The organism is Klenkia terrae (genome assembly GCF_900491935.1).
In the GTDB taxonomy this organism is placed as follows: Bacteria; Actinomycetota; Actinomycetes; order Mycobacteriales; family Geodermatophilaceae; genus Klenkia; species Klenkia terrae.
This window is the reverse complement of record NZ_UEXK01000004.1, coordinates 4,198,258-4,255,928: the sequence shown is the minus strand read 5'-3', so window position 1 is coordinate 4,255,928 and position 57,671 is coordinate 4,198,258. Positions and strand designations below refer to the sequence as shown.

Sequence of the window (57,671 nt, the reverse complement as noted above, 5' to 3'; positions counted from 1 at the left end):
GGCGGTCGCCGTCGGCCGGTCCGCAGACGTCGGAGTTGACCCAGACCCCGCCGGGCACGGTGTGCGCGGCGACGTTGGCGGCGAGCTCCTCCAGGGCAGGCACCCCGCCGCCGTAGCTGAGGATCTCGTGGGTCAGCGCGAAGGTGGTCGTGGTGTCCACCGTGGACGGCGGGAAGACCGGCCCGTTGAGCACGTTGGCCTGCACGAAGAAGGTGTTCGGGTTGGCCGCGAAGGCGCCCTGCGCGCGGCGGTGCTCGCACTCGTCGAACAGGTGCCGGGCGACCTCGATGCCGAACAGGTCCGACTCGTGCAGCGTCGGCTCGGCGGCGGCCAGCTCCAGCATCGCGCCGGTGGCGCAGCCGATGTCGACGATCCGGCCGGGCTGGACGTAGGGCCGGGCCTGGTCCCACTTGCGCTGCGCCGCGGACTCGAAGGCGGCGATGTAGGAGCGGTACTCCCGGGTGGCGGTCAGCCCGCCCTCGGAGCCGACGACCGGGTCCGAGCAGATGACCCGGGTGGACTCCGCCAGCCCGTACCGGTCGAACACGGCGACCGTGGCCGGGTGGGCGAGCTCGCGCCAGGCCGGGTCGCCGGCCACCAGCAGCTCGAGGACGTCCCACGGCCGGGCCGGGTCGTCGGGCGAGCCGTCCTCGACGGGCACGATGCGGTACCCCAGCGCCCGGTACATGGCGGCGACCGAGGCGGTGGAGCAGGCGACGACGGTGTCGGCCGGGTCCGGCGCCCACCGGCCGCCGGTCTCGTGCGCCACGGTCTTGACGGTCAGCTCGGCGAACCGGTCGGTGGGTGCCACGTCGACCACGCCGACGACGACGCCGGTCAGGTCCTCGGCCAGGCAGAACCGCTCGATCGCGGCCTCCCGGCGGTGCGCGGGCACCGGGTTGCGCCGGGTGCCGCGGTGGTTGGCCGAGGTGACCGCCCAGACGACGGCGACGTCGCCGGTGCAGGCGACCGCGACACCGTCGGTGTCGGCGAGCTCCCCGGCGACGAGGGCCCGCAGGTGCTCGGCCTGGAACCGGGTCAGCACGTGGTGCCGCCCCGGGAACAGGATGCTGCTGACCGGCGCGGGCTCGGGCACGGGACTCCTCGTTCATCGGTGGCGGGGCAGCCTCATCCTCCCGACCGCCCGGCCGGCCGCCGCGACCCGGTGCCCGGCACGACGCGTCAGCCCCACCGCCCGCCCCGTGGAGGGCCCGCCACCGTCGCCCCACCTCTCGGACCGGGTCTCCGGGCCCCGTCCTGGCCAACCCGGACCACCGGCACCACCCAGACCAGCTCCTCCAGGCGCTGGTGCGCCTGCTCGTAGCGGTCGGTGCGCTCCCCAGTCATCGGCCGGACCGGCTCGGAGTCGCTCGCAGACCCCTAGATGAGTAAGTCCGATTGGATCAGTGGTCGTAGGCGATCAGTGATCTTGTGACTGGTTGGCCGGTGGCGCGGTTGTGCCAGATCGCGGCGGTCAGGGCCAGCAGTCGTTGAGCGATGCGTGCGGTGACACCGGTGAGGGTGCGACCGCCGTGGAGTTCCAGGTCCAGCTGGCCTTTGAGGGTGTCGAAGACCGATTCGACCAGTTGTCGGACCGGTTTGAGCAGGTGCTGGCCGGGGCGTGGTGGGCGGTTGCGGTAGGAGGGGCGCAGTAGGTCGGCGCCGCGGGCGTGCAGGTAGTCGTCCAGTTCGGCGGAGATGTAGCCCTTGTCGGCCAGCACCAGCAGCCCGGGCCGTTCGGTGATCAGGTCACCGTCGTAGTCCAGGACGCACATCAGTACCTGACGTTCATCGATCTTGGGATCGGCCAGCGCCCAGGTGACCGGGAGTCCGGCCGGGGTACACACCAGGTGCAGGCGTAGGCCCCAGAACCAGCGGGAGTGGCTGGCGCAGTAGCCGTAGCCGGCGACCCCGGCCAGCTCCGAGCGCCGCACGGTGGGCCGGGATCGGGCGCACTCCACCGGGGTGGAGTCCACCAGCCACACCGGGTCGGCCCACAGGTCGGTGTCGGTGGCCAGGACCCGGATCAGCCGCTTGAGCAGCGGTAACGCCCCACGCAGCCGCTTGTTGTAACCGGACTGCTCGGGCAGGTAGGGGAACGCACCGGGCAGTGCAGCCGGGACCTGCCGCAGCCAGCGGGCCTCGGAATGGACTCCCAGTAGCGCTTGGGCCACGGCCAAGGTGAGCAGCTCGGCGTCGGTCAGCCGCGGAGGGCGCCCCACACGTGAGCGAGGGCCCAGGTAGTCGTCGATGCGGACATAGAGTGAGGTCAGGAGGGTGTTGAGGTCGGTCGTCACAACCCGTACCCCAGCACCCTCCGCCCTGANCTCGGCGTCGGTCAGCCGCGGAGGGCGCCCCACACGTGAGCGAGGGCCCAGGTAGTCGTCGATGCGGACATAGAGTGAGGTCAGGAGGGTGTTGAGGTCGGTCGTCACAACCCGTACCCCAGCACCCCCCGCCCTGAAATCACACCCGTGTCATTCGGACTTACTCATCTAGGCCACCCATCGTGCCGGCGGCTCCTTCGAGATTTCTCCGGAGTGGTCGACGAGACATTGGGCAGAGACCGTCGTAGGACGGTGCCGGCCAGGGCCTCCGCAGGAGCCGATGACCAGGTCTCGTCGTCACGGGCGCTCGGGCCGAGTTCCCGGACGAGACGCCCTATGGTCCGGACAAGACGCCCAATGGTGCAGTGCTCCGCGAGCCCCGAAAGTGTCGTACCCCCCTCGTAGCGTGCTGGTCATGACGACGGAGCCGCGGCTGGGGGTGGGGTTGGCCGTCGCCGTGGTCGGCCCCCGCCCGGAGACCGTGGTGGACCGGCCGTCGCGGTTGAGCGAGGTGCTGGACCCGTCCTGGCTGGACGACGTCGCGTGCGCCGGCGAGATGGTGTCGGTGAACCGGCTGCGCGCTGCGCTGGACGCCTACGAGGTCGGCGTGGTGGCCCGCTTGGCCGACCTGCGACCGGACTTCTGGCAGGAGACCGACACCCCCGGCGGGCCCGTAGAGGGCTGGTCGCCGGTGCGGTCGTTCGTCGGGGTGAGCGAGTTCTTCGTCGACGAGGTCGCCGCAGTGCTCGGCATCTCCCGCACCCGTGCGCACACCGTCGCGAACACCGCGTTGGTGCTCGTCGGTCAGCTCCCCGCCACGTGGCACGCCTTGGCCGACGGGCACATCGACCTGGCCCGTGCGCGTGCCCTGGTGCACGTGCTGGGCTGGCAGCAGCCCGAGGTGTCCGCGGACGTCGTCGCCGCGGTGGAGGCCGAGGCCCTGGGCTGGGCCATCGCGGGCGAGGGTCCGTACCGGCTGCAGGACCGTACGGCTGCCCTGCTCCTGGAGCGGGATGCCGAGGCCGCCGACCGGGCTCGGAAGCGGGCCGAGCGCGAGGCCGACGTGCAGGTGCACGGTAGGCGGGACGGGCTGGCCGACCTCACGGTCACGCTGCAGCCCGACATCGCCGCCGCCTGCCGGGACACCGCGGACCGCTACGCCCGGATGTGGAAGGCCGACGGCGACGACCGACCCATCGGGCTGCTGCGCACCCTCGTGCTGGCCGACCTGGTCCTGCGGCCGTGGGACACGTCCCGGCCGTCGGTCACCGCCCACATCACCATCCACGCGCCCCTGCCGGCGCTCGTCCCACCCCAGCCTGGAGCTGACCCCGGGCCACCCACCGGGACCTCCGCACCTTCAGATGGACCGGCCGGTGAGGACGGCGCTGGTCCATCCCAGCTCGGCACGGTCGGCGGCCTGCCGGTGACCTCCGCGCACCTGCGGGAACTGATGGCCCGGTGGTCGGACGCCGGGCTCGACGGGCTGACCGCACCCGACGACGGGTCCCTCGACGTCGCGGTCACCGACCCGCACACCGGACGACTGCGAGCCGTGGTCACCGGACCCGAGCTGCGCCGGGTGGCCGCCCGGGCCTGCCCGCAGCACCCCGGCGCCGACACCCCGTCGTGCGGGTGCCCGCTGCTGGACGCTCCACCAGCCACCACCGCCTACCGCCCCACCGCCGCCCAGCGTCAGTTCATCGCCGCCCGCGACCGGGGCTGCCGCCACCCCGGCTGCTCGCGCCCGGCACTCTGGACCGACGCGGACCACGTCCTCGCCCACCAGCACGGCGGCCCCACGGACTGCGCCAACCTGTGCACGCTCTGCCGCCGGCACCACCGGCTCAAGACGCACGCCCCCGGTTGGCGATTCGCGATGACGGCCGACGGCGTCCTCTCGGTCACCACGCCCTCCGGCGTCACCCGCACCACCCGACCACCCGGGATGGGCCACGGCCTCGACCACCTGGTGCGGCTGCTCGACCCGGCCGCCGAGCCACCACCTCAGATCGAGCACGGCGAGGCGACCAACCGCGGAGACGCCGCCCCCTCCCCGCCGCACGACGACCCGCCGCCGTTCTGACCGGTCCCGGCGCGGGTCGGGCGGCACCGTCCCCGTCGGGGTCGACGCGCCATGGCGCTCCGGGTGGACGACGGCAACCCCGCCCGCCGCCTCCACGACCGGACCGGTTCTGGGTGGTCGGGTCAGCGATCCCGACGTGCTGGTCCGCGAGTGTTAACGCCTGCCGGGGATCCGCAGGTCGTACTGGTTGATCTTCCGGTACAGCGTGGCCCGGGAGATCCCCAGCTCCGCCGCTGCCTGCACGGCGGTGGCACCCGGCACGGTCAGGCAGCGCAGGATCTCGTCGCGCTCCAGCTGCTCGAGCCGGCCGAGCGGACGGTCGCCCCCGGCCAGCACCTCCGGCCGCAGGTGGGCGAGGTCGACCAGGTCGGTCCGCCCGGCCGCCTCCCGCACCACCGACCGCAGCTCCCGCACGTTCTCCGGCCAGCCGTAGGTGGTCAGCGCCCGCACCGCCCGCGGGGTGAACCGCACGTCGCAGTGCCGCGCCTCCCGAGCGAAGGACCGGGCCAGCGGTTCGACGTCCTCCGGGCGCAACCGCAGCGCGGGCACCTCCACGACCGCGTCCACCAGTCCGGCCAGCGCCGGCGGCAACGCGGCGAACGACGACGCGGTGAGCACCAGCGGCCGCACCGGGCCCGCGCCGTCCGGCAGCACCGCGACCAGCTCGTCGGCCGCCCAGGCCGGCAGCGCGTCCGCCCCGGCCACCACGACGCAGGTGTCGGGCGCCGCCAACGCCGGGGACCACAGCGCCAACCAGGACTCTACGTCCTCGGCGGCGGGCGGCCGGGCCACCAGCACCCGCTCCCGGCGCCGGCTCCCCTGCCGCGCCAACGTGGCCACCGCGGACTTGCCCGCCCCCGGCTCCCCCACCACTGCCAGCACCCGGCCGGCCGACACCGCGTCCCGCGCCGCGCCGACCGCCTCCTGCCACCCGCGGGAGGCGCACGGATCCCCGGCCGGCAGCCGGTCGGCCACGACGTGGAAGACCTCGCCGCGCGGCAGCGGACGCACCGGCTGCCCACCGGCCCGCACGTGCATCAGCGCGCTGGTGTTGCCGGCCGCCGACTGCGCCAGCGCCAGCAGCAGGTCCGACGACGCGTCGGACCAGGTGGTCAGGTTGATGCTGCCGACCAGGTCGCCGCTGCGCGGGTCCAGCACCGGGACCGCGGCGCAGGTGTAGCGCCGCAGCGGGGCCACGAAGTGCTCGCCGGAGCGGACCAGCGCCGGCACCCGGTCGGCGAGGGCCAGGGCCAGGCCGTTGGTCCCCGCCGTCTGCTCGCCGAAGTAGAAGCCCGGCGCCAGGTGCACCCGGTCCAGCGACCGGTTCATGTCCGCGTCCACGGACCAGCGGGCCAGCACCAGGCCCTCGTGGTCGGTGATCATCAGCCCGACGGGCTCGGTCCCGAGCGTCCCGTGCAGCTGGCTCAGCACCTCGGCACCGCACTCGTAGAACAGCGAGCCGGTGTCCACGGCGCCGGTGAAGACCGGCTCGACGCCGTCCGGGGAGACGCCGTACCGCTCGCTGCGGACCCACGACGCCCGCACCCGCGGGCGGGCCGACGGGACCGGGCTGGCAGGCCGTTCGACCACGGGGACCCCCTCGACGCCTCGGTGCGCACCACGACCGTAGGGCCCGGGCCCGTCCGCCACGAGTGGTCCACGTCTCAAAGTGAGACACCGGGCCGTAGAGCCGGGTGCGCATGCCGCCCTAGCGTCGGCAGCGGTCCGGCGCCCAACGAGGGGTGCGGACCCGGCTCGAGGAGGACCCCGTGTACAGCAAGGACGGCACCGACTACTTCGTCGTGGACGCGCACATCGCGCTCTGGGACGCCCGCCCCGAGAACCAGCGGAACATCCACGGCAAGCAGTTCATCGACTGCTTCTACGACTACCACCGCAACCTGTCCCCGGAGGCCGAGGTCTGGTCCTACGACGAGTACCTCTACCAGGGCGGCGAGCGGCTGATGCGCGACGTCTTCGTCGACGGCATCGTCGACCACGCCATCTTCCAGCCGGCCCGGCTCGCCGAGTTCTACGCCAAGGGCTTCGGGCAGACCGAGGAGGCCTTCGCCCTCGCCCAGGCCCACCCGGACAAGCTCACCTACAACCACTACTGGGACCCCCGGGACGGCGAGAACGGCCTCGACGCCCTCCGCGCCGCGCACGAGCGGATGGACCTCAAGGGCGTGAAGCTCTACACCGCCGACTGGCACGGGGAGTCCCGCGGCTGGAAGCTCACCGACCCGATGGCCCAGCGCTACCTCGCGCTCTGCCAGGAACTCGGCATCCGCAACATCCACGTGCACAAGGGCCCCACCATCCGGCCGCTGGACCGGGACGCCTTCGACGTCGCCGACGTCGACCACGTGGCCACCGACTTCACCGACCTGACCTTCGTGGTCGAGCACTGCGGGCTGCCCCGGCTCGAGGACTTCTGCTGGATCGCCACCCAGGAGCCCAACGTGGTCGCCGGCCTCGCCGTCGCGATGCCGTTCATCCACTCCCGGCCGCGCTACTTCGCCCAGATCATGGGCGAGCTCCTCTACTGGATCGGCGAGGACCGGATCCTGTTCTCCAGCGACTACGCCATCTGGACGCCGAAGTGGCTGGTCGAGAAGTTCGTGGACTTCCAGATCCCGGAGGACCTGACCGAGTACGCCCCGCTGACCACCGAGACCAAGAAGAAGGTCCTCGGCCTCAACGCGGCCAAGCTCTACGACCTCCCGGTGCCCGCGGAGCTGCAGCTGCCCGACGCCGACGAGACCGCCACCGGCCCGCGGGACACCGACGCGGCCGACAAGAACCTGGCGATGGCCTGATGACGGCGGTCCTCCAGCGCAGCACCGAGCAGCGGGTCACCGAGGCCGACGTCCGGACGGCGCTGGACACCGTCATCGACCCCGAGCTCGACGAGCCGGTGACCGACCTGGGCTTCGTCCGGTCGGTGGCGGTCGAGGGCCCGGACGGCTGCGACGTACGAGTGCACCTGCGGCTGCCCACCTCGTTCTGCGCGCCGAACTTCGCCTGGCTGATGGTCTCCGACGCCCGGGACGCCGTGCGCGCCGTCCCGGGCGTGGGCCGGGTCGTGGTCGAGCTCGACGACCACCACGACTCCGACCTGATCAACGCCGGGCTGGCCGCGGACGCCGGCTACCGCGGCACGTTCGGCCACGAGGCGGAGGAGTCCCTGGACGAGCTTCGGGCGACGTTCCAGCGCAAGGCGCACACCGCCGCGATGGAGCGGGCGCTCACGTCCTGGCTGCGCGCCGACCCGGCCCGCACCGAGGACGACGTCGCCGCGCTCCGGCTCTGCGACCTCCCCGCCGGCCGGGAGACCGACTCCCTGCTGTCCCGGCGGGCGGCGCTGCGGCTGCCGCTGACCCCGACGTCCCCGGTGCTGCTCGCCCCCGACGGCACCCCGCCGGAGCCGGGCCAGGTCGCGCTGACCCTGCGCAGGGCCCGGTCGGTCCGGATCTCGGTCGACGGCAACGCGCACTTCTGCCGCGGCCTGCTCACCACCCGCTACCCGGGCTCGGACGCCGACCAGGTGTTCCGTCCCTCCGTCGACTCCGCACTCCCCCTGGAGGTCCTCAGATGAAAGCCGTACGCGTCACCGGCTACCACCAGCAGCTGGCGATGACCGACGTCGACAAGCCGGAGGTGAGCGGTCCGCACGACGTCGTCGTCCGGATCGGCGGCGCCGGCGTATGCCGCACCGACCTGCACATCCTCGAGGGCCAGTGGGCCGAGAAGTCCCAGGTCGCGCTGCCGTACACGATCGGTCACGAGAACGCGGGCTGGGTCGACGCGATCGGGGACGCGGTCACCAACGTGGCCGTCGGGGACAAGGTGATCCTGCACCCGCTGGTCACCTGCGGGCTGTGCCGTGCGTGCCGGTTCGGCGACGACGTGCACTGCGAGGCCAACCGGTTCCCCGGCATCGACAGCGACGGCGGCTACGCCGAGTACATCCTGACCACCGCGCGCAGCTGCGTGGTGCTGGACGACTCGCTGGAGCCGGCCGCCGTCGCCGCGCTGGCCGACGCCGGCCTGACCGCCTACCACGCAGCCGCGAAGGCGGCCCGCCGCCTGCGGGCCGGCGACCGGTGCGTGGTGATCGGGGCCGGCGGGCTGGGCCACATCGGCATCCAGGTGCTGGCCGCGATCTCCCCGGCCGAGCTGATCGTGGTCGACCGGAACCCCGACGCGGTGAAGCTCGCGCTGGGCATCGGCGCCGACCAGGCCGTGGTCGCCGACGGCAGCCAGGTCGAGCAGGTGCTGGAGCTGACCGGCGGCAAGGGCGCCGAGGTGGTCGTGGACTTCGTCGGCGAGGGCGGGTCCACGAAGCAGGGCATCGCGATGACCCGGCAGGGCGGGGACTACCTGATCGTCGGGTACGGCGAGAACATCGACGTCCCGACGATCGACCTGATCTCCGCGGAGATCAACATCATCGGCAACCTGGTCGGCAGCTACAACGACCTGGTCGAGCTGATGGCGCTGGCCGCGCAGCAGAAGGTCACCCTGCACACCCAGCAGTACGCGCTGGCCGACTTCCAGCAGGCGATCGACGACCTGGACGCCGGCCGCGTCCGCGGGCGGGCGATCCTCGTCCCCTGAGCGGGTGGTCCGGCGCCCCGGTCAGCCGACCGGGGCGCCGGACACCTCCGCCCGGAGCAGGTCCGACGCCTGCGCGACGGTCAGCGGCAGCGACACGTGGAAGCCCTGCGCGGCGTCGCAGGAGTCGGCGGCCAGTCGGTCGAGCACGGCGGCCTGCTCGACGCCCTCGGCCACCACGGTCAGCCCGCTGGCGTGCGCGGTGGCCACCATGAGCGCGACCAGCCGCTGGTCGGCCGGGTCGGTGGACAGGAATCGGCCGTCCACCTTGAGCGTGTCCACCGGCAGGTGCCGCAGCGCACCGATCGAGGTGGTCCCTGTCCCGAAGTCGTCCAGGGCCACCGAGACCCCCAGCCCGCGCAGCGAGGCCAGGTGCGACAGCAGCACCGGGGCCTCCACCACGGCCCGCTCGGCGATCTCCAGCACCAGGCAGGACGCCGGCAGCCCGGCCTCGACCAGGCAGGCCAGCACGGTGTCGGTCACCCGCGGCTCGGCCAGGAAGCGCGCCGAGACGTTCACCGACACGGTCGGTCCCCCGGCGCCGGCCAGGTCGTGCTCGGCCCGCCACCGGGCCAGCTGACCGACCGCGCTGGCCAGCACCCAGCGGTCCAGCTCGCAGATCAGGTCGCTCTGCTCGGCCACCGGGACGAAGGCCTCCGGCGCCAGCAGCCCGACGCCGGGGCGCTCCCAGCGGGCCAGTGCCTCGAACCCGACCAGCGCACCGCCGGCCACGTCGACCACCGGCTGGTAGAGCACGTGCACCTCGTCGGCGGCCAGCCCGCGGCGCAGCGCCACCTCGACGTCGCGGCGCTCGTCGATGTGCGCCCGCAGGCCGTCGTCGAAGATCTCGACCCGGCCGCGGCCGGCGTGCTTGGCCCGGTACACCGCGGCGTCGGCTTGGGCGAGCAGCTCGTCGCCGTCCACCTGGCCGTCCTGGGCCAGCGCCACGCCGACGCTGGCGCCGACGGTCACCGGGCGGGGCCCGGTCGGGGTGGCGACGGTCAGCGGGAGGGACACCGCCGCCACCAGCCGCTCGCCGAGGGCGGCCAGCTCGGACACGTCGGCGACCGCCTCTACCAGGACGACGAACTCGTCCCCGCCGAGCCGGCACACCGTGTCGCCGGCCCGGGCGGCCTCGCGCATCCGGGAGCCGACCGCGCGGAGCACGGCGTCGCCGGCGGCGTGGCCGGCCCGGTCGTTGACCGCCTTGAAGCCGTCGAGGTCGACGAAGAGCAGGCCGGTCGCGCTGCCGGTGCGCCGGGCGCGGTGCAGCGCCGCGGTGGTCAGCTGGAGCGCGCGGGCCCGGTTGGGCAGGTCGGTCAGCGGGTCGTGCGCGGCCTCGTGGGCCAGCGCCTCCTGCAGCCGGTCGCGCTGCCGGAACGCCTCGACGAGCTGCTGCACCGAGGCGTGCACGACCTCGCCGAGCTGGCCGGGCAACGACTCGTCCAGCACGGGGTCGGCCAGGTCGCCGCGGGCGACCGCACCGGCCTGGGCCTGGATCCGGCGGAGGCCGGCCACCGCGCCGCCGAGCGCGCGGCCGACCGAGCGCACCTCGCGCGGTCCGCCGACGCCCACGTCGACCAGCCGGCCCTGGCTGACCTCCTCGGCCTGCTCGGACAGCCGGCGCAGCGACCGGGTGACCTGCCGGCCCACCAGCCAGAGCGTCAGCACGGTCAGCGACACCGACAGCGCCGCCACCAGGAGGGTCGCGTCCCGCTCGTCGGCGGCGGCGTCCCCGTCGCGGGACGCCGAGGACGCCGCGCGGTCGACCGCGTCGCCGAGGACGTCGAAGGTCTGCTGGGTCACCGCGGAGGCGGCGAGGACCAGCGCCCGGAGCTGGCCCGAGGTCAGCTCGGGCACGCCCGAGGTGGTGGCCAGGGACAGCGTCTGGTCCAGCACCCGGGCCGAGGAGGTGACCGCCAGGTCGGTCGTCTCGGCCAGCATGGCCGGGTCGGTCACCGACCGCAGGTTCTGCCGGGCCAGGGCCACGGCGCTGTGCGACTGCAGCCACGCCCACTGCCGGGTGGGCGCCTCCGGCGTCCCGGCCCCGACCAGCCAGCCGAGGTAGTCCACGGCGTCGGGGTTCAGCGCGGCGGCCAGGTCGGCGACCAGGCGCACGTCCCGGATGGCGGCGACGGTGGCGGTGGTCGTCCCCGAGCTGGCGGCGGCGACCACGACGGCGTCCTGCCGGTCGTGCAGGCGGTCCGAGACGGCGGTCCAGTCGGCCCGCAGGACGGCGAGCTCGGGGGTGGTCCCGCCGTCCACCTCGGCCCGCAGCTCGGCCACCTCGGCCTGGGCCGCCTCGGCCGCCGCGGCCGACGCCGGGACGGCGCGCGCGGCGGCCAGCTGCTCGTCGGTCGCGGCGCGCACCCGGTCGGCGGCGGTGAGCACGGTCCCCGCGACCGCAGCACCGAACTCCGGGGTGATGCCGAGCCGCGCGACCACGACCGGGTCGTCCAGCGCGGCCGCGACCACCAGCACCAGCAGCTCCTGGTCGACGGCGGCGGACGCCTGGGCCAGCCGGCCGAAGGCGTGCACCTGCACCGCGGCGGAGGCCGAGGCGTCGGCGGCGGCCGAGGCCCGGCCGGCCAGCACCACGGCGAAGGTGGTCAGGCCGGCGACCGGCAGCAGGACGAGGACCAGGAGCAGGGCCCACAGCGGGGTACCCCGCCGACGCGTGGTCCGGCGGGGAGACCACGGGGCGGGAGTCCACACGGCCTGGTTGTCGGCGGCACCGGGCGCACGCTGAAGGTGCGCCCGGTGCTGTCACCCGACCGGGTGGCCCGGCTCAGGCGTCGGCGACCGCGGGGGCGACCTCGGTGCCCAGCAGCTCGATGCCGCGCAGCAGGTCGTCGTGCGCCAGCCGGGGGTTGGTCATCTGGATGGACAACCGGTCCACCCCGCCGAGCTGGTCGGAGATGCGGCGGATCTTCTCGGCCACCGTCTGCGGCGAGCCCATGAAGAAGGCGCCGTCCGGTCCGGAGGTGGCGTCGAACTGCGCCCGGGTGGGCTGGCGGAACCCGCGCTCCCGGCTGACCTTGGTGAACATCTCGTGCCAGCCCGGGTAGATGGTGTCCGAGGCGGCCTCGGTGCTCTCCCCCACGTAGCCGAACACGTGCAGGCCGACCTGGAGCTTCTCCGGGGCGTGCCCGGCCTGGGCACCGGCCCGCCGGTAGAGGTCGATCAGCGGCGCGAACTGCCGGGGCTCGCCGCCGATGATGGCGACCATCAGCGGCAGACCGAGCAGGCCGGCCCGGGCGAAGGACTCCGGGCTGCCGCCGACGCCCACCCAGATGGGCAGCTCGGCCTGGGCCGGGCGCGGGTAGACGCCCTGGCCGGTCAGCGCGGGGCGGTGCTGGCCGGACCAGGTCACCTTCTCCTCGTCGCGGATCTTCAGCAGCAGCTCGAGCTTCTCGGTGAACAGCGAGTCGTAGTCGCTCAGCGGCAGGCCGAAGAGCGGGAACGCCTCGGTGAACGAGCCGCGCCCGACCACCAGGTCGGTGCGGCCGCCGGAGATCAGGTCGAGGGTGGCGAACTGCTGGAACACCCGGACCGGGTCCGCGGCCGAGAGCACGGTGACCGCGCTGCCCAGCCGGATGCGCTCGGTGCGGGCTGCGGCGGCGGCCAGGATGATCGCCGGCGCGGAGTCGTAGTACTCGGGGCGGTGGTGCTCGCCGATCCCGAACGAGTAGAGCCCGACCTGGTCGGCCAGGGCGATCTCCTCGAGCAGGTGGGCCATCCGCTGCTGCGGACCGATGGCCTCACCGGTGGTCGGGTCGGTCACCGCGGCCACGAAGCTGTCGACGCCGATGTGCATGGGTCCTCCTCGGGACGGGTTCTGCTGCACTGTAGTTCAACGTTCAACCGTTGAGGTCGGCGCCCATTCCCGCGGCCAGCACCTCGGCCAGGTGCCGGGCCCGGACGCCGGCCAGCTGGTCGAGCTGGGTGCGGCAGGAGAACCCGTCGGCCAGGACGGCGGCACCCGGCCCGGCCGCCCGGACGGCGGGCAGCAGCGCGGTCTCCGCCACCGCCACCGACACGGCGTGGTGGCCGGCCTCGGCCCCGAAGTTGCCGGCCAGCCCGCAGCACCCCCCGACCGCGGCCACCTCCGCGCCGGCCCGGGCCAGCAGGTCCCGGTCGGCCGCCCAGCCCAGGACGGCGTGCTGGTGGCAGTGCGGCTGGGCGACCCCGCGGACGCCGGTGAGGTCCGGCGGTGTCCAGCCCGGCTTGGTGGCCAGCAGCTCGGCCAGCGTGTGCGTGGCCGCCACGACCCGCTGCGCGGCCGGCCCGGGCACCAGCTCGACGGCGTCCCCGCGCAGGACGGCGGTGCACGAGGGCTCCAGCCCGACCACGGGCACGCCCAGGTCCAGCGCGGCCACCGTGCGGGCCAGCTGGCTGCGCGCGGTGTCCAGCTGGCCGGTGGAGATCCAGGTCAGCCCGCAGCACACCGGCTCGGTGACCCGGACCGCGAACCCGGCGTCCTCGAGGACGACGACCGCGGCCCGACCGACCTCGGGGCTGAAGTGGTCGGTGAACGTGTCGACGAACAGCAGGACCGGCTCACCGGTGCCGGGCGCCCGGCGGGCGAACCAGGCGCGGAAGGTCTGGTCGGCGAACCGCGGCAGCTCGCGGTCCCGGTCGATGCCGCCGGCGGCCCGGGCCAGTGCACCCCCGGCCGCCGTCCCCAGCACCGCGTTGACCAGACGGGGCGCGCGGGCGGCCAGCCGGGCGGTCAGCGGCAGCCAGCCCAGCGACCAGTGCGACCGCGGCCGCCACCAGCGTCGGTACCGGGCGTGCAGCACCTCGGCCTTGTAGGTGGCCATGTCCACCCCGGCCGGGCAGTCCACCGCGCAGCCCTTGCAGGACAGGCACAGGTCCAGGGACTCCAGCACCTCCGGCGAGCCCAGCCCGCCGACCAGCGTGCCGTTGGCCGCCTCCTGCAGCACCCGGGCGCGGCCACGGGTGGAGTCCTTCTCGTCGCCGGTGGCCAGGAACGACGGGCACATGACGCCGCCGGTGGCCGTGGCGTCGGCGCGGCAGCGGCCCACCCCGACGCAGCGGTGCGCGGCCACCGACAGGTCGCCGGCGTCCGAGGTCAGCGGGAAGGCCCGGCTGGGCAGCGGGTGCGCGGCGGGCAGCCGGAGGGTGGCGTCCAGGGGTTCGGGGTCGACCAGCACCCCGGGGTTGAGCAGCCCGGTCGGGTCGAAGGCGTGCTTGACCGCGGCGAACGCGGCCAGCAGCTCGGGGCCGTACATCCGCGGCAGCAGCTCGCTGCGGGCCCGGCCGTCGCCGTGCTCGCCGGAGACCGACCCGCCGTACCCGGCGACCACGTCGGCGGCGGCCTCGACGAACTCGCGCAGCACGTGCGGCCGGTCGGCCAGCGGGAAGTCGATCCGGGCGTGCACGCAGCCGTCGCCGAGGTGGCCGTAGACCAGCGCGTCCAGGCCGTGCGCGTCGAGCAGGCCGCGGAAGTCGCGCAGGTAGGCGCCCAGGTGCTCCGGCGGGACGGCGGCGTCCTCCCACCCGGGCCAGGCCGGCGCCCCGGCCGGGGTGCGCCCGCCGAGCCCGGCGCCGTCCTCCCGGATCCGCCACAGCCGCAGCGCGTCGGCGCCGCCGACCACCAAGGAGTCCAGCGCCCCGGCGTCGGCCACCAGCCGGCGGGCGGCGTCCTGGGCGGCCGCGGCCGACTCCCCCGCGACCTCGACGAACAGCCAGCCGTCGCCGCGCGGCAGATCCGGCACCGCGGCGGCCCCCCGGCGGCGGCGGACGACGTCGACCAGCCGGGCGTCCATCCCCTCCACCGCACGGGGCGCGTGCGGCAGCAGCCCGGGCACGGCGTCGGCGGCGGCCGGCATGTCCGGGTAGCCCAGCACCACCAGCGCGGTGGCCGCCGGCACCTCGGCCAGGGAGACGGTGGCCTGCAGCAGGACGGCGAGGGTGCCCTCCGAGCCGGCCAGGAACCGGCCCACGTGCCGGCCGCGCTCGGGCAGCAGGTGCTCCAGCGAGTAGCCCGACACCTGCCGGCGGAACCGCCCGGACCCGGTGCGGACGGCGGCCAGGTTGGCGTCCACCACCGGCCACAGGTCGACCGGGCCCGCGGACCCGGGCCCGGCGTCGAACACCTCGCCCGCCGCCGTCGCCACCTGCAGGGAGACCACCGTGTCGGCGGCCCGACCGAGGCTCATCGCGTGCGCGCCGCAGGCGTTGTTGCCGATCGTGCCGCCGATGGTGGCCCGGGAGTGCGTCGACGGGTCGGGGCCGTAGGCCAGCCCGTGCGGGGCACCGGCGTCGGTGATCCGGTCCAGCACCACGCCGGGCTGGACGACGGCGGTGCGGGCGTCGGGGTCCAGCGCCTGCAGCCGGGTGAGGTGCCGGGAGGTGTCCAGCACCAGGCCAGGTCCGATCGCGTTGCCGGCGATCGAGGTGCCGCCGCCACGCATCGTCAGCGGGACGGCGAGCTCGCGGCACACCGCCAGGGCGGCCAGCACCTCGTCGGCGTCCCGCGGGTAGGCCACCGCGGTCGGCACCACGCGGTGGTTGGAGGCGTCGGAGCTGTACTCCGCGCGCCGCCGGGTGCCGTCCTCGACCTCGGCCAACCCGGCCGCCCGCAGACCGGCCACCAGCTCCTCGACCGCCACCGGGCCAGTGTGCCTCTAGGGTGGGCGGCGCAGCTGGTCCGGCCGCCGCGAGGCGGCCGGGGCAAGAGGGAACCCGGTGCGAGTCCGGGACTGCCCCGCAGCGGTGAGCAGGAACGACCGCCGTCATCAGCACTGGGTCCCCGGACCTGGGAAGCGACGGCCAGTAGGTGGGCACCCGTGCCCGTGCCCGCGAGTCCGAAGACCTGCCAGATGCGGCCGCGCGGCCTCCCGCGTGGTCGGTCGGCGACCTCGTGGGCGGGTCCGGACGACGGCGGGGTCACCCCTGCCCGTTCCCTCCCCCGGCGTCGCGGACCTCCCGCCGCTCGCGAGGAGAGAGCCGTGAAGAGGACCACCCTGGGCATCGCCGCCCTGCTGACCCTGACCGCCTGCGGCGGCGGGTCCTCGCCGTCCGCGGACGGCGACCGGATCCGGCTGGCCTACGCCTTCGCCCCGGTCGCCGGGCTGTCGCCCTACAGCGACGACGCCGTCATCGGCTACGGCGTGGGCGCCACCGAGACCCTGGTCCGGCTGGACCCGGCCGGTGCACCCGAGCCGCTGCTGGCCACCTCCTGGACCCAGGTCGACGACCTCACCTGGCAGTTCGACCTGCGCGACGACGTCACCTTCCACGACGGGACGGCGATGACCGCCGACGTGGTGGCGGCGTCCCTGCAGCACGCGGTGGACGCCGACCCCAGCCCGCGGGCGCTGTCCGGCGTGGAGCTGACCGTCGCCGCGGCCGACGAGGACACCCTGACCCTCGCCACCGCCGCACCCGACCCGGTGCTGCCGCAGCGGCTGACCTCGCCGGAGCTGGTGGTGCTCTCCCCCGGCGCGTACGCCGACCCGTCGTCCCCGGACCTGGTGGGCACCGGCACCGGCCCCTACGAGCTGACCGCGGTCACCGGCACCAGCGGGGCGACCCTGGACGCCGACCCCGACTACTGGGGCGGCGCCCCGGCCGCCGACGGCGTGGACGTCACCTTCCTGTCCGACGGCACCGGCCGGACAGCGGCCCTGCGCGCCGACGAGGTCGACGTCGCCCAGGCCGTTCCGGTCTCCCAGGTCGACGGCCTCGGGTCGGGTCACCGGCTGCAGTCGGTGCCGCTGCCGCGCACCGTCTCGCTGCACCTGACCACCACCTCGCCGGTTTTCGCCGACCCCGGGCTGCGCGAGACCGCCCGGCAGGCGGTGGCCGGCCTGGACGTCGCCGGCACGCTCTACGAGGGCCAGGCCGACCCGCCGCAGGGCCTGTTCGGGCCCACCTCGACCTGGGCCGCGGACCGGCAGCCGCCCACCTACCCGTCGGCCGTGCCGGCGAGCGGGCAGGCGGTCAGCCTGGCCACGTTCTCCGACCGCGCCGAGATGCCCGAGGTGGCCGCCGCGGTCGCCGACGCGCTGCGCACCGCCGGGTTCACCGTCGACCTGCAGGTGGGCCTGTACTCCGACATGGAGGCCGACTACCTCGACGGCCGCTACGACGCGGTGCTGATGAGCCGGTCCTACGGCCAGGACACCGCCGACCCGCTGTCCTACCTGGCCTCGGACTTCGGCTGCGCCGGCGGGTACGACCTGTCGCAGTTCTGCGACCCCGCGGTGGACGCCGAGCTCGCCGCCGGGTCGCAGCTGACCGACGTCGCGGCCCGCAACCAGGTCGCGCTCGCCGTGGAGCGCACCGTGCTGGGGTCCGACGCCGTCGTCCCGGTGGTCCACGACCGCACCCGGTTCGGCGTCGCCGACCGGGTGAGCGGGCTGGCCGCGGACCCGTGGGAGCGGTCGATCATCACCGTCGACACCGCGGTCTCCTGACCGGCGTGGTCGCCCGGGTCAGCGGGCTCACGGTCGCGGCCGGCGACCGCCGGCTGGCCGGCCCCGTCGACCTGGCGGTGGCCGACGGCGAGCGGGTCGGGCTGGTGGGTGCCTCGGGCTCGGGCAAGTCCCTGCTGGTGGCCGCGCTGCTCGACGAGCTCCCGGCCGGGCTGACCACCACCGGCTCGGTGCAGGTGGCCGGCCGGGCCGGCGCGGTGTTCCAGGACGGCGCCACCGCCCTGGACCCCCTCGCCAGGGTCGGCGCCCAGCTGACCGGGCCGCTGCGCCGGCTGCGCGGGCTGTCCCGCGCCGCCGCCCGGGAGCACGCGGCCGGTGTGCTGGACCGGCTCGGCCTGCCGCCGGGCACCCTCCGCGCGTGGCCCGCGACGCTGTCCGGCGGGCAGCGGCAGCGGGTCGCGCTGGCCCTGGCGCTGGCCGGCGACCCGCGGCTGCTGGTCGCCGACGAGCCGACCACCGCGCTGGACACCGTGGGCCAGGCCGCCGTGCTGGACCTGCTGGACGCGCTCGCCCCGGCGCTGGTGCTGGTCAGCCACGACCTGGCCGTGGTGGCCCGGCTGTGCACCCGGGTGCTGGTGCTCGAGGACGGCGTCGTGGTCGAGGAGGGCCGCCCGGCGGACCTGCTCGCCGACCCCCGGCACCCGCTGACCCGGGACCTCGTCGCCGCCGCGCGGGCCGGGGAGCTCGCGTGATCGAGCTGCGCGGGCTGGTGCGCGGGTACCCCGGGGTCCGGGCGCTGGACGGCGTCGACCTCGCCGTGCCGACCGGCCGGCACCTGGCCCTGGTCGGCAGCTCGGGTGCCGGCAAGACGACGCTGCTGCGGCTGCTGCTCGGCCTGGAGGCACCCGACGCCGGCACGGTCCGGGTGCTGGACCGCCCGGTGCACCCCGGCCCGGCGCGGTCCCTGCGCTGGCTGCGGCAGGCCGTCGGCGTGGTCGCCCAGGACGCCGGCAGCTCGCTGGACCCCCGCTGGCCGGTGGGCCGGTCGGTGGCCGAGCCGCTGCGGCTGCTGCAGGTGACCGGCGACCACCCGGCCCGGGTGCGGGAGGTGCTGGCCGCGGTCGGCGTGGACCCGGACGCCGCCGACCGCCGTCCCGACGCCTTCTCCGGCGGCCAGCGGCAGCGGATCGCGCTGGCCCGCGCGCTGGCGCACCGGCCGCAGCTGCTGGTCGCCGACGAGCTGCTGTCGGGCGCGGACGCCGTGCTGCGCGCCCGCCTCCTCGAGCTGCTCACCGGCCTGGGCACCCAGCTGCTGCTGGTCACCCACGACCTGGCCGTGGCCGCCGCGCTGCACGGGGACGTCGCCGTCCTCGCGCACGGGCGGCTGGTCGAGCACGGGCCGGTGGCCGACGTGCTGGCCGACCCGGCCGCGCCGGCGACCCGGGAGCTGCTGGCCGCCGTGCTGCGGCTGCCGTCGTGAGGGCTCTGCGCAGCGCGGGCGCCGTGGTCGGCACGGCGCTGGCCGTGGTGCTGGCGCTGGCTGCGCTGCCCTGGTTGCGCGGGGAGGACCCGGCGGTCACCGTGTTCCGGGCGCTGTACGCCGAGCGGACCCGGGACCCCGCCGTGGTCGAGGCCCTGCGCGCCGACCTGGACCTGCCCGACGGCCCGGTCAGCGGGGCGTGGCGGTGGCTGTCCGGCGCGGTGCGCGGCGACCTCGGGGTGAGCTGGGTGGACCGCCGGCCGGTCGCGCCGGAGGTGCTCCGGGCGATCGGGGTGTCCGCCGAGCTGGCCGCCGCCGCGGTGGTCGTGGCGGTGCTGGTCGCCGGGCTGCTGCTGGTGCCGGCCACCGCCCGCGCCGTCCGCCGCCGCCGGCCGCCGGGGCCCTGGGCCGGCGGGTTGCCGACCGTGCTGGCCGCGGTGCCCGAGGTCGTGCTGGCCGTCGTGCTGCTGGGCGTGGTCGGGGTGCAGCTGCGCTGGGTGCCCACCTCCGGCTGGGGCGCGCCGGACCAGGTCGTGCTGCCCGCGCTGGCCCTGGGGTTGCCCGCGGGCGGACTGCTCGCGCGGGTGCTGGGCGCGACCGTCGCCGGCGCGCTGGCCGAGCCGTGGGTGCGCACCGCCCGGGTGAACGGGGCGGCGCCGGCCGCGGTGACCCGCTCCGTGCTCCGCCGCGCCGCGGCCGTGGCCGCACCCCAGCTGGCCCTGCTGGCGGTCGGGCTGCTGGGGTCCTCGGTCGCCGTCGAGCAGCTGTTCGCGATCCCCGGGGCCGGCCGGACGGCGCTGCGGGCCGTGCTGGCGCTGGACCTGCCGCTGCTGCAGGGCTGCGTGCTGGCCCTGGTGCTGGCCGGCCTGCTGCTCGGCCTGCTCGGCGGTGCCGCCCACCGCCTGCTGCTGCGCCCGCTGCTGGGCGGCGGGGAGCTGGTGCAGCCGGTGCCGGCGCCCGCGCGCCGGACCGCCGTCCCGCTGGTGGCCGCCGGGCTGCTCGGCGCGGTGGTGCTGGTCGGGCTGGTGCGCGGCGGGGGCGGCGTCGTGCTGGCCGACCGGCTGGCGACACCGTCGGCGCGGCACCCGCTGGGCGCCGACGCGGTCGGCCGCGACGTGCTGGCCCGGTTCGCCGAGGGCGCGCTGCTCACCGTCGGCACCGGCCTGGCGCTCACCGCGGTGGCCGCGGTGGTCGGGCTGGCCGTGGCCGCGACCGCCCGGGACACCCGGCCGGGCGTGCCCGACGTGCTCAACGCGCTGCCCGCGGTGCTGGTCGGCGTGGTGCTGGTGGCGGTCACCGGCCCGGGTCTGCTGCCCGCGGCCGCCGCGGTGCTGGCCGTGGCGTGGGTGCCGCTGGCCGTGCACGGCCGGGCCCTGGTGGTGCAGGGGCTGGCCGCGGCGCCGGTGCGGGCCGCGGTGCTGTGCGGCGCCGGCCGCCGGCAGGTGCTGGCGGCGCACGTGCTGCCCGCCGTCGTCGGCCCGCTGGCCCGGCACGCCGCGGCCCGGGTGCCGATCGTGTCGCTGAACCTGGCGGCGCTGAGCTTCCTCGGGCTGGGCGCGGCCACCGACTCCCCGGAGTGGGGCGCGATGCTCGCCGAGGGCCTGCCCTACCTGGAGCGCGCGCCCTGGGGAGCCGGGGCGCCGGTGGTCGGCCTGCTGCTGCTCGGCGTCGTCGCGGGGACGGCGACCGCCCCGCGCCGCCGCTGAACCGGGGTCAGGCGGCCACCGCGGGCGCCGGTCGGCCCAGCCGGCCGAGCACCAGGGCCGCCGGGTCCGGGTGCGCCGGGCGGACCCGTGGCCGGGCCACCTGCGCGGCCACCGCGGCCGCGAGCCCCGCCCGGTCGACCGTCCAGGGGGCCAGGCCGGCGGCGGCCAGCACCGCGGCGTTCGCGCGGCCGTGCCCGGGGATGGGCCGGTGGGTCACCATCGGCAGCCCGGTGACCAGGGCCTCGGTGCAGGACATGCCGCCCGCGTTGTGCACCAGCAGGTCGGCCACCGCCATGAGCTCCGGGACGTCGTCCCGCCAGCCCAGGGCCACCGCACCCGGGACCCCGGCCAGCCGTGCCCGGCGGCCCCCGTCGCGGCCGCACAGCACCACCGGCGTCGCCCCGACCGCCAGCAGGTCGACCGCCGTCCGCGCCACGTCGCCCAGCGCGAGCGAGCCGGCGACGACCAGCGCGACCGGGTCCCGGCCGCCCAGGCCCAGCTCTGCGCGCAGCCGCCGGACCGTCGCGGCCGGCACCGGGCGGGCGAAGCGGGCCGGGACGAGCGGGCCGGCGACGGTCATCGGCACGCCGTACCGGGCCTCGCCGTGCCGGGCGGTGGCCGCGGTGACGGTCAGGTGGGCGTCGACGGCCGGGTGCAGCCAGGTGCGGTGCACGGCCGGGTCGGTCAGGTAGGTGAGCACCGGGACGCCGAGGTCCCCGGCCGCCCGCAGGTCCCCCAGCGTCTGGGAGCCCAGCGGGTGGGTGGAGACGACGAGGTCCGGCGCGGTCCCCCGCAGCCAGGCCTGCACGGCGGGGCGGGCCGCGGAGGCGGTGGCGCCGGCGGCCCGGCGCAGCAGGCCGTCGCGCTCCAGCCCCCGCACGAGGAGGTCGAAGGCGGCCGGTGCCCGGTTCACGCACGGGCCGTAGGCGTCGCCGACGACCCGGCGCAGCGGCCTGGGCAGCGCGGTCAGGAGGTCGCGCACCTGCACTGCGGCACCGGCCAGCCGCAGGCGTAGGGCCAGCTCGGCAGCAGCGGCGTCGTGGCCGGCCCCGACCCCCGCAGACACCACGAGCACCTGCGGGCCGGGTTCCGTCGGGCGCGTGCCGGTGACCAGGCGCATGACCGTCTCCTCGGGGGTCGGGGGTGCACGCCCGGCGACGCTGCACGGCCCGGGCCGCCACCCGGGGGTGGACCGCTGACCGGTCGGCGAACAACGCGTGGCCCACCGGTGGTGTGGCGCACCCCCCAGCGCCGGCGGGCTGCCGGTCACCCGCCGTCCACCCGCCGTCCACCCGGGTGGCGGCCNTGACCCCGATCGGCAGCCCGCCCGGCGCCCCCCGCTACGTCGCCGACCCCGAGCAGCGCGAGCAGCTGGACGACCTGGCGCAGTGGCGGCTGGCCCCGCTGCCCGACGAGCACTCCGACGAGGACTGGGACGACGACCGGGAGCTGCTCGCCCCCGACGGCACCCTGGTGCAGACCTGGCGCGAGGACTACCCGTACGACACCCGGCTGGGCCGCCGGGAGTACGAGATCGAGAAGCGCCGGCTGCAGATCGAGTTGCTCAAGCTGCAGGGCTGGGTCAAGGACACCGGCCAGCGCGTCGTCGTGGTCTTCGAGGGCCGGGACGCCGCGGGCAAGGGCGGCACCATCAAGCGGTTCGCCGAGCACCTCAACCCGCGCGGGGCCCGGGTGGTCGCCCTGGACAAGCCCACCGAGCGCGAGCGCACCCAGTGGTACTTCCAGCGCTACGTCGCCCACCTGCCCGCGGCCGGCGAGATCGTGCTGCTGGACCGGTCCTGGTACAACCGCGGCGGCGTCGAACGGGTGATGGGCTACTGCACCGACGAGGAGTACGCGCTGTTCTGCCGGCAGGCGCCGGAGTTCGAGCGGATGCTGGTCGACAGCGGGATCCGGCTGGTCAAGCTGTGGTTCTCGGTGTCCCGCGGCGAGCAGCGCACCCGGTTCGTCGTCCGGCAGATCGACCCGGTCCGGCAGTGGAAGCTGTCCCCCACCGACCTGGCCAGCCTGGACCGGTGGGAGGACTACACCCGGGCCAAGGAGGCGGTGTTCGCGGCCACCGACACCGACCACGCGCCGTGGACGGTGGTCCGCAGCAACGACAAGAAGCGGGCCCGGCTGGAGGCCATGCGGCACGTGCTGTCCGTCATGCCCTACGCCGGCCGGGACGAGGCCGTGGTCGGCACGCCGGACCCGCTGGTCGTCGTCTCCGCGCAGGACGTGCTGGAGGCCGACGCCCGTCAGACCTGAGCCGCGGCGAGCAACCGGGCGCGCACCAGGTCGATCGTGTCCAGCACGGCGATCGTGTCCCGCAGCGGCCGGTCGGCGTGCTCGAGCAGTCCGTCGGCGACGGCCTCGGCGACCGCGCGGAACATGGGCACGTAGCCGTTGCCCTCCAGCGGCAGCTCGACGCGGTCAGGGCGCCGGGACGACGCAGACAGCACGCTGAGCGAGCCCGTGGCGAAGAACGGCGCGTCCAGGGTGATGGCCCCGTCCGTCCCGCCGATGTCCGCGCCCGCCCCGACGACGCTGCGCAGGCTGGTCAGCAGCGCGGCGAACCGGTCGTCGCCGTAGCGGAGGAACACCGACGCCGTCAGGTCGACGCCGTCCGCGCGCACCTCACCGGTCGCCTCGACGGCCGTCGGGACGCCGAACAGCAGGTGCGCCAGGGTCAGCGGGTAGACGCCCATGTCCAGCAGCGCCCCCCCGCCGCCGGGCTGCCAGGGGGCCGTGCCGGGCGGCGGCGGGAACCCGAAGCTCGCCCGGACCGAGCGCACCTCGCCGATCCGGCCGTCGGCGACGTCGGCGAGCACCCGCCGCACGGCGGGGTTGAAGCGCATCCACATGGCCTCCATCAGGAAGCGGCCCTGCTCGGCGGCGAGCGCCGCCAGCGACCGTGCCTCGTCGGCCGTGCTGGCGAGCGCCTTCTCCACGAGGACGTGCTTGCCGGCCAGCAGCGCCCGGCGGGCGAGGTCGGCGTGGGTGCCGATCGGGGTGCAGAGGTAGACGACGTCGACGTCGTCGGCGGCGAGGAGCGCGTCGACGTCGCCGTACCAGCGCGGGACCTCGTGGGCGGCCGCGAACGCGGCCGCGGTCTGCTCGTGGCGGGAGGCCACGGCCACGAGGTCCAGGTCCTCCGCCAGGTGGAGGTCGCCGACGGTGGCCCGGCTGATGCCGCCGGTGCCGACGATCCCCCACCGCGTCCGGCCGCTCATCGGCCGGCCAGGGCCCCGGCGTCGAGCGCGGCCGCGGAGTCCGAGCCGCGGTACCGCAGGGCGTGCACCAGCACGCTGCCGTCGGTGCAGGTGATCCCGGCCAGCCGGCCGGTCATGCCGCCGGCGACCTCGGTGGAGAGGTAGCGGCCGTCCACCGATCCCAGGGCCTCGAACGCCCCGTCGACGACGACGCCCGCGGTGACCCGGTCCGGGCCCAGACCCGTGGAGAACGGGCGTGGCTCGGTCCCCGGCGAGGTGATGATCCGCAGCTGTGCGCCGCCTGGCAGCTCACGCGTCCCGAGCACGTGCCGGACGTCGCCGACCGCCCACACCGCCGACACCCGGCCGTCGGCCACCTCCAGCTCCAGGCCGTGCCGCGGGTCGATGCGCAGGGCCACCCCCCCGGTGCCCGTGACCTCGAGGTCGGCGGTGACGTCGCAGAACAGGTGCTCCTGCCGGGTGCCCAGGAAGCCCGGGCCCACGACGAGGCCCCGGTCGGTCCAGGTCGTCAGCTCCGCCGGGAACCGCTCGGCGGCCACCCAGTCCACCCCGGGCACCGGCCCGGTGAGCTCCCGCACGAGGACGGCGTCCGGGAGGGTGACCGGGTCGATGGCACCGGCCACGACCGGCCACCCGTCGACCCAGTCGACCTCGACGGCGAAGGTCTCGCGGCCGAGCACGTGCCACTCGGGGCTGGCGCCGCGGGCCCGCACGCCGTGGAGCACCATGGCCCAGCTGCCGTCGGGGCGCTGCACCAGGTCGGCGTGCCCGGTGTTCTGCACCGGGTGGTCGGTGCCCCGGTGGGTCAGCACCGGCCCGCCCGGGCAGGCCTCGAACGGCCCGGACGGGGAGTCGCCGCGGGCGACGGTGACCGCGTGCCCGCGCTCGGTGCCGCCCTCGGCGATCAGCAGGTACCAGTGCTCCCCGACCCGGTACAGGTGCGGGCCCTCGGGGAACTTGCCCCCGGTGCCCGACCAGATCCGCCGCGGCGGGGTCAGCACCTCGCCGGTCAGCGGGTCGATCGCCGACTGCACGATGCCGCCCAGGGCACCGAACCCGGCGTAGGTCATCAGGCAGGTGCCGTCGTCGTCCCACGCCAGGTCGGGGTCGATGCCGACCGCGCCGGGGATCCGGGCGGGCACCGACCAGGGCCCGGCCGGGTCGGTCGCCCAGCTGATCAGCTGGCCGCCCTCGTCGGTCCAGTTGGTGGTGGCCATCCAGAACCGGCCGCCGTGGTGGCGCAGGGTCGGTGCGAACACGCCGCCGGCCGGGCCGGCGTCGCGCACGTCGAGCTGCTCGGGGCGGTCGAGCACGTGCCCGATCTGCTCCCAGGTGCGCAGGTCGGCCGAGCGGAACAGCGGGACGCCGGGGGCGTACTCGAAGCTCGAGCAGGCCAGCAGGTACTCCCCGTCGACGACGCAGACGCTCGGGTCGGGGTGGAAGCCCGGGATGACCGGGCGGGTGCCGACGCTCATGCCCGCTCGGCCGCGATCGAGCGCATCAGGGCGTGCGACCGGCGGACCTGGTCTCCACCGCGGTACGGCTCGCGCCGGCCCTCGTACTCACTCGACAGCCAGCCCGACCAGCCGGCGTCCTGCAGCGCCGGGATGATCTCCCGCCACGGCACGTGCAGGTCGTGCAGGTCGTCGTCGACGGTGGCGAACTTGGCCTGGATGAAGTGCACGTGCGGCAGCACCTCGACCAGGTCGGCGATCGGCACGGCGAGCGGGCGCAGGTGCATCGGCACCTCCTCGTCGTCGTCGACCTGGATCTCCTCCGACAGCTCCAGGACCGGGGCGGTGTTGAAGATGCCGGTGTCGACCAGCAGCTTGAAGTGGTCGCTGCCGGTCCTCTCGATGAAGTCCACGTAGGCCTGGGTGACCGGGTGCTTGATCGGCGTCGGCGCGTGGATCTCCGGGCAGATGACGACGTCGAGCTCGGCGGCCAGCTCCAGCGACCGCTCGACGGACTCCTGCCAGATCGGGTGCGGGTCCAGGTCCCAGGAGGTGACCCCGAACTTCGGCCGCACCGAGGTGAAGCCCAGGCGGGAGGCCAGCCGCAGGTCCTGCTGGATCTGCGCGGCACCCTCCTCGGCGGTGAGGCTGCGGTCGTGCCACATCTCGGTGTCGACCCAGGAGCCGTAGTTGGTGGCGGTCAGGGCGTAGCGGTCCAGCAGGGTGTGCCAGTGGTCCACCCAGCCGGCGTCCGGGCTGGGGTAGCCGGGGATGTTGCCCTCGCCGAGGATCTCCACGCCGGTGGCCCCCATGTCGGCGATGTCGGCGAGCACGTCCTCCAGCGTCATCAGCGTGTAGATGTCGGCGGTGTAGCTGTAGGTGGAGACGCCGAACCTCAGCCCGCCGCCGGGCACCGGCGGGACCAGCACCGGGGTGGCCGAGGCGGTGAACGTCGTCCGGTTCACCATCGGCGGGAAGTAGGGCCGGCGCAGGAAGACCACCACGTCGAGCTGGTGCACCCCCGCGGCGAGGCCACCGGGCTTCGGCACGGTGACGGTGGCGAGCTCGTCGAGCTGCCAGCGGACGTCGGTCGAGGCGCGCAGCTCGTCCAGGGTGAGCGTGCGGCCCTGCAGCGTCCACAGCGGCACGTGGTCGGGGACCCGCTCGCCGTCCACGACGACCTCGACGCCGTCGAGCAAGCTGCCCGAGACTCCCCGGTAGTTGGGGTTGCGGAGCTGGAACCGGAAGCCGGTGACCCGGCCGCCCTCGGTGACGTTGCGGAAGCCGCGGGACTGGATGACGGAGCGGTCGAGCATGGTCAGTTCCTCTCGGAGAGCGAGCCGGCGATCGAGCGCGCGCCGGCGACGGCGAGCGCGACCGAGGTCAGGGTGGGGTTGCAGGCGATGGCGGTCGGGATGACGCCGTTGCCGGCGACGTGCAGGCCGGGGACGTCCCAGACCTCCGAGGTGGGTCCGCAGACCGAGGTGCCGTCGGGGGTCTCACCCATCCGGACCGTGCCCTGGATGTGCAGCGAGGCGCCCGGGCCGAAGGTGAACGGCTCGCCGCCCAGCGGGTCACCGAGGGCCGCGGCGACCTCCTTCACCGCGGCGGTGGCCGCGGCGATCGAGGCGTGGTCGGCCTCGGTGAGCCGGTAGTGCACCTGGATGCCGGGCATGCCGTACGGGTCGGGCGCGGTCTCGTCGAACTCGAGCCGGTCGCTCTCCTGCAGGTCCTTGGCGCAGAACCAGCCCAGCCCCACGATCGTGCCCGGGGTCGGGACGTCGTCGGCGGCCAGCGGCACCGGGGAGGCGTCGAGCTGCATGACCTGGCCGTGGAAGGGGTGCTGGTCGGTGTAGGGCACCCAGCTGACCCCGCTCTGCGCCACGATCGAGCTGCGGCCGCGCGGGTCGACGTCCTCCTGGTCGGCGTGCCCGACGTCGCGCAGCCGGACGGCGTAGACGGTCTGGGGCTGGTCGTTGAGGTACCGGCCCAGCGCGTGCGGCCGGACGCCGGAGGCCCACAGCAGCTGCGGGGTGCGCAGGCTGTCCGCGGCGACCACGACGTACCGGGCGGCGACGTCGTGCTCCTCCCCGGTCTGCAGGTCGCGCACCCGGACGCCGGAGGCCCGGCCGTCGGTCAGCAGCACCCGGGTGACCAGCGCCTCGGGCAGCAGGGTGTGCCGCGGGTTGGCCCGGGTGGCGTCGCCGTAGACGACGTCGGAGCCCGACCAGGTCAGCCGGCCGTCGGCGTGCCGGGTGACCGCCAGCGGCATCGGGGCGACCCGGCGGTCCTCGGCCCGGTCGGCGTCCAGGTGGTCGGCCAGCCGCTTGCGGACCTCGTCGGCGAACGGGGCGTCGTCGAAGGCGTGGTCGTCGACGGCCAGCAGCCGCTCGCCCTCGGTCAGCAGCTCGTCGAGGTCGTCGAGGAAGGCGATCCGCTCGCCCTCGCCGGGCCGCGGGCAGGCGCCGGTCCAGTGCGCACCCATGCCGCCGACGTTGCTGGACATCGCCGCGTTGGGCAGGCCGTCCTCGCCGGGCTGCCGGTAGCCCGAGGGCAGCAGCCAGGTGCCGGGGCGGGCCATCCGGGGCGCCTCGTCGGCGTAGCCGTCCATGGTGTCGGTCGGGGTGTCCGCCGAGAGCGGCGCCGGGCCCTCCGAGGCGCGCTGGGCGGCGGCCCGGGCCTGCTCGTCGAGGATGTTCTTCACGTGCCCGCCGGGCGGGTCGGCCAGCTGCGGGCCGACCTCGAGGGTCAGCAGGGTGGCCTGGGGGGCGCGCTCGCTGAGCACGCGGGCGTAGGCGGCGCCGCACGGGCCGCTGCCCACGATGACGACGTCGACGCTGGTGGGGAAGGTCCTGCTCATGGGGTGGCTCCTGCCGGTGCGGCGGTGGTGGGGGTGACGTCGACCCAGCGGTCGGTGCGCGCGGACTCCAGGACCGCGGCGGTGAGGTGCGCGGCCCGCAGGCCGTCGGTGAAGGTGGGCAGCCCGTCGGGGGCGTCCCCGGCGAGTGCGGCGTAGGTGTCGGCGACGAAGGCGTCGAAGCAGTCCTGGTAGCCCTGCGGGTGGCCGGCCGGTACCCGGTCGTAGCGGGTCGCGCCGGGGTGCGCCGACGTGCCGCGGGCCAGCAGCGTGGTGGCGTCCCGACCGCCGACCCACAGCGTCTCGGGGGCCTCCTGGTCGAAGGCGAGGCCCTCGTGCTCGCCGTCCAGGGAGAACCACAGCCGGTTCTTCCGCCCCGGGCTGACCTGGCTGACGGTGAGGTTCCCGGTCGCACCGCCGTCGGTCTCGAACAGCACGACCGCACCGTCCTCGGTGCGCACCGGGCGCCCACCGCGCTCGGGGACGGCGAGCAGCAGCCGGGCGGTCAGGCGGGTGACCCGGTGTCCGGTGACGAACTCGACCAGGTCGCACCAGTGCACGCCGATGTCGGCGAACGCCCGGGACGGCCCGCCCACGGCGGGGTCGACCCGCCAGTCGTCGTCCTCGCGGCCGGTCAGCCAGTCCTGCAGGTAGGACCCGTGCAGCAGCCGCAGCGGACCGGTGCGGCCGTCGGCGACGCGGGCGCGGGCCTCGCGCACCGTGGGGTAGAAGCGGTAGACGAACGGCACGGTGGCGACCACGCCCGCCGCCGCGGCCAGCGCGGTGAGCTCGGCGGCCTCGGCCGGGTCCACGGCCAGCGGCTTCTCGCAGACCACGTGCTTCCCGGCGGCGAGCACCGCGCGGACCAGCGGGGCGTGCGTGGCGTTGGGCGTGCAGACGTGGACGACGTCGACGTCGGTGGCCAGCAGCTGGTCCAGGTCGTCGGCGGCGGACTCGGCACCGAGCCGGTCGGCGGCGGCGCGGGAACGCTCGGGGGTGGAGCCGACGACGGCGGCCAGGACGCCGCCGCTGCGGGCGATCGCCCGGGCGTGCACGGTGGCCATGAAGCCACCGCCGACGACGCCGGCACGGATGCGGTCGGTCACGGTCGTCTCCTCTCGGGGCTGTTCAGGACGTGCGGGACCCCGGCGACGGGGTCCCGCACGTCCTGAACNCCGAGCCGCTGGTGGTGGCCGGGTCGAGCCGATCCGACGCCGACCGCCGGGTGCGCGACCTGCTCGACGAGGTCCACCTGCCCCAGGACGCCGGCCAGCGGCTGCCCCGGGAGTTCTCCGGCGGCCAGCAGCAGGGTGCGGGTGTAGTCGTGCCGCGGGTCGCTGGTCACCTGGGCGGCGTCGCCGGTCTCCACCAGCTCGCCGCGGTGCATGACGGCGACCCGGTGGCTGATGTGCCGGACCACCGACAGGTCGTGGGTGATGAACAGGTACGCGACGCCGGTGCGCTCCTGGATCTCGATGAACAGGTCCAGCACCCGGGCCTGCGTGCTGAGGTCCAGCGCGCTGACCGGCTCGTCGCAGACGATCACCGCGGGGTCCCGGGACAGCGCGCGGGCGATGGCGATCCGCTGCCGCTGGCCGCCGGAGAACTCCCGGGGCAGCCGCTGGCCGGCGTCCTGGGGCAGGTGGACCTCGTCGAGCAGGTCGCGCACCCGGCGGTCGGCGTCGGATCGGCTCGACCCGGCCACCACCAGCGGCTCGGTGAGGATGTCCGCGACGGTCATCGCTGGGTTCAGGGAGCTGTAGGGGTCCTGGAAGACGACCTGGATGTCCTCGCTGAGCGCCCGCCGGGCCTTCTTGCCGATGCCGGAGATGCGCTCGCCGCGGAACCGGATCTCGCCCCCGGTGACCGGCGCCAGGCCCAGGACGGCGCGGCCCAGCGTCGTCTTGCCCGAGCCGGACTCCCCGACCAGGCCGACGGTCTCCCCCGGCAGGATGTCCAGGCTGATGCCGTGCAGCACCCTGGCCGGCGCCTGCCGGAAACCGCGCAGCGGGTACTCGACGACGACGTCGGTGATCTCCAGCAGCGGCGTCGTCGCCGGGGTCTGCTCGGGCGCCGGGGTCAGGGTGGTCATCGGGTGCCTCCGGCCGGGGTGGTCAGGGCCGCCCGCGCGGGGCCGCCCTCGAGGGTCGCGGCCAGCAGGCTGCGGGTGTAGTCGTGCTGCGGGTCGGCGAACAGCTGGGCGGCCGGCGCGGACTCCACGACCTCCCCGGCGCGCATGACGGTGACCGTGTCGCACAGGTCGGCCACCACGCCGAAGTCGTGGGTGACCAGCAGGACGCCGAGGTCGCGCTCGGCCTGCAGGTCGCGCATCAGGTCGAGCACCTCGGCCTGCACGGTGACGTCCAGGGCGGTGGTGGGTTCGTCGGCGATCAGCAGGTCGGGGTCGCAGGACAGCGCACCGGCGATGAGCACCCGCTGGGCCATGCCGCCGGAGATCTGGTGCGGGTAGCTGTCGAAGACCCGCGCCGGGTCGACGATGCCCACCCGGTCCAGCAGCTGGACCGCCTTGGCCTTCGCGTCGGCCTTGGACAGCCCGAGGTGGTGCCGCATCGGCTCGGTGAGCTGGGAGCCGATCCGGAAGGAGGGGTCCAGGTTGCTCATCGGCTCCTGCGGGATGTAGCCGATCCGCCAGCCGCGCAGCTGGTTCATCCCGCGCCGGGAGATGCCCCGCAGGTCGCCGCCGTCGAAGGTCAGCGTGGTCGCCGAGGTGTGCGCCTGCGGCGGCAGCAGCCCGAGGACGGCGAAGGCGGTCTGGCTCTTGCCCGAGCCCGACTCCCCCACCAGGCCGTGCACCTCGCCGCGGCGGATGGTCAGCGAGACGCCGTGCACGACCTCGCCCTCGCCGCCGTCGGGCTTCGGGTAGGCCACCCGCAGGCCCTCGACCCGGAGCAGGGCGTCGTCGGGGGCCGGCGTCGTCCCCGAGCTCGGCCGGGCGTCCTCGACGACCGGACCGGCGGCCCGCACCGCCGAGCGCTTGCGCACCGGCGGGGTCGCCCCGACGCCGAGCACGTCGCGCAGGCCGTTGCCGACCAGGCTGCACGCGGTGACGGTGACGACGATCGCCAGCCCCGGGAGGAGGAGCAGGTTCGGCGCGGCGTAGATCTTGGCGAAGGCGTCGTTGAGCATGCCGCCCCAGCTGGCCTGGTTCGCCGAGCCCAGCCCGATGAACTCCAGGCCGGCCTGCAGCACGATCGCGATGCCCAGGACCTGCGACATCTGGATGATCGTCGGGGCCACCACGACCGGCAGCACGTGCCGCCGCATGATCCGCGGGTCCGAGAGCCCGGCGACCCGGGCGGCGTCCACGTACAGCTCGCCGCGGACGGCGATGATCGAGGCGCGCACCAGCCGGAAGACCCCGGGGGCGATGACGACGCCGAAGACCAGCATCGCCAGCTCGGTGCTGCGGCCGAACTGAGCCAGCACCACCAGCAGGATGATGATCGCCGGCTGGGCCATCACCAGGTTGGCCACCCAGCTCGCCGCGGCGTCGAAGCGGCCGCGGTAGTAGCCGGCCAGGACACCGGCCGGCAGACCCAGCACCAGGGCCACCACGACCACGATCAGCGCGCCGACCAGGCTGGTGCGGGCGCCGTAGAGCAGCTGGGCGAGCACGTCGCGGCCCAGGCCGTCGGTGCCCAGCGGGCTGTCGCCGCCGAACGGGGCCAGCGCGTCGGTGATCGACGACGCCGTGGGGCTCGCCGAGGTGAGCAGCGGCGCGGCCGCCGCCAGCACCGCGACCAGCAGCAGCCAGACCAGCGAGGCCACCGCCACCGGCTTGCGCAGGAACCGGCGCGCCACGCCGGCCCGGGGCGGGACGGCGGTCGGGGCGACCGAGGACGAGGGGGCGGCTGCGGCGGCCGGGCCGCCGTCGGAGAGGAGGCTCATGCCGTGCGCACCTTCGGGTTGAGCCAGCCCAGGGCCAGGTCGGCCAGCAGGTTGACGACGACGACCAGCACGACGGTGAGCACCACGACCCCCAGGACCACCGGGACGTCGCCCTGGCTGGCGGCCGAGGTCGCCCGCTCGCCGATGCCGTTGAGACCGAAGACCTTCTCGATCACGACCGCGCCGCTGATCAGGGCGATGAACTGCAGGGACAGCACGGTGAGCGAGGCCGGCGCGGCGTTCCGCAGGGCGTGCTTGAGCAGGATGCTGCGGGTCGGCAGGCCACGGCTGCGCAGCGTGCGGACGTAGTCCTGGCCCAGCACGTCGATCATCGAGCCGCGGGTCTGGGTGGCCACGGTGGCGGTCGCCCCGATGGCCAGCGCGACGGCCGGCAGCGTGATCGACGCCGCCCACAGGCCGGGGTCCTGGGCGAACGGGGTGTAGCCGATGGCCGGGAAGAGACCGAGCTGCACGGCGAAGACCAGGGCGAGCAGCAGGCCGACCAGGAAGTTGGGGACGGCGAAGGCGAGGATCGAGGCGCCCTGCAGGGCCGAGTCGACCCAGCCGCCGCGCACCGCGGCCAGCACGCCGATCACCACGCTGACCAGGGCGGTGAGCACGATCGCGGCGATGACGAGGGACAGCGAGATCGGGAGCGCGTCGGCGACGGTGCCGCCGACCGGCTGGTTGGTGAACCAGGAGACCCCCAGGTCCCCGTGCACCGCGCTGGTCAGCCAGTCCCAGTACCGCTCGAGCACGGGCCGGTCCAGCCCGAGCTCCTGGCGCTTGGCCAGGACGGTGGCGGCGTCGGCCTGCGCGCCGACGATCCGCCGGGCGGGATCGGACCCGGTGGCGTTGGTGAGGAAGAAGGTCGCCGTGGCGGTGACCCAGACGAGCACGACGCCGGCGCCGAGCCGCTTGAGCAGGAACCCGAGCATCGTTGCCCTCCTGGTCCAGGTGGATGGGTGGTCCCGCGCCCGCGGGGGTGTCCCCCGCGGGCGCGGGGTGGATCAGCTACCGGCCGGGGCGAAGCCGCTCAGCGGCGGGACCGAGAGCCCGGGGACGGCCGTGACCTCGACGTCGGCCGTGGTCACGTAGGCACCCTCGAGGGCGTACCAGGGGGCGAACCAGGCCTGCTCGACCAGCTGGTCGGACAGCTGCTGCAGCACGTCGGCCTGCTGGTCGGCGGGCGTGGTGACGGCCTGCTGCACCAGCGCGTCGATCGCGGGGTCGCTGCTCGTGAACGGGTTGAACGGCGACTGCTGGGTGAGCGTGAGGCCGATCATCTCGAAGGGCGACCCGGTGGTCAGCGTGAAGAAGTTCGCCGGCCACTGGCCACCGATGATGCTGCCGACGACCTGGTCACCGGTGATCGGCGCGTAGGTGACGTCGATGTTGATCGAGGCGAACGCCTCGGTCATGGCGGCCTGCTCGTCGGGGTAGACCGGCGAGAAGTCCGGCAGCGTCATCGAGAAGCCGTCGGCGTACCCGGCCTCGGCCATGAGCTCCTGGGCCTTGTCCAGGTCGAAGTCGTAGGTGCCCTCGAGCGAGGCGTCGTAGCCGTCGGACTCCGGCCCGAAGACCTGCACGGTGGGCTGGCCCAGACCGTTCTTCACCACGTCGACGATCGACTGGCGGTCGATGGCGTAGTTGATCGCCTGACGGACACGCACGTCACCCAGGGCCGGGGCCAGGGCGCCCGCGCGGTCCCACAGGTAGATGCCCTCGATGCCGCCGCTGGTGTAGGTGGTCACCGTCAGGTCCGCGCTCTCCGCGCCCTCCTGCAGGTCGTTGGTCTGGGCGGTCGAGCCGTCGATCTGCCCCGACCGCAGGCCGTTGAGCACGGCGGTGGTGTCGTCGAGGTACTGCACCTCGACGGTGTCGAAGGGGTAGGAGTCGGCGTCCCAGTAGTCCTCGTTGCGGGTGAACGTGTAGTCGCTGCCCGCGGTGCTGGCGTCGGCGTCGTAGACGTACGGGCCGGAGCCGACCGGGTTGGTGGCCAGGTCGGGGCTGTCCAGGGCGTCGGGGCTGGCCATGTAGCCGCTGCTGCGGGCCAGGCTCTGCAGCAGGCCCGGGTCGGGCCGGCTGAGCACCAGGTCGACGTGGGTGGCGTCGACGACCTCGACGCTGCTGATCGACCCGAGCGCGGTGCCGGCCTCGCCGGTGGCGGCGCGGGCGACGTCCAGGTTGGCCTTGACCGCGTCGGCGTCGAAGGCGGCACCGTCGGTGAAGGTGACGCCCTCGCGCAGGGTCAGGCTCAGCGTCGTGTTGGTCTCGTCGTAGGAGAACTCGGTGGCCAGGTCGGCCACGGGCTTGCCGTCGGCGTCCTGGGTGAGCAGCTTGTCGTAGACGGCCTGGTAGTAGGTGTCCTCGGGACCGCTCTGCGCCATGGCGCCGATGGCGAACGAGCTGGGCGGGGTGATGGCGGCCAGGGTCAGCGTGTCGTCCCCGGCACCCCCCGACCCGGAGGACGAGCCCCCGCCGCACGCGGCGAGGAGGAGCAGCGAGGCGGCCGAGACCGCGGTGAGGGACCTGCGCATGGGGACTCCAGGGGCATCGGGACCGGCGGTGGTCCCGGGCGGCCGTGGCCGCGCTGACGGGGAGGAGGAGCGACCGTGCCGAGGGGTGCAGCACGGTGGTGCGTGTGCGCCGGGTCACGGCGTGGGGGTGACTTTAGCGCCGTAGGCACATATGTCAACCACCACATCCGCATCAGCCCTCGGCGACCTGCTGCAGGTGCGCTCCCCGCCCCAGCGGGCTCCCGTTGTCCAGCCACTGGCCCAGGCTCTCCGGGGCGAAGAGCTGCTCGATGGCCAGCATCGCGGCGCCGGTGACGCCCTCCTGGAAGCCCAGCGACGCCCGCCGGACGGTGAGGTCCTGGCCGGCCAGCCGGCTCACCCGCCGCCCCACGGTCTCGGCGAAGGTGTCGAAGACGTCGTCCCCGACCCGCAGGGCGCCGCCGCCCAGGACGACGGTGCCCGGGTTCACGAAGTTGACCAGGTTCGCCACCGTCGTCCCGACCAGCCGGGCGCTGCCCAGGACGACCTCGCGGGCCAGCGGGTCCCCGGCCCGGGCGGCCATGCCGACGTCCTCGGCGGTCAGGTGCCCGTGCCGGGCCAGGGTCCGCTGCAGCGCCGGGCTCTCGGCCACCCGGTCGACCACCCGCTGCACCAGGCTCCAGCCGCCCGACAGCGCCTCCAGGCACCCGGTCTGGCCGCACCGGCAGACCACCGTCGGGTCGTCGGTGACCTGCAGGTGGCCGATGTCCCCGGCCGCCCCGCTGTCGCCCCGGTAGACCGCACCGCGGGAGACCAGCCCGGCGCCGACCCCCTCGTCGATCAGGATGTACAGCAGGTCCCGGCCGTCCCGCGGCTCGCCGCGGTGCCACTCCGCCAGCGCCATGAGGTTGACGTCGTTGTCCACCCAGACCGGGGCGTCGTGCCGCTCCCGCAGCCAGGACCGGACGCTGTGGCCGTCCCACCCGGGCAGGATCGGCGGGGCCACGATCCGGCCGGTGCCGAACTTGACCGGGCCGGCCACGCCGATGCCGAAAGCCCAGGGCTCGCTGCGGGTCTTGCGGGCCAGCCGGGTGAACAGCCCGTCGAGCATCTCCATGGTCGCGTCGGGGCCGGCCGCGGCATCCCAGTCCTGGTGCAGGGTGGCCAGCAGCGTGCCGTCCAGGGTGGCCACGGCGACCCGGCTCTCGGTGGGGGCGATGACTCCGGCGAACACGTGCCCGGCCTCGGCGCGGAACCGCAGCGACCGGGACGGCCGGCCGCCGCCGGAGGGAGCCAGGTCGCCGTCGGCGAGCAGGCCCAGGTCGATGGCCTGCTGCACGCGCTGGGCCACCACCTTGCGGCTGAGCCCGCTCTCGGCCTCCAGGGCCGGGCGGGTCACCGCCTGCCCGGTGCGGACCAGGTTGATGAGCCGGGCGTGGACGAAGGCGTCCTGGGGCGAGGGGGACGTGCTCGTCACGGTGGTTCCTCCGGGGCTTGTGCGTGTGCTGCATCATATGGTCCGCAGGGACAAAAGACCCCCCCCTCCGGAGGACCACCGTGGACCGGCCCGGTACGAGCACGCCCACCCCGGCGAGGGTGGCAGACCTGCGCGTGGGTCGCCGTCGGGACGGGGCGGTCTGGACCGACGGCGCGGCGCCGCCGGTCTCCTGGCGGACCGCGACGCCCGCGACCGGCTGGACCCAGGCCTCGGCCCACCTGCTGGTCACCCGCGGGGACGGCGCCGTGCAGGAGCACGTGGTCGACGGCCCGGACGCCGTCCTGGTGCCGTGGCCGTTCCCGCCGCTGCAGCCGCGCGAGCGGGTCCGGCTCGAGGTGACCACCACCGGGTCCGACGGCGTCCGGGCGACCCCGGCGGCCGTCGAGGCCGAGGCGCCGCTGCTGACCGCAGCGGACTGGTCGGCCGACTGGGTCGCGCTGCCCGACGCCGCCGACGACCGGCCCGGGCAGCTGCGCCGCGGGTTCGTGCTGCCCGCCGAGCCGGTCCGGGCCCGCCTGCACGTCACCGCGCTGGGCGCCTACGAGGTCGAGCTGAACGGCACCGTGGTCGGCGACGAGGTGCTGGCTCCTGGCTGGACGAGCTACCGGGACCGGGTGCTGGTGGCCACCCACGACGTGACCGCGCAGCTGCACGCCGGGGAGAACGTCGTCGGGGCCTGGCTGGCCGGCGCCTGGTTCACCGAGCGGTACGGCTTCTTCGGCCGGGCCACCCGGGCCTACGCGGGCCCGGCCGCGCTGCTGGCCCAGCTCGAGGTCGACCTGGCCGACGGCAGCCGGGTCACCGTGGGCACCGACGGCACGTGGACCGGCCGCACCGCCGGACCGCTGCTGACCTCGGGGATCTACGCCGGCGAGGAGTTCGACGCCACCCGGCACGCCCCGTCCTGGTCCCGGACGACGACCGGCCCGGGCTGGTCGCCGGTGCGGGTGCTGGCCGACCCGGGCGCCGCGCGGGTGCCGGCCACCGCCGAGCCGGTCCGGCGCACGCAGGAGGTCGCCGCGGTCGCGGTGCTGACCACGCGGGCCGGGGCCACCGTCGTCGACTTCGGGCAGAACCTGGTCGGCCGGGTGCGGATCCGGGTGCAGGGGCCGGCCGGGCACACCGTCACGCTGCGGCACGCGGAGGTGCTGGAGGACGGCGAGCTGGCCACCCGGCAGCTCCGGTACGCGTACTCGGTGGACCGGTACACCCTCGCCGGCGGCGAGCCCGAGGAGTGGGAGCCCCGGTTCACCTTCCACGGGTTCCGCTACCTGCAGGTCGACGACTGGCCCGGCGAGTTCGACCCGGCCGCCGTCACCGCGGTCGTCTGCCACTCCGACATGGCCCGCACCGGCACCTTCACCTGCTCGGAGCCGCTGCTGGAGCGGCTGCACGAGAACGTCGTCTGGAGCATGCGGGGCAACTTCCTGTCGATCCCGACCGACTGCCCGCAGCGCGACGAGCGACTGGGCTGGACCGGGGACCTGCAGGTCTTCGCCGGCACCGCCGCGGTGCTGCACGACTGCGACGCGTTCCTGACCTCGTGGCTGGCCGACCTGGCCGCCGAGCAGGAGCACAGCGGCGGGGTGGTGCCGATCATCGTGCCGACGGCCATGGAGTCCGACCGGGAGGGCGTGGTCGCGGCGTGGGGCGACGCGGCCACCGTCGTCCCGTGGACGCTGTACGAGCGGTTCGGCGACACCGGGCTGCTCGCCCGCCAGTACGCCAGCATGCGCGCCTGGGTGGACGTCGAGCTGGCCCAGGCCGACGGAGACGGCCTGTGGTCGCGGGGCTACCAGCTCGGCGACTGGCTGGACCCGCGGGCGCCCGCCCACAGCCCCCGCGAGGGCCGCACCCACCCGTCGCTGGTCGCCTCGGCGTACCTGTTCCGCTCGCTGGACCTGGTCGCCCGGTCCGCCGCCGTGCTCGGCCACCGGGACGACGCGGCGCGGTACGCAGCGCTCGCCGAGCGCACCCGGACGGCGTTCCTGGCCACCTACGTCACCCCGGCCGGCCGGATGGTGTCCGAGGGCCCGACCACCTACGCGATGGCCCTGGTGTTCGGCCTCGCCACCGACCCCGACCTGCGGGCCCGGCTGGGCCGACGGCTGGCGGAGATCGTGCGGGAGGACGGCTACCGGATCGGCACCGGCTTCGTCGGCACCCCGCTGGTCATGGACGCGCTGTGCGCCACCGGCCACCTGCACACCGCCTCCCGGTTGCTGCTGCAGACCGAGGCGCCGTCCTGGCTGTACCCGGTCACCGTGGGCGCGACGACGGTGTGGGAGCGCTGGGACGCGCTGCTGCCCGACGGCTCGGTGAACGGCCACGAGATGACGTCGTTCAACCACTACGCGCTGGGCGCCGTCGTCGACTGGCTGCACCGCGGCCTGGCCGGGCTGTCCGCGGCCGAGCCGGGGTTCGCGCGGCTGCGGGTGGCCCCCGCCGTGCTGCCGGGGCTGACCTCGGCCGGGTCCCGGCAGGTGACGCCGTACGGGCCCGCCGAGGCCGGCTGGGAGCGGACCGCCGACCGGGTGCGGGTCACCGCTCTGGTGCCGCCCGGTGCCACGGCCGAGGTCGAGCTGCCCGACGGCACCCGGCACGAGGTGGGCTCCGGCGCGCACGCGTGGGAGGTCGACCTGACCGACGAGCTGCCCGCGACCGAGCTGCGCGGCCTGGACACCGACCTCGCCGACCTGGTCGACGACCCGGATGCCCTCGCCCTGGTGCGCGCCGAGGTGGCCGCCTTCGACCCCGGCCGGGCCCTCGCCTTCGCCGGCGCGCTGCGCTACGAGGCGGGCTCCACCCTGCGCACCGCCCTGATGTTCGCCGACCCCGACGGGCTGCACCGGGTGCACGCCGCCCTCACCGACCTGCACGACACCCGCACCACCGAGGAGACCCCGTGACCACAGCACTCCCCCACCTGCGCGCCACCGCCACCGGGCAGCAGCTCGTCGTCGACGGCCGGCCCGCGCTGCTGCTGGGCGGCCAGCTGCACAACTCGACCTCCTCGGACCCGCACCGGGTGCGCGAGGTCATGACCCGGCTGGCCGCCCAGGGCATCCGGACGGTCATCGGCACGGTCAGCTGGGCCCAGGTCGAGCCGGTCGAGGGCACCCTGGACTTCGCGTCGGTGGACGCCCAGGTCGCCGCCGCCGAGGAGCTGGACCTGCGGCTGGTGCTGATCTGGTTCGGCGCGTTCAAGAACGCGGCGTCCACCTACGCGCCGTCCTGGGTCCGCTCGGACACCGCGCGCTTCCCGCGGGCCGAGGCGCACGGCGCCCGGTCGCAGGCGTTCCCCTCCCCGGGCGGGATGCCCAAGCCGGTGCTCAGCGTCTTCGGCCCGGAGCTGCTGGCCGCCGACCGCCGCGCCTACGTGGAGTTCCTGCGGCACCTCGCCGAGGTCGACCGCGGGCACCGGGTCGTCATGGTGCAGGTCGAGAACGAGGTCGGGCTGCTCGGCGACAGCCGGGACCGCTCGCCGGTGGCCGAGCAGGCCTGGTCCGCCCCGGTGCCGGCCGAGCTGCTCGCCCGACTCGCCCGCGAGGACGAGGCGCCGCTGCGGCCGGAGCTGTCCGCCCTGTGGGCCCGGCAGGGCCGCCGGACGACGGGCACCTGGGCCGAGGTGTTCGGCGACGACTGGGAGGCCAACGAGGCCTTCATGGCCTGGGGCTTCGCCTCCTACTGCGGCGCGCTGGCCGCGGCGGGCAAGGAGGTCACGGCGCTGCCGACGCTGGCCAACGCCTGGCTGGGCCCGCAGCCGGGTCAGCCCGAGGCCGGCGACTACCCCAGCGGTGGCCCGGTGGGCCGGGTGCTGGACCTGTGGCGGGCCGCCGCCCCGGCGATCGACCTGCTGGGCCCGGACCTCTACGGGGCCGACGTCAAGCCGGTCATGACCGACTACCACCGCCCGGACAACCCGCTCTTCGTCCCGGAGTCCGCGCTGCGCACCGGCAGTCTGTTCTGGGCGCTGGGCACCCACCGGGCGCTGGGGTTCTGCGTGTTCGGGGTGGACGACGTCCGGCCCGGCAGCCAGCTCGGCGACGCCTGCACCCTGCTGGGGTCGATCGAGGACCGGATCACCGCGGCCCAGGCCGAGGACCGGATCGCCGGCGTCCTGCTCGAGGCGGGCCAGACCGAGCAGTGGTTCTCCCTCGGCGGCTACGACGTCGTCGCCCGGGACGCCCGGGCCCTGCTGGACAAGATGCTGCTGGACGTCGGCGTGCAGGGCCCGCCCCCGGCCGGTCCCCGGCCCANCGCCGACGGCCGGCCCTTCGGCATCGTGCTCGCCGAGGGTGCCGACGAGTTCCTGCTCGTCGGGCAGGGACTGGCGCTGGACCTCTCGGCCGACGACGCCGTGGTCGAGGTCGACGCCGTCGAGGAGGGCACCGTCGTCGACGGGGCGTGGGTGCCGGGCCGGTTGCTCAACGGCGACGAGCGGCTGTTCGTGCTGCCCGGGGAGCGGCTGGGCATGGTCCGCGTCCGGGTGCTCCGCCGGCCGCGCTGACGATGACCACCGCTGCCCCGCACATCGCGCCGACCTGCCGCGTGGTGGTGGACAACGACTTCTCCGGGGACCCCGACGGCCTGGTGGCACTCGCCCACCACCTGCTGTCCCCCGCCAACCGGGTCGTCGCGGTCACCAGCACCTGCCTGAACCCGCAGTTCCCGTCGCCCGCCTCCTCGGCGGCCGCGGGCGCCGCGCTGGCCGAGGAGCTCACCCGGATGACCGGCACCCCGGTACCGGTGTTCGCCGGCCGGGAGGGGGTCTACGACGGGACCGGGACGTCGGCGGCCGCGGACGCGGTCATCGCCGCGGCGCTGGCCGACGACGCGCTGCCGCTGGTGCTCGTCTGCGGGGGCCCGTTGACCACCGTCGCCGACGCCCTGGCGGCGGACCCGTCGATCGTCGGCCGCTGCACCCTGGTCTGGGTGGGCGGGACCGAGACCGACGGGTTCGAGTACAACCGGGACACCGACCCGCGGGCCGCGGAGTTCGTGCTCGGACACCGCGACCTCGCCGTCCACCTCTTCCCGCAGGAGACCTACCGGCAGCTGGCCCGTCTCGGTCGCCGAGCTCGAGGCCGACCTGGCCACCACCGGCGCGCTGGGCCGATGGCTGTGGGAGCGGTTCACCAGCCCGCCGGACTGGCTGCGGGTGGGCGGCGTCTGGCCGCTGGGCGACAGCGCGCCGCTGCTGGTCACCGCGCTGGGCACGGAGTCCAGCGGGTGGGTCGACCTGCCCGTCGGGCCCGGGCCGCGCCGCGTCGGCGGTACACCCAGGTCGACACCCGGCTGGTCCTGGGTGACCTGCTGGCCCGGCTGCGGCTGCACGAGGCGGCCCGCTAACCTCCCCCGTCAGGCGTTCGGCGGTCCGACCATCAGGGTGAGCAGCTCGGACAGCTGGGCCGGCTGTTCGTCGTCCAGCCGGCCGACCGACGTCCGGGCCGCCATCTCGGCCCAGACCTCGCCGACGAAGTGGCTGCCCCGCGGCGCGATCTCGACCCGGCCGTCCGGCGCCCGCCGGACCAGGCCGCGGGCCGTCAGCCGGTCGACGGCGACCTCGGCCATGGCGCGGTCGCAGTGCAGGTGGGCGGCGACGGCGTCCAGCGCGGTGGGCCCGTGGTCGACCATGGAGCGCAGCAGCGTCAGCTGGGTGCCGGTGAGCCCGCCCCGCAGCAGCACCTCGCCCCACCGCTGCTCGATGTCCTGCACGACCGCCAGGACCTGCAGGGCGACGTCGCCGACCCGCGCGTCGCGGTCGGCCGGCGGGGTCACGCGGTCACCCTAGGACGCCGACCGGCGCGGTACCGTCGCCAGCATGGGGGCCCTCCGGCGATCCCTCGCCGGGCTGGCGGGGGCAGTGGTCGTCGTGCTGTCCCCGGGCGTCGCCGCCGCCGCTCCCGGTGACCCGGTGACCGGTTTCGACGTCTCGTACCCCCAGTGCGGCACCCCGCTGCCGACCGGGGCGGACTTCGGGGTCGTCGGCGTGAACGGCGGGGTGGCCACCACCGCGAACCCCTGCCTGGCCGAGCAGCTGGCCCGGGCGGCCCGGGCCCCCGGGGGCGCCGCGGCCCACCCGCCGCTGCAGGTCTACGTCAACACCGCGAACCCCGGCCACCTGCAGGACGAGATCAGCACCTGGCCGCGCAGCGGGGACACCCCGTACGGCTCCTGCACCGGCGACAACGACCGAGCCTGCTCGTGGGTCTACGGCCAGACCCGCGCCTCGGTGGACATCCACGGCTTCCTGCTGCCCGCCGCACGCACCGCCGGGGTGGACGTCGTCCCGGCCGAGCTGGTCTGGTGGCTCGACGTCGAGACGATGAACACCTGGCAATCCGGCACCGCCGCGTCCCTGGCGAACAACCGGGCGGCGCTGGAGGGCATGACCGACTACCTGGCCTCCACCGGGGCGCGGATCGGCCTGTACTCCACCGGGCAGCAGTGGCAGCAGATCGTCGGGTGGGTGCCGCCGGGGAGCCCGCTGTACGAGCTGGACAGCTGGCTGGCCGGGGCGCTGTCCCGCGGGGAGGCCGCGCTGCACTGCAGCGACACCCCGCTGACCGCCGGGGGCGACGTCGTCCTCAGCCAGTACGTCGTCGAGCGCGACGGGCGCCTGCTGGACCACGACCTGCCCTGCTGAGTCAGACTCCCCGTCATGGACGACGGTGCGGTGCGGTTCGGGTTGGTCGGCTACGGCTTCGGCGGGCGGTACTTCCACGCCCCGCTGCTGGCCGCGGCGCAGGGCGTGGACTTCCTCGGCGTGGTGACCACGTCGCCGGAGCGGCGGGCGCTGGTGGCCCAGGAGCACCCGTCGGCGGCGTGCTTCGACTCGCTGGAGGCGCTGGTCGAGGCCGGCGCGGAGGCGGTGGCGATCTCGACCCCGGCCGACACGCACAGCCCGCTGACCGACCGGGCGCTGGACCTCGGCCTGGCCGTGGTCTGCGACAAGCCCTTCGCGCTGGACGCGGCGGCCGCGCAGGCCTCGGTGGACCGGGCGGCCGCCGCCGGCCTGGCCCTGGCGCCGTACCAGAACCGGCGCTGGGACTCCGACTTCCTGACCCTGCGCCGGCTGGTCGACGAGGGCGCGCTGGGCGAGGTGCGCACGCTGGAGTCCCGGTTCGAGCGGATGAGCGACGGCGACGGCCCGGGGGCGGCCGGCGGCGGCACGCTGCGGGACTTCGGCAGCCACCTGGTCGACCAGGCGCTGGTGCTGCTGGGCCCGGTCGGCTCGGTGTTCGCCCGCTGGTCGCTGCGGGAGTCCGGGCTGGACGACGACGTGCTGGTGGTGCTGGACCACGTGTCCGGGGCGCGGTCGGTGCTGGGCGGCAGCTGGCGCACCGGTGCGCCGGGGCCGCGGTTCCGCGTGGTGGGGACGGCGGGGTCCTACGTGGTGGGCGACCAGGTGCTGGAGAACGGGATGGGCGCGATGGACGGCCAGGAGTTCGCGCTGATCGCCGGCACCTCGCCCGCCACCGCGGACTGGGGCACCGAGCCCGAGACGGCCTGGGGCCGGCTGCAGCGCGGGGCCGAGTCGACGGTGGTGCCCAGCGAGCGCGGCCGGTGGGACACGTTCTACCCGGCGTTCGCGGCCGCCGTGCGCGGCACCGGCCCGGTGCCGGTCGACCCGCGGGACGCCGTGGCCACCGCGCGGGTGCTGGACGCTGCGCGACGGAGTGCGACCGAGGGCGTCGTGGTGTCGCTGTGAGCCTGTCCGAGGTCGACCGGGCCCACCTGGTGCGGTGCGTGGAGCTGGCGGAGGAGGCGCTGGTGGCCGGCGACGAGCCGTTCGGGTCGGTGCTGGTGGCCGCCGACGGCACCGTGCTCGCCGAGGACCGCAACCGGATCGCCGGCGGGGACTCGACCCGGCACCCGGAGTTCGAGCTGGCCCGCTGGGCCGCCGAGCACATGGACCCCGCCGACCGCCCCGCGGCGACGGTCTACACGTCCGGCGAGCACTGCCCGATGTGCTCGGCGGCGCACGCGTGGGTGGGCCTGGGCCGGATCGTCTACGCCAGCTCCTCGGCGCAGCTGGCCGCGTGGCTGACCGAGCTCGGGGTCGCGCCCGGACCGGTCGCCACCCTGCCGGTCACCGTCGTCGCGCCCGGCATCCCCGTCGACGGTCCGGACGAGGAGCTGTCGGCGCGGGTGCGCGAGCTGCACGTGCGGCTGCACCGGGGGTAGCGAGGTCGAGCCGGCGGTGCCGCCGGACGGGCCGCGACGGTGCCGTGCTGGATCGGCTCTGCTCCGTGGTCGGCCGGGCGCGGCGGTCCGGGGCGGGGCCGTCCGTGCGAGCTATCCGGCCATGTCCGCCCGGGGCACGGCCCCCGGATACGGCGGTCAAGGCACGGAGGTCCAGGCGCAGCTTGTCGGCCGCGATCAACCGAGCACCGTTCTCCGCGCTGCGTCCGCGTCGAGCAGTCCCGACCATCCCGCCCAGCTGACCGGGCGCGTCACCGGGCCGAGTGCGGCCACAGCCCTGCCACGTGCGGCCATCCGGGCGCCGCTGTCCCTGCTCCGCGTCCCGCCCACCGGGCACGTCACATGACCTGGGAAGGCCGGCTGCGAGCAACTGCTGGTCTACCTACGCCGGCCCGCCGTCGAGGCGTCGGTCGGCGGGCCCGTCGTGTTCGACCCGCTGGTCGACATGACCGTGGGGCGATCGGGCTGCACCACAGAGCGAGCGACGCCGCTGCGCCGAAGGTCGAGCTGGCTCAGGGCCCGGAGCACACAACGAACACCTCCACCAGCGTCGCCGCGTCGCGACCAGCGGCAGCTGGGTGAGCGTCGATGACCCCCAGCTGGCCGTGCGGGGGATCAGCGGCTTCCGTCACTGCCAGTGGCGGCGGAGCCACTGATAATCAGCAGGTCAAAGGCCTGTTCTGTTGGCCGTTTTTGTCAGACCCCTCTGGTGGACTAGGTCCATGACAGCGACGGCGCGACGGTTCCGGGTGGAGGTCACCCCCTACGTCACCGCCGTCCCCGTCGACGCCGCGCCGGTCCCACGGCTGACCGAGCTCGCGGCCACCGCCGGGCTCTCCGGTACCGAATTGGACGCCGAGCTGGCCTCGGTGGCCAAGCAGATGTCGGCCCTGGCCGCGTACCGCGCCGGCCTCGTCGAGCGCAAAGCCACCCTCGGTGCTCGCCAGCCGCTGCCCTTCGCCCCCGGCGCGCGCACCGATACCCGCCCCGAGGCCGACCCGGATCTTGACCCGTCGCTGCAGACCGCGGACGATTTCCTGCCCGACGAGGTCGCAGTGCTGCTGAACATGTCGGTCGGGTCGGCTCGGTACCTGGTCGATGACGACCTCACGCTGGTCCGCCAGTTCCCGGCGGTGTGGGAGGCGTTGGCTGATCAGCGGATCGACGAGACCCGCGCCAAGGCGATCGTGCGGGCGATGCGGTACCAGGCCCGGTCGTGGGGCGGCCCGGTCGACGACGCGATCGTCGACGTGGTCGCCGCGCGTGGGGTGGCGTGGGCCGCGGCCGGGTGCGCGCCCTCGACGCTGCGCGACCGGCTCGAGGCCGCGCTGATCGCTGCGGATCCTGCGGCTGCGGACCGACGGCGGGAGTTGCGCAAGCGGGAGGCCGGGGTGCGGGTGCAGGGCACCGGCGACGGCCTGGCTGACGTGCGGGTGAACGGCATGGAGGCCGCGACCGCGAAGCTGGTGAAGGCCCAGCTGGCGGCGTTCGCCCGGGAGCGCAAGGCCGACGGTGATGACCGCCGGGCCGGGGAGATCGAGACCGAACTGGTCGCCACCCTCATCACCCGCCCCTGGGAAGCCCAGGACCCCGCCGTCGGGGTGGGTNACCTAGCCGACCTCCACCCCGACGCCCCGGCGCAGGCCGACTCGGCAACAACCGAGGGCACCGTCCCCAGCGACGGAATGTCGGAGGACGGAGCGGCCGAGGACGGAGCGGCCGAGGACGCGGCGGCCGACGACGGGGCGGCCGAGGACGCGGCGACCTGCGTCCCTGCCGCCGGTGATGCGGGTGGCGGGAGCCGGGTCGGGCACGTCGGCGGATTGCCGGTCACCCCGGCCGCGGTGCGGTCCCTGCTGCAACGGATCGATGCCCTCGGCCTGACCCACCCCGACGGCGGAGACCTCGACCTCACCGTCACCGGCGAGCGCGGCCGACTGCTCGCCGTCGCCACCCCCGAGGAGGTCGTCGCCGCAGCGAAAGCCGGGCGCGGACTCGGGCCGCCACCACCAGCACCTGGCTACACACCAACCGCCGCCCAGTACCGGTACCTGCGCGCCCGCGACCGGCACTGCCGCTTCCCCGGCTGCCGACAAGTCGCCCGGGCCTGCGACGCCGACCACGTCATCCCCTACGACCACGCCAACCCCGAACGCGGCGGACCCACCTGCGTCAGCAACCTGGCCATGCTCTGCCGACGGCACCACCGGCTCAAGACGCACGCGCCCGGCTGGCGGTTCGCCATCGACGCCGACGGCACCCTGCACGTGACCACGCCCGGCGGCACGACCCGGACCACCCGACCACCCGCGATGGGTAAGGTCCTCGACCTGCTGGACGCACCGCCACCGCCGCACGATCCCGAGGCCGACCCAGCACCGTTCTAGACGTCGCCGGCACACGCCTGCCCCTGGACCACCGGGACCCGTCCGACCCGATCCCGGCCCCAGGACCCACAGACCTCGCCCGCTACCCGCCGGTGCAGTTCACTGGAGCCGTGGCGGCTCGCGACGACCTGGTCCGGGCGCACTGGCGGGAGCTGCTGCCGACGGCCTACCTCCTGACCGGGGACCAGGCGGCGGCCCGGCAGCTCGTCGTCCGCACCCTCGCCCGGCGGCGCCCGCCGATCGCCGATCGGCGAACCGCCCTCGACGCCCTCGTCCGCGCCCACCGCAGCCGATGGCGGCTCACCGGCCGGGCAAGCATCCAGGGCACGCCTGCCGTCCCCTGGTGGAGCTCGCCGGAAGCCGCCGCTGCCGCCCACCAGCTCGCCGACGCCCTCGACGACCTCGGCCGCGACGACCGCACCGCCGTCGTGCTGCGGTGGTTCGAGGACCTCGCTCCCGAACAGATCACCGCCCTCGTCCCTGGCGCCGACCCCGAGGCCGCGGCCGGTCGGCTGCCGGTCGACCCCAACGTGCTGCCCCGCCGCCTCGACGACCTCGCCGGCCTCTGCGACGCGGGCACCCTGGACGACGACACCGTCACCGCCGCAGTCCGCGGCACCCGGACCCGGCACACCTGCCAGGCCCTCCTCGCCGTCACCGCCGTGGCCGGGCTGGTCGCGGGTGGCGCATGGCTGCCGGACACGGCGCCCGACCCAGCGGCGACGGCGACGGCGACCGCCACCCCGTCCAGGACGACGACGGCAGCCGAGCTGCGCGGGATCTTCGCCCTCCCACCCCGTGGGGCGCTCGCCGACGACGAGGACCTGCTCGCCCAGCTGCGGCGGCGACTCGACGCCGAGGGCGCGACCGGCGCGGACTACCGGGTCCTCTACGCCGACGACGTCGAGGGCATCCGCGCGGTCCTGATGATGCACCCGGGCGCCGGGCAGATGGACCTCGCGTGGCTGACCGGGCCGGCCGGCACCGCGGCAGCCCGGCTGGACGTGCACACCGTCGGCTTCTCGACCCCGTTCGGCTCGGCCGGCATGGCTGTCTCGCTGCCCGACCCGGCCGCCGGCACGACCCGCCTCGTGGTCCTCACCGAGGACGGCGACACCGTGCGGGTCTCGGCCGGGGTCGACGTCGACCCGGCCACGGGCGCCGCAGGACGGACCTACGTCGACGTCCCCTCCCGGGGAGGGGTCGCCGCCACCACCCTCGACCGCACCAGCGACGCCGGCATCCGGCTCCAGGTCGGGCGACCGGGCGACCTCACCGAGGACATCTGGCCCGTCTCGAGCACCCCCGTCCACCTCGACGTCGGGACCGGCGGCACCGGCCCGCCCAGCCGGTCCGGCGCCCCGACCGCCGCCGCCGGGGCCTACGCATCGGCGCTGTCCACCGTCGTCGCCGCGACCGGGTGGGCCGAGGAGGACCTCGAGGTCACCGTCCTGGGCGCCGGCACCCTGCCCGCCGCGGCCGGCGGCACGCTGGACGTCGTCAGCTTGGCCGTCGTCCTCCCCGGCGGCGCCGTCGTCACCACCACCGGCACCGCAGCCCAGACGACCGCGGAGGACGGCAGCACGGTCCTGTCCTTCGGCGGCGGCTGCGGGAGCACCGGCTACCCGGCCGGGACCGACATCGTCGACCTGGTCGTGGCGGCCACCTGCGTGGACGTCGGCGACGCCTACACCCGCACCGTGGTGGTCGCCGCACCACCGGGGGTCCGCGTCGTGCTGGGCTTCCCGAGCAGCGACGAGACCCTCGTGCCCGAGCTCGTCGACGGGTTCGGCTGGACCACCTTCCTCACCCGCGAGGACCCCGGGACGGCGACGGCCGGCACCGCCACCTTCCCGGTGGCCGGTGCCGGCCGCGACGTGCTGCAGCAGTGACTGCCTAGATCGGCTCCACCGCGTCGGCCTGGGGGCCGCGCTCGGCGGGGGTGGCGGTGAACTGCACCCGCTGGCCCTCCTCGAGGTCCCGGTAGCCGCCGCGGTCGGCGATCGCCGAGAAGTGCACGAACACGTCGGCGCTGCCGTCGTCGGGTGCGATGAAGCCGAACCCCTTCTCCGCGTGGAACCACTTCACGGTGCCCTCCTGACCGCCCTCGATGGGGGTCGGCACCGCCCGCGCGGCGCTGCGCGAGCGCTCCCGCGGGGTCGACCGGGAGGGGTCCCGGCGTGCCTCGCGGCGGGCCGGGTCGCGCCGCGGCGGCGGGCCGGCGGAGTCCAGCGGACGGACGACGTCGGCCTGCGGACCGCGGTCACCCTGGCTGGCCGCGAACTCGACGCGCTGGCCCTCCTCGAGGTCGCCGTAGCCGCCGTCGTCCTCGATCACGGAGAAGTGCACGAACACGTCGCGCGACCCGTCGTCGGGCTCGACGAACCCGAAGCCCTTGTCGGCGTTGAAGAACCGGACGGTGCCCTGGGCCAGCCCGGAGCCGCCGCCGTACCCGCCGGCGTTGCCGCGCGGGCCGCCACCGCCGGTGGAGCCCAGCGGCTGCACGTGGGTGGCCTGCAGCCCGCGGTCGCCCTGCGCGGCCTCGAACTCCACGCGCTGGCCCTCGTCGAGGGAGCGGTAGCCGCCGTCGTCGGCGATCGCGGAGAAGTGCACGAAGACGTCGTCCCCGCCGTCGTCGGGCTGCAGGAAGCCGAAGCCCTTCTCGGCGTTGAAGAAGCGCACGGTGGCCTGGGGCAGGCCCGAGCCGGCCGCGCCGCCGCCGTCGTACCCGCCGTCGTCGTACCCGGCGTCGTGGCCGCCGCCGCCACCGGCGAGGGGCTCGACGTGGGTTGCCTGCAGCCCGCGGTCACCCTGCGCCGCCTCGAACAGCACGCGCTGGCCCTCCTCGAGGGAGCGGTAGCCACCGTCGTCGGCGATCGCGGAGAAGTGCACGAAGACGTCGTCGCCGCCGTCGTCCGGGGTGATGAAGCCGAACCCCTTCTCGGAGTTGAAGAACTGCACCGTGCCCTCGGCGCCGCCACCGGCGGACGCCCGGGGCGCCTCGCGGCGCGGGGCCTCCCGGCGGGGCGCCTCGCGGCGGGGCGCGCGCTCCTCGCGACGGTCATCACGCCGGTCGTCGCGGCGGGGCTCGCGGGACTGCGAGCGGTCGACCTGCACCGGCGGGCCGCCCAGCGGGCTCACCCGGTCGGCCTGCAGGCCGCGCTGGCCCGGGCTCGCCTCGTACTCGACCCGCGCGCCCTCGTCCAGGCTGCGGAACCCACCGGACTCCTCGATGGCCGAGAAGTGCACGAAGACGTCCTCACCGCCGTCGTCGGGTCCGATGAAACCGAACCCCTTCTCGGCGTTGAACCACTTCACGAACCCCTGCGGCATGCCCTGCTCCTGCACTCGACTGCTCTGCGAAACCTGCGTCTGTCCGTGCCCAGCGTCCCACCCGACGCGATCACCCCTCCGCAGGGTGCACCGGTCGCGGCGCCAGCACCAGGCACAGCGCGCCCACCGCCGCCAGCAACCACAGGCTGACCAACCGGTAGACGACCACGACCGGCACCGCCTGGGCGGCCGGCATGCCCGCGGCGACCAGCGCGGAGGCCAGCGCCGCCTCGACCACACCGATGCCGCCGGGGGTCAGCCGGGTCGAGGACACCAGCGCCCCGGCCGCCCAGGCCAGCACGACGCCCTGCCAGGGCAGCCCCGACCCGACCGCGAGCGCGGCGAGGCCGAGGGTGACCGCGTCCAGCACCCAGTTGGCCAGGGCCAGCAGGCCGGCGGCCGACGCGTTGCGCACCCCGGGGCGGATGGCCCCCAGCGAGGTCAGCGCGTCCTCGACGGCCGGGCCCACCACGGCCGGGCGCAGCACCTTGAACCACCGCGAGAGCGGGGCCAGCACGGCCATCAGCAGCTTGACCACCAGGTGCTTGGCCTCGGGGCTGCGGGTGACGGCGAGCAAGGTGAGGACCGGGACGACGGCGGCGACCGACGCCACCGAGGCCACCACCGCGCCGGCCGTGCTCCCGGTGGCCGCCGAGCTCACCGCCACGACGGCGGCCAGCGCGACCGTCGAGCACACCCCGGAGACGGCGAGGGTCCAGCTGACCAGCACGGCGCTGTTGCCCAGGTCGCGCATCCGGCGGAAGGCGTAGGCCACGCTGGCCGCCGACCCCGCGAGCGGCAGGCCGACGGCGATCGCGTTGCCGCCGTAGACCGTCGCGGTCAGGCTGCCCTGCGGGGCCACCCCGCCGCCCGAGCGCAGCAGCAGCTGCTGCTGCCAGACCAGGCACTGCATCGACAGCAGCTGGACGGCGGCCGCGGCGAACGCCCACCGCAGGTCGGTGCCCGCGAGCGTCTCGAACCAGCCGACGACGGACCGCCAGAAGACGACGAGGACCACCACGGTGCCCACCGCGAGGACCCCGCCCAGCACGGGTCGCCACCACCGGGCCACCGGGCCGCGCACGACCTCGGTGACCGGGCCACCCGGTGTCTCCGGGTCGGGACCGCTGCTCATCGTGGGGAACGGTAGCGACCCCGGGTGTCCGGTGGTGTCCCCGCTGCCCCGCACGGGTGAGACCGCCCAGGCGGCCGGCACGGACGGTCGGGCGTCCGTCGGACCGCCGGGCAGACTGCTCGTCGTGGCCGTCGACGGGGAGTACGCGCCGAGCCCGGTGCCGTGGGTGGCCGACGAGGTCGCCCACATCGAGGACACCGGGACGGCGTTCGGCGGGCGGGCGGTGGTGCTGCTCACCCACCGCGGACGGCGCACGGGTCTGGTGCGCAAGACCCCGCTGATGCGGGTGGAGATGCGCGGGGTCTACGCGGCGGTCGCCTCGACCCGCGGCGGGCCGGCGCACCCGCACTGGTACGCCAACGTGCTGGCCTCCCCCGACGTCGAGCTGCGCGACGGCGACCTGCGGCTGGACCTGCGGGCCCGCGAGGTCAGCGGTGCCGAGCGGTCGGCCTGGTGGTCGCTGGCCTGCGGCACGTTCCCCTCGTACGTGGAGTACCAGCGGCGCACCCGACGACGCATCCCGGTGGTGCTGCTCGAGCCCCGCGTGTCGTCACCGTCCGCCTCCTGACCCGAGCCGCAGCCGGTCCTGTCGGTGGGGCCCCGTAGCGTGGCACCCATGAGCCGCACGCACCCCGAGCTGAAGACCCCGCCGCCCCTCTCGGAGGGGGGCCTGCGGATCGTCGCGCTGGGCGGGCTCGGCGAGATCGGCCGCAACATGACGGTCTTCGAGTACGCCGGCAAGCTGCTCGTCGTCGACTGCGGCGTGCTGTTCCCCGAGGAGCACCAGCCCGGCGTCGACGTCATCCTCCCCGACTTCACCTCCATCCGGGACCGGCTGGACGACATCGAGGCGATCGTGCTCACGCACGGCCACGAGGACCACATCGGCGGCGTGCCCTACCTGCTGCGCGAGCGCCGCGACATCCCGCTGGTCGGGTCCAAGCTCACGCTGGCCTTCATCTCGGCCAAGCTCGAGGAGCACAAGATCAAGCCGGTGCTCCGGCAGGTCGCCGAGGGCGAGCGGCTGCCGCTGGGCCCCTTCGACACCGAGTTCCTCGCGGTCAACCACTCGATCCCCGACGCGCTGGCCGTGGCCATCCGCACCCCGGCCGGGTTGGTCCTGCACACCGGTGACTTCAAGATGGACCAGTTCCCGCTGGACCAGCGGATCACCGACCTGCGCGGGTTCGCCCGGCTCGGCGAGGAGGGGGTCGACCTCTTCCTCACCGACTCCACCAACGCGGAGGTCCCCGGCTTCACCCTCAGCGAGGGCGACCTCGTCCCCGCCATCGACACCGTGTTCCGCACCGCGCCCAAGCGGGTCATCGTGTCCAGCTTCGCCAGCCACGTGCACCGCATCCAGCAGGTGCTCAACGCCGCGCACGCCCACGGCCGCAAGGTGGCCTTCGTCGGCCGCTCGATGGTCCGCAACATGGGGATCGCCCGCGAGCTGGGCTACCTCGACGTGCCGCAGGGCCTGGTCGTCGACCTCAAGCAGATGGACAAGCTGCCCGCCGACCAGGTGTGCGTCATCTGCACCGGGTCGCAGGGCGAGCCGATGGCCGCGCTGTCCCGGATGGCCAACCGCGACCACGTCATCCGCATCTCCGAGGGCGACACCGTCCTGATGGCCAGCTCGCTCATCCCGGGCAACGAGAACGCGATCTACCGGATCATCAACGAGCTCACCCGCTGGGGCGCCAACGTGGTGCACAAGGGCAACGCCAAGGTGCACGTCTCCGGCCACGCCAGCGCCGGCGAGCTCGTCTACTGCTACAACATCGTCAAGCCGCGCAACGTCATGCCGGTGCACGGCGAGTGGCGCCACCTCAAGGCCAACGGCGAGCTGGCGATCAAGACCGGTGTGCACCCCCGCGGGGTCGTGCTGGCCGAGGACGGCAACGTCGTCGACCTGGTCGGCGGCAAGGTCCGGATCACCGGCAAGGTCAGCGCCGGCAACGTCTACGTCGACGGCGCGACGGTCGGCGGGGCCACCGAGGCCTCGCTGAAGGACCGGCGCAACCTGGCCGAGGAGGGCGTCATCACGGTGGTCGCCATCGTCGACGCCGACACCGGCCTGCTGGCCGAGGCGCCGGACTTCCTGGCCCGCGGCTTCGTGCACGACGAGGGCACCTTCGACACCGTGGTGCCGCTGATCGAGAAGGCGCTGGCGAAGGCGGCCGAGGAGGGCGTCGGCGGGGCGCTGCAGCTCGAGCAGCTCATCACCCGCGCGGTGGCCACCTGGGCGCACCGCAACGGCCGCCGCAGCCCGATGATCATCCCGGTCGTCATCGACGCCTAGATGTTGCGGTGCATGAGGTTGTTGACAGCGGGGCGGTAGGGGCCGGGACGTAGGACGGGTCCCCGGCGGCAGGATGTGAAGCGCTGACCACACGTCCTGACCGACCCGGAGACCCGTCTTGTCCCACGCTAACGCGCCCTTGACCCCTGCTGGCCGGCTGCGGTTGATCGACCGGTGCGCTACCCGTCCGATCGCGCACATCGCTGCTGAGGCCGGTGTGTCCCGGCAGTGCCTGTCCAAGTGGAAGAACCGCTACGACGCCCTTGGCGAGGTCGGGCTGCTGGACCGCTCCAGCGCCCCGCACGCCAGCCCCACCCAGACCGAAGGCGAGGTGGTAGCCCGCATCGAGGCGCTGCGGCGGGAGAAGAAGTGGTCCGCGCGGTTGATCACCGCCGAGCTCAACGGCGACGGTGTGGACATCAGCGCCGCCACCGTCGGACGGTGGCTGGCCCGACTGGGCATCAACCGCCGCCGCTTCCTGGACCCCGACGGGGACAACAACCGCGCCCCAGGCAAGATCACCGCCCGCTACCCCGGGCACATGATCCACGTCGATGTGAAGAAGGTCGGCCGCATCCCCGACGGCGGCGGATGGCGCGCCCACGGCCGCGGCAGCGACGGTGACCGCGCCGCCGCACGCGCCAAGACCGCCGCGGCCAAGACCGGCCAGAAGGCCGGCTACGTCTACCTGCACTCGGCCATCGACGGGTTCTCCCGACTGGCCTACACCGAACCCCTGGCCAACGAGACCGCCAAGACCGCCATCGCGTTCTTCGCCCGCGCCCGCGCGTTCTTCCGCGCCCACGGCATCGGCCGCATCACCCGGGTCATCACCGACAACGGGTCCTGCTACCGCGCCGGGGCGTTCACCAGGTCACTGTTCGACGCCAGCCGCCACCAGCGGACCCGGCCGTTCACGCCCAAGCACAACGGCAAGGTCGAGCGCTACCAGCGGATCCTGGCCGAGGAGCTGCTCTACGCCCGCACCTGGACATCCGAAGCCCAACGAGCCCAGGCGATCGCGGTCTGGACCGTGCACTACAACTACCACCGACCACACACCGCCGCCGGGAACCGACCACCCGCCTCACGCCTCCACGCCGGCGTCACCAACGTCATGACGAGCAACACCTAGAAGGACCCTGTCGCCCCCCACGACGTGCTCCGCACGCCGTGGGGCCCTGCGACAGGGCCGTCAGGCGGCGCGGCCGAACCAGGCGTCGAGGAGGTCGTGCCGCACGGCCGGCGGCAGTGCTCCCCAGCGCAGCAGGGCCGCGCGGGCGGGCAGCTGGCTGGCCTTCGCCAGCCGGCCCAGCTCGCGGACCCGGTGGGCCGGGGGCACCAGCGGCGACCGTGCGCCGACGAGGCGGAGGGTGGCGACCGGCCCGGTCAGGGCCTCGCACAGGGAGTCGTACGCCGCCGTGATCGCGGCCTGGTGCGCGGGGTCGGACCAGTGCGGGCATCGCCCGGGGTGTCCGACGGAGGCTGCGTGAGCGCTCATGCCCGCACTATCGGTAGCACACGGCCGGATCGTGACCACCCTGTGACCGCCATCCGGTAGCAGCGGGGGTGAACGCCGGCGCCGCGGCAGCCGTATCCCCCACGGGGACGTCCACGGGAGGAGGCAGGGCATGGTCGGTCGGGTGCGGACACGACGGCTGCGGTCGGTCGACGAGCCGGTGGAGACCTTCGACGCCCGGGCCGCCTACGCCGCGCACGGGGCCGAGCTGTACCGACTGGCGCTGCGCCAGCTCGGCGACGAGGGCGCCGCGCAGGACGTCGTCCAGGAGGTGTTCCTGCGGGCCTGGCGCGCCGCGGACTCCTACGACCCCCAGCTGGCGAGCCTGCGGACCTGGTTGTTCGCCATCGCCCGCAACGTGGTGGTCGACGAGACCCGCCGGTTCGCCGTCCGGCCGTGGCAGCGGCAGCTCACCGACGACGCCGGCGCCGAGGTCCCGGTCGAGGTCGAGCTGGACGAGCGGCTGGTGGACGCCTGGGTGGTCGAGGAGGCGCTGGGCCGGCTCGGGGCCGACCACCGGGCAGCGATCGTGCAGACCCACCTGCGCGGCCGCCCGCACGCCGAGGTGGCCGCGGAGCTGGGCATCCCGGTGGGCACACTGCGCAGCCGGGTCTTCTACGGGTTGAAGGCACTGCGGTTGGCGATGGAGGAGATGGGGGTGGAGCCGTGAACGAGCACCGGGAGCTGCGCGAGCAGCTCGGGGTCTACGCACTGGGCCACGGCACCGCCGACGAGCGGGCAGCGGTCCGGGCCCACCTGGACGGCTGTGCCGCGTGCCGGGCCGAGCTGGCCGCCCTGGTCCCGCTGCGCGCCCGGCTGGCCGACGTCGACCCCGACCGGCTCGACGAGGTGCCGGCTCCGCCGCCCGGGCTGGGCGACCGGGTGCTGGCGGGCATCGCGGCCGAGCAGGCCACCGGGCAGGCTCGCCCCGGCCGACGTCGCTGGGCCCCCGCGGTCGCCGCGGTCGGGATCGCCGCGGCGGCCTTCGGGGTGGGCTGGCTGGTGCGCCCGGTGCCGGACGCGCCCCCGCTGGAGGCGGTCGCCGTCCAGGTGACCGCGCCCGACGTCGCCGCGACCGCCGACGTCGTCCCGCACACCTGGGGCATGGAGGTGCGGCTGCACGGCGCGGGCTTCACCGCCGGCGAGGTGTACCGGGTGCAGGTCACCGAGGACGACGGCGGCACGGTGCCGGCCGGGGAGTTCCTCGGCGTCGGCCCGGCCCAGCTGGACTGCAACCTCAACAGCTCCGTGCTCCGCGAGGACGCCATCGGGTTTCAGGTGCTCGACAGCAGCGGCGCCGTGGTGGTCACCTCGGATCTCTGAGGCGGCGGTGGACGCACCGGGGTCACCCGCCTACCAGTCCCCGGACAAGACCGCGACGCACATCCACGAGGCCTCCGTCGGGCAGGCCGGCCCGCCGCGGATCGCGCTGCCCGACCCGGAGGACGACGGCACCGGCACCCTGGTGAGCTCCGGCTGCCGGCCCTTCACCACCCGGCTCGCCCCGCAGGGCACCGACACCGGGCAGGGCTTCACCCTCGACCAGATCGAGACGAACCCCTCGGCGTTCTCCACCGACACCCGCACCAGCGCCTTCGCCGCCGGCGCGGTCCGCGGCCAGCTGGTGGAGTCCCCGGTCGGCGGCGTCGAGACCGGCGCCGGCGGGACGGCGGCGTCCACCTCGTCGTCCACCGGCCGCTGTGCCCGCCCCCACCGGGCTGTCTATCCCGGCGCTGGGCATCGCGCAGGACCTCGTCGGGCTCGGCGTGGCCGACGACGGCACCGCCGAGGTGCCGGTGGACTTCGACGACGTCGGTTGGTTCACCCCCGGCGGCCGGCCCGGCGCCCGCGGACCGACGGTGCTGATGGGCCACGTCGACTCCACCGCCGGCCCCGCGGTGTCCTACGTGCTGCGCGACCTGGCGGCCGGGGACACCGTGGACCTCACGGTCGCCGACGGCTCGGTGGCCACCTACACGGTCACCGGCACCGAGCAGGTCGCCGAGGACACCTTCCCGACCGCCGCGGTGTTCGGCGCGACGGCCGACGACGTCCTCCGGCTGATCACCTGCACCGGGAGCTTCGACGCCGGCGCCCGCAGCTACACCGACAACCTGGTGGTGACGGCGGTCCGGACCGGCTGAGTAGGGTCCCCCGCCGTGGCGAACGTCCTCTCGATCCAGTCCCACGTGGCCTACGGGCACGTCGGCAACGCCTCCGCGGTCTTCCCCCTGCAGCGGCTGGGCCACGAGGTCTGGCCGGTGCACACCGTCCAGTTCTCCAACCACACCGGCTACGGCTCCTGGACCGGCCGGGTCTTCGACGGCCAGGCCGTCGACGAGGTGGTCGAGGGCATCGCCGCGCGCGGCGTGCTGGGCAGCTGCGACGCAGTGCTCTCGGGCTACCTCGGGTCCGCCGACATCGGGCACGCCGTCGTCGGCACCGTGGCCCGGGTCCGGGCGGCCAACCCGGCCGCCGTCTACTGCTGCGACCCGGTGATCGGCGACGTCGGGCGCGGGGTGTTCGTCCGGCCGGGCATCGCCGAGTTCATGCGGGACGTCGCCGTCCCCGTCGCCGACGTCGTCACCCCCAACCACTTCGAGCTCGACCTGCTCACCGGCCGGACGACGACCACGCTGCCCCAGGTGCTGGACGCCGTCGCCGCGCTGCAGGCCACCGGCCCGCGCGTCGTCCTGGTGACCAGCCTGGACGTC

General features: G+C 75.3%; 44 protein-coding genes, 1 pseudogene and 1 riboswitch (2 of these 46 only partly in view). Of the genes and pseudogenes, 24 read left to right on the top strand and 21 right to left on the bottom strand.

Translation table 11 applies throughout. The annotated features are described in order from the left end of the window. Positions 1–1,096: the 5' portion of a class I SAM-dependent methyltransferase gene (locus tag LFA75_RS21100; RefSeq protein ID WP_225235545.1), read on the bottom strand. It extends 494 nt beyond the left edge of the window; 1,096 of the gene's 1,590 nt are visible here — the first part of the coding sequence; the start codon lies at positions 1,094–1,096; its stop codon lies off the left edge, out of view. Between the two features lie 307 nt (positions 1,097–1,403). Continuing rightward, positions 1,404–2,297, bottom strand: a complete 894-nt coding sequence (locus LFA75_RS21095) for an IS982 family transposase (RefSeq protein WP_225232589.1) — start codon at positions 2,295–2,297, stop codon at positions 1,404–1,406. A gap of 445 nt (positions 2,298–2,742) precedes the next feature. Here LFA75_RS21095 and LFA75_RS23925 point away from each other — a divergent pair, with 445 nt between their 5' ends. Then, on the top strand, positions 2,743–4,413 hold the full coding sequence (locus LFA75_RS23925; protein WP_263639401.1) for an HNH endonuclease signature motif containing protein: 1,671 nt from the start codon (positions 2,743–2,745) through the stop codon (positions 4,411–4,413). 153 nt (positions 4,414–4,566) lie between these two features. Here the strand turns inward: LFA75_RS23925 and LFA75_RS23920 are convergent, their stop codons facing one another. Further along, entirely contained in the window at positions 4,567–6,003 is a 1,437-nt protein-coding gene (locus tag LFA75_RS23920) for a helix-turn-helix domain-containing protein (RefSeq protein WP_263639400.1), read from the bottom strand. Between the two features lie 179 nt (positions 6,004–6,182). Here LFA75_RS23920 and LFA75_RS21080 point away from each other — a divergent pair, with 179 nt between their 5' ends. The 3 genes from LFA75_RS21080 to LFA75_RS21070 are packed head-to-tail and all read left to right on the top strand — an operon-like array spanning position 6,183 to position 9,033. Beyond that, positions 6,183–7,232 (top strand): amidohydrolase family protein, encoded by a 1,050-nt coding sequence (locus LFA75_RS21080; RefSeq protein ID WP_225235544.1) that lies wholly within the window; start codon positions 6,183–6,185, stop codon positions 7,230–7,232. Next, entirely contained in the window at positions 7,232–8,011 is a 780-nt protein-coding gene (locus LFA75_RS21075; protein WP_225235543.1) for a metal-sulfur cluster assembly factor, read from the top strand. The genes LFA75_RS21080 and LFA75_RS21075 overlap by 1 nt, the downstream gene beginning before the upstream one ends. Beyond that, the gene (locus LFA75_RS21070; RefSeq protein ID WP_225235542.1) at positions 8,008–9,033 is read left to right on the top strand and encodes an NAD(P)-dependent alcohol dehydrogenase; all 1,026 of its coding nucleotides are present in this window, start codon (positions 8,008–8,010) and stop codon (positions 9,031–9,033) included. The genes LFA75_RS21075 and LFA75_RS21070 overlap by 4 nt, the downstream gene beginning before the upstream one ends. A 21-nt stretch (positions 9,034–9,054) precedes the next feature. Here LFA75_RS21070 and LFA75_RS21065 read toward each other — a convergent pair whose 3' ends face one another. The 3 genes from LFA75_RS21065 to LFA75_RS21055 all read right to left on the bottom strand — a co-directional run bounded on the left by LFA75_RS21065 (position 9,055) and on the right by LFA75_RS21055 (position 15,668). After that, positions 9,055–11,745: a putative bifunctional diguanylate cyclase/phosphodiesterase gene (locus LFA75_RS21065; protein WP_225235541.1), complete on the bottom strand. Its 2,691-nt coding sequence runs from the start codon at positions 11,743–11,745 to the stop codon at positions 9,055–9,057. Between the two features lie 73 nt (positions 11,746–11,818). Next, entirely contained in the window at positions 11,819–12,847 is a 1,029-nt protein-coding gene (locus tag LFA75_RS21060) for an Atu2307/SP_0267 family LLM class monooxygenase (RefSeq protein ID WP_225235540.1), read from the bottom strand. A gap of 43 nt (positions 12,848–12,890) precedes the next feature. Continuing rightward, positions 12,891–15,668 (bottom strand): FAD-binding and (Fe-S)-binding domain-containing protein, encoded by a 2,778-nt coding sequence (locus tag LFA75_RS21055; RefSeq protein WP_225235539.1) that lies wholly within the window; start codon positions 15,666–15,668, stop codon positions 12,891–12,893. A gap of 30 nt (positions 15,669–15,698) precedes the next feature. Beyond that, positions 15,699–15,881, top strand: a riboswitch (cobalamin riboswitch). A 126-nt stretch (positions 15,882–16,007) separates the two neighbouring features. Between LFA75_RS21055 and LFA75_RS21050 the strand changes: the two genes are divergently transcribed. From LFA75_RS21050 to LFA75_RS21035, 4 genes are read left to right on the top strand one after another with little or no spacing between them, the layout of a single operon-like run. Next, entirely contained in the window at positions 16,008–17,477 is a 1,470-nt protein-coding gene (locus LFA75_RS21050) for an ABC transporter substrate-binding protein (RefSeq protein WP_225235538.1), read from the top strand. A 5-nt stretch (positions 17,478–17,482) separates the two neighbouring features. Next, entirely contained in the window at positions 17,483–18,187 is a 705-nt protein-coding gene (locus tag LFA75_RS21045; protein WP_225235537.1) for an ATP-binding cassette domain-containing protein, read from the top strand. Next, the gene (locus tag LFA75_RS21040) at positions 18,184–18,915 is read left to right on the top strand and encodes an ATP-binding cassette domain-containing protein (RefSeq protein WP_225235536.1); all 732 of its coding nucleotides are present in this window, start codon (positions 18,184–18,186) and stop codon (positions 18,913–18,915) included. The genes LFA75_RS21045 and LFA75_RS21040 overlap by 4 nt, the downstream gene beginning before the upstream one ends. Beyond that, on the top strand, positions 18,912–20,621 hold the full coding sequence (locus tag LFA75_RS21035) for an ABC transporter permease subunit (protein WP_225235535.1): 1,710 nt from the start codon (positions 18,912–18,914) through the stop codon (positions 20,619–20,621). The genes LFA75_RS21040 and LFA75_RS21035 overlap by 4 nt, the downstream gene beginning before the upstream one ends. Before the next feature lie 7 nt (positions 20,622–20,628). Here LFA75_RS21035 and LFA75_RS21030 read toward each other — a convergent pair whose 3' ends face one another. After that, on the bottom strand, positions 20,629–21,741 hold the full coding sequence (locus LFA75_RS21030) for an MGDG synthase family glycosyltransferase (protein ID WP_225235534.1): 1,113 nt from the start codon (positions 21,739–21,741) through the stop codon (positions 20,629–20,631). Positions 21,742–21,764: 23 nt separating this feature from the next. Here LFA75_RS21030 and ppk2 point away from each other — a divergent pair, with 23 nt between their 5' ends. Then, positions 21,765–22,892 (top strand): polyphosphate kinase 2, encoded by a 1,128-nt coding sequence (ppk2, locus tag LFA75_RS21025; RefSeq protein WP_455428466.1) that lies wholly within the window; start codon positions 21,765–21,767, stop codon positions 22,890–22,892. Here the strand turns inward: ppk2 and LFA75_RS21020 are convergent. The 10 genes from LFA75_RS21020 to LFA75_RS20975 all read right to left on the bottom strand — a co-directional run bounded on the left by LFA75_RS21020 (position 22,883) and on the right by LFA75_RS20975 (position 36,052). Next, positions 22,883–23,857 (bottom strand): Gfo/Idh/MocA family protein, encoded by a 975-nt coding sequence (locus LFA75_RS21020; RefSeq protein WP_225235532.1) that lies wholly within the window; start codon positions 23,855–23,857, stop codon positions 22,883–22,885. The two genes, ppk2 and LFA75_RS21020, sit on opposite strands and share 10 nt — an antisense overlap. Further along, positions 23,854–25,332: a glycoside hydrolase family 43 protein gene (locus LFA75_RS21015; RefSeq protein ID WP_225235531.1), complete on the bottom strand. Its 1,479-nt coding sequence runs from the start codon at positions 25,330–25,332 to the stop codon at positions 23,854–23,856. The genes LFA75_RS21020 and LFA75_RS21015 overlap by 4 nt, the downstream gene beginning before the upstream one ends. Next, on the bottom strand, positions 25,329–26,627 hold the full coding sequence (locus tag LFA75_RS21010; protein ID WP_225235530.1) for a C-glycoside deglycosidase beta subunit domain-containing protein: 1,299 nt from the start codon (positions 26,625–26,627) through the stop codon (positions 25,329–25,331). The genes LFA75_RS21015 and LFA75_RS21010 overlap by 4 nt, the downstream gene beginning before the upstream one ends. A 2-nt stretch (positions 26,628–26,629) precedes the next feature. Further along, entirely contained in the window at positions 26,630–28,171 is a 1,542-nt protein-coding gene (locus LFA75_RS21005) for a GMC oxidoreductase (protein ID WP_225235529.1), read from the bottom strand. Continuing rightward, the gene (locus LFA75_RS21000) at positions 28,168–29,274 is read right to left on the bottom strand and encodes a Gfo/Idh/MocA family protein (protein WP_225235528.1); all 1,107 of its coding nucleotides are present in this window, start codon (positions 29,272–29,274) and stop codon (positions 28,168–28,170) included. The genes LFA75_RS21005 and LFA75_RS21000 overlap by 4 nt, the downstream gene beginning before the upstream one ends. After that, positions 29,271–30,260 carry an ATP-binding cassette domain-containing protein gene (locus tag LFA75_RS20995; protein ID WP_225235527.1) on the bottom strand — a complete coding sequence of 330 codons (990 nt, stop codon included), beginning with the start codon at positions 30,258–30,260 and terminating at the stop codon, positions 29,271–29,273. The genes LFA75_RS21000 and LFA75_RS20995 overlap by 4 nt, the downstream gene beginning before the upstream one ends. Then, positions 30,257–32,077, bottom strand: a complete 1,821-nt coding sequence (locus tag LFA75_RS20990; protein ID WP_225235526.1) for a dipeptide/oligopeptide/nickel ABC transporter permease/ATP-binding protein — start codon at positions 32,075–32,077, stop codon at positions 30,257–30,259. Before LFA75_RS20990 ends, LFA75_RS20995 begins: the two co-directional genes overlap by 4 nt. Then, complete coding sequence (locus LFA75_RS20985) at positions 32,074–33,015, bottom strand: ABC transporter permease (RefSeq protein ID WP_225235525.1); 942 nt, start codon at positions 33,013–33,015, stop codon at positions 32,074–32,076. Before LFA75_RS20985 ends, LFA75_RS20990 begins: the two co-directional genes overlap by 4 nt. 72 nt (positions 33,016–33,087) lie before the next feature. Next, on the bottom strand, positions 33,088–34,617 hold the full coding sequence (locus LFA75_RS20980; protein ID WP_225235524.1) for an ABC transporter substrate-binding protein: 1,530 nt from the start codon (positions 34,615–34,617) through the stop codon (positions 33,088–33,090). A 172-nt stretch (positions 34,618–34,789) separates the two neighbouring features. After that, positions 34,790–36,052, bottom strand: a complete 1,263-nt coding sequence (locus LFA75_RS20975) for an ROK family protein (RefSeq protein ID WP_225235523.1) — start codon at positions 36,050–36,052, stop codon at positions 34,790–34,792. Positions 36,053–36,171: 119 nt separating this feature from the next. Between LFA75_RS20975 and LFA75_RS20970 the strand changes: the two genes are divergently transcribed. The 3 genes from LFA75_RS20970 (at position 36,172) to LFA75_RS20960 (ending at position 41,425) form a co-directional block, all read left to right on the top strand. Continuing rightward, entirely contained in the window at positions 36,172–38,982 is a 2,811-nt protein-coding gene (locus tag LFA75_RS20970) for an alpha-L-rhamnosidase (RefSeq protein ID WP_225235522.1), read from the top strand. After that, positions 38,979–40,583, top strand: a complete 1,605-nt coding sequence (locus tag LFA75_RS20965; protein WP_225235521.1) for a GH35 family beta-galactosidase — start codon at positions 38,979–38,981, stop codon at positions 40,581–40,583. The genes LFA75_RS20970 and LFA75_RS20965 overlap by 4 nt, the downstream gene beginning before the upstream one ends. A gap of 2 nt (positions 40,584–40,585) precedes the next feature. Beyond that, positions 40,586–41,425, top strand: coding sequence for a nucleoside hydrolase (locus LFA75_RS20960; protein ID WP_225235520.1), 840 nt, complete (start codon positions 40,586–40,588; stop codon positions 41,423–41,425). 9 nt (positions 41,426–41,434) lie between these two features. On the opposite strand, the gene LFA75_RS20955 is transcribed toward LFA75_RS20960, so the two are convergent. After that, a complete protein-coding gene (locus LFA75_RS20955) occupies positions 41,435–41,854 on the bottom strand; it encodes a MarR family winged helix-turn-helix transcriptional regulator (protein ID WP_225235519.1) in 420 nt (139 codons plus the stop codon). Between the two features lie 43 nt (positions 41,855–41,897). Here LFA75_RS20955 and LFA75_RS20950 point away from each other — a divergent pair, with 43 nt between their 5' ends. The 4 genes from LFA75_RS20950 (at position 41,898) to LFA75_RS20935 (ending at position 48,560) form a co-directional block, all read left to right on the top strand. Then, positions 41,898–42,722 carry a glycoside hydrolase family 25 domain-containing protein gene (locus tag LFA75_RS20950; protein WP_225235518.1) on the top strand — a complete coding sequence of 275 codons (825 nt, stop codon included), beginning with the start codon at positions 41,898–41,900 and terminating at the stop codon, positions 42,720–42,722. 15 nt (positions 42,723–42,737) lie between these two features. Then, the gene (locus LFA75_RS20945; RefSeq protein ID WP_225235517.1) at positions 42,738–43,787 is read left to right on the top strand and encodes a Gfo/Idh/MocA family protein; all 1,050 of its coding nucleotides are present in this window, start codon (positions 42,738–42,740) and stop codon (positions 43,785–43,787) included. Continuing rightward, positions 43,784–44,263, top strand: coding sequence for a nucleoside deaminase (locus tag LFA75_RS20940; RefSeq protein WP_225235516.1), 480 nt, complete (start codon positions 43,784–43,786; stop codon positions 44,261–44,263). Before LFA75_RS20945 ends, LFA75_RS20940 begins: the two co-directional genes overlap by 4 nt. A gap of 2,515 nt (positions 44,264–46,778) precedes the next feature. Beyond that, positions 46,779–48,560, top strand: coding sequence for a SigE family RNA polymerase sigma factor (locus tag LFA75_RS20935; RefSeq protein WP_225235515.1), 1,782 nt, complete (start codon positions 46,779–46,781; stop codon positions 48,558–48,560). A gap of 4 nt (positions 48,561–48,564) precedes the next feature. Here LFA75_RS20935 and LFA75_RS24340 read toward each other — a convergent pair whose 3' ends face one another. Then, complete coding sequence (locus LFA75_RS24340; protein WP_455428465.1) at positions 48,565–50,001, bottom strand: cold-shock protein; 1,437 nt, start codon at positions 49,999–50,001, stop codon at positions 48,565–48,567. A 70-nt stretch (positions 50,002–50,071) separates the two neighbouring features. After that, entirely contained in the window at positions 50,072–51,136 is a 1,065-nt protein-coding gene (locus LFA75_RS20905; RefSeq protein WP_225235514.1) for a lysylphosphatidylglycerol synthase transmembrane domain-containing protein, read from the bottom strand. Positions 51,137–51,260: 124 nt separating this feature from the next. On the opposite strand from LFA75_RS20905, the gene LFA75_RS20900 reads away from it, so the two are divergent. From LFA75_RS20900 to LFA75_RS20890, 3 genes are all read left to right on the top strand, one after another. Then, positions 51,261–51,704 (top strand): nitroreductase/quinone reductase family protein, encoded by a 444-nt coding sequence (locus tag LFA75_RS20900; RefSeq protein ID WP_225235513.1) that lies wholly within the window; start codon positions 51,261–51,263, stop codon positions 51,702–51,704. Between the two features lie 48 nt (positions 51,705–51,752). Further along, positions 51,753–53,438 carry a ribonuclease J gene (locus LFA75_RS20895; RefSeq protein ID WP_225235512.1) on the top strand — a complete coding sequence of 562 codons (1,686 nt, stop codon included), beginning with the start codon at positions 51,753–51,755 and terminating at the stop codon, positions 53,436–53,438. A gap of 118 nt (positions 53,439–53,556) precedes the next feature. Then, positions 53,557–54,573 carry an IS481 family transposase gene (locus LFA75_RS20890; protein ID WP_225234104.1) on the top strand — a complete coding sequence of 339 codons (1,017 nt, stop codon included), beginning with the start codon at positions 53,557–53,559 and terminating at the stop codon, positions 54,571–54,573. A gap of 60 nt (positions 54,574–54,633) precedes the next feature. Here LFA75_RS20890 and LFA75_RS20885 read toward each other — a convergent pair whose 3' ends face one another. Beyond that, positions 54,634–54,939, bottom strand: a complete 306-nt coding sequence (locus tag LFA75_RS20885; protein ID WP_225235511.1) for a hypothetical protein — start codon at positions 54,937–54,939, stop codon at positions 54,634–54,636. Positions 54,940–55,069: 130 nt separating this feature from the next. Between LFA75_RS20885 and LFA75_RS20880 the strand changes: the two genes are divergently transcribed. From LFA75_RS20880 to pdxY, 5 genes and pseudogenes are all read left to right on the top strand, one after another. Further along, entirely contained in the window at positions 55,070–55,627 is a 558-nt protein-coding gene (locus LFA75_RS20880) for a sigma-70 family RNA polymerase sigma factor (protein ID WP_225235510.1), read from the top strand. Next, positions 55,624–56,280 (top strand): zf-HC2 domain-containing protein, encoded by a 657-nt coding sequence (locus LFA75_RS20875; RefSeq protein WP_225235509.1) that lies wholly within the window; start codon positions 55,624–55,626, stop codon positions 56,278–56,280. Before LFA75_RS20880 ends, LFA75_RS20875 begins: the two co-directional genes overlap by 4 nt. A 7-nt stretch (positions 56,281–56,287) precedes the next feature. Continuing rightward, positions 56,288–56,521, top strand: a pseudogene (locus tag LFA75_RS24185) (CHRD domain-containing protein); the annotation flags it as partial. A gap of 136 nt (positions 56,522–56,657) precedes the next feature. Next, positions 56,658–57,101, top strand: a complete 444-nt coding sequence (locus LFA75_RS20865; protein ID WP_225236099.1) for a class F sortase — start codon at positions 56,658–56,660, stop codon at positions 57,099–57,101. 15 nt (positions 57,102–57,116) lie between these two features. Continuing rightward, positions 57,117–57,671 carry the 5' portion of a pyridoxal kinase PdxY gene (gene pdxY, locus LFA75_RS20860; protein WP_225235508.1) on the top strand. The gene runs 309 nt beyond the window's last position, so the window shows 555 of its 864 coding nt (coding positions 1–555); it begins with the start codon at positions 57,117–57,119; its stop codon lies beyond the right edge, outside the window.

What these genes read in the sequence shown, in the direction of transcription:
- LFA75_RS23925 (WP_263639401.1), top strand. Translation starts at nt 2,743, where the DNA reads ATGACGACGGAGCCGCGGCTGGGGGTGGGGTTGGCCGTCGCCGTGGTC.
- LFA75_RS21075 (WP_225235543.1), top strand. Translation starts at nt 7,232, where the DNA reads ATGACGGCGGTCCTCCAGCGCAGCACCGAGCAGCGGGTCACCGAGGCC.
- LFA75_RS21070 (WP_225235542.1), top strand. Translation starts at nt 8,008, where the DNA reads ATGAAAGCCGTACGCGTCACCGGCTACCACCAGCAGCTGGCGATGACC.
- LFA75_RS21060 (WP_225235540.1), bottom strand. Translation starts at nt 12,847, where the DNA reads ATGCACATCGGCGTCGACAGCTTCGTGGCCGCGGTGACCGACCCGACC.
- LFA75_RS21030 (WP_225235534.1), bottom strand. Translation starts at nt 21,741, where the DNA reads ATGCGCCTGGTCACCGGCACGCGCCCGACGGAACCCGGCCCGCAGGTG.
- LFA75_RS21020 (WP_225235532.1), bottom strand. Translation starts at nt 23,857, where the DNA reads ATGAGCGGCCGGACGCGGTGGGGGATCGTCGGCACCGGCGGCATCAGC.
- LFA75_RS21015 (WP_225235531.1), bottom strand. Translation starts at nt 25,332, where the DNA reads ATGAGCGTCGGCACCCGCCCGGTCATCCCGGGCTTCCACCCCGACCCG.
- LFA75_RS21010 (WP_225235530.1), bottom strand. Translation starts at nt 26,627, where the DNA reads ATGCTCGACCGCTCCGTCATCCAGTCCCGCGGCTTCCGCAACGTCACC.
- LFA75_RS21005 (WP_225235529.1), bottom strand. Translation starts at nt 28,171, where the DNA reads ATGAGCAGGACCTTCCCCACCAGCGTCGACGTCGTCATCGTGGGCAGC.
- LFA75_RS20990 (WP_225235526.1), bottom strand. Translation starts at nt 32,077, where the DNA reads ATGAGCCTCCTCTCCGACGGCGGCCCGGCCGCCGCAGCCGCCCCCTCG.
- LFA75_RS20985 (WP_225235525.1), bottom strand. Translation starts at nt 33,015, where the DNA reads ATGCTCGGGTTCCTGCTCAAGCGGCTCGGCGCCGGCGTCGTGCTCGTC.
- LFA75_RS20980 (WP_225235524.1), bottom strand. Translation starts at nt 34,617, where the DNA reads ATGCGCAGGTCCCTCACCGCGGTCTCGGCCGCCTCGCTGCTCCTCCTC.
- LFA75_RS20960 (WP_225235520.1), top strand. Translation starts at nt 40,586, where the DNA reads ATGACCACCGCTGCCCCGCACATCGCGCCGACCTGCCGCGTGGTGGTG.
- LFA75_RS20950 (WP_225235518.1), top strand. Translation starts at nt 41,898, where the DNA reads ATGGGGGCCCTCCGGCGATCCCTCGCCGGGCTGGCGGGGGCAGTGGTC.
- LFA75_RS20945 (WP_225235517.1), top strand. Translation starts at nt 42,738, where the DNA reads ATGGACGACGGTGCGGTGCGGTTCGGGTTGGTCGGCTACGGCTTCGGC.
- LFA75_RS24340 (WP_455428465.1), bottom strand. Translation starts at nt 50,001, where the DNA reads ATGCCGCAGGGGTTCGTGAAGTGGTTCAACGCCGAGAAGGGGTTCGGT.
- LFA75_RS20905 (WP_225235514.1), bottom strand. Translation starts at nt 51,136, where the DNA reads ATGAGCAGCGGTCCCGACCCGGAGACACCGGGTGGCCCGGTCACCGAG.
- LFA75_RS20895 (WP_225235512.1), top strand. Translation starts at nt 51,753, where the DNA reads ATGAGCCGCACGCACCCCGAGCTGAAGACCCCGCCGCCCCTCTCGGAG.
- LFA75_RS20885 (WP_225235511.1), bottom strand. Translation starts at nt 54,939, where the DNA reads ATGAGCGCTCACGCAGCCTCCGTCGGACACCCCGGGCGATGCCCGCAC.
- LFA75_RS20880 (WP_225235510.1), top strand. Translation starts at nt 55,070, where the DNA reads ATGGTCGGTCGGGTGCGGACACGACGGCTGCGGTCGGTCGACGAGCCG.